The organism is Streptomyces sp. NPDC056734, assembly GCF_042790455.1.
Taxonomy (GTDB): domain Bacteria; phylum Actinomycetota; class Actinomycetes; order Streptomycetales; family Streptomycetaceae; genus Streptomyces.
In genome coordinates this window covers 144,218-200,762 of sequence record NZ_JBHTZD010000016.1, presented here as the reverse complement: position 1 = coordinate 200,762, position 56,545 = coordinate 144,218, and the positions used below count along the sequence as shown (strand labels likewise).

At 71.7% G+C, this 56,545-nt stretch carries 48 protein-coding genes and 5 pseudogenes (2 of these 53 cut by a window edge); 27 read left to right on the top strand and 26 right to left on the bottom strand.

From position 1 onward, the window contains the following. The 5 genes in view from ACFRFC_RS24865 to ACFRFC_RS24845 are tightly spaced (each overlapping or abutting the next) and all read right to left on the bottom strand, a layout consistent with a single transcriptional unit that may run on beyond the window. On the bottom strand, window positions 1-716 hold the 5' portion of the coding sequence (locus ACFRFC_RS24865) for a glycosyltransferase family 4 protein (RefSeq protein WP_382691494.1). 382 nt of this gene lie to the left of the window's left edge; only the first 716 of its 1,098 coding nucleotides appear in the window; the start codon lies at window positions 714-716; its stop codon lies beyond the left edge, outside the window. Next, window positions 713-1,693, bottom strand: coding sequence for an NAD-dependent epimerase/dehydratase family protein (locus tag ACFRFC_RS24860; protein WP_382691492.1), 981 nt, complete (start codon window positions 1,691-1,693; stop codon window positions 713-715). Before ACFRFC_RS24860 ends, ACFRFC_RS24865 begins: the two co-directional genes overlap by 4 nt. Continuing rightward, the gene (locus tag ACFRFC_RS24855; protein ID WP_382691489.1) at window positions 1,686-3,062 is read right to left on the bottom strand and encodes a nucleotide sugar dehydrogenase; all 1,377 of its coding nucleotides are present in this window, start codon (window positions 3,060-3,062) and stop codon (window positions 1,686-1,688) included. The genes ACFRFC_RS24860 and ACFRFC_RS24855 overlap by 8 nt, the downstream gene beginning before the upstream one ends. After that, window positions 3,059-4,639: a class I adenylate-forming enzyme family protein gene (locus ACFRFC_RS24850; RefSeq protein ID WP_382691487.1), complete on the bottom strand. Its 1,581-nt coding sequence runs from the start codon at window positions 4,637-4,639 to the stop codon at window positions 3,059-3,061. The genes ACFRFC_RS24855 and ACFRFC_RS24850 overlap by 4 nt, the downstream gene beginning before the upstream one ends. Beyond that, window positions 4,636-5,745, bottom strand: a complete 1,110-nt coding sequence (locus ACFRFC_RS24845; protein ID WP_382691485.1) for a sugar phosphate nucleotidyltransferase — start codon at window positions 5,743-5,745, stop codon at window positions 4,636-4,638. The genes ACFRFC_RS24850 and ACFRFC_RS24845 overlap by 4 nt, the downstream gene beginning before the upstream one ends. Window positions 5,746-6,115: 370 nt before the next feature. On the opposite strand from ACFRFC_RS24845, the gene ACFRFC_RS24840 reads away from it, so the two are divergent. From ACFRFC_RS24840 to ACFRFC_RS24805, 8 genes are read left to right on the top strand one after another with little or no spacing between them, the layout of a single operon-like run. Next, window positions 6,116-6,478, top strand: a complete 363-nt coding sequence (locus ACFRFC_RS24840) for an ectoine synthase (protein WP_382691483.1) — start codon at window positions 6,116-6,118, stop codon at window positions 6,476-6,478. A gap of 10 nt (window positions 6,479-6,488) precedes the next feature. Then, complete coding sequence (locus ACFRFC_RS24835; RefSeq protein ID WP_382691481.1) at window positions 6,489-7,889, top strand: condensation domain-containing protein; 1,401 nt, start codon at window positions 6,489-6,491, stop codon at window positions 7,887-7,889. A gap of 6 nt (window positions 7,890-7,895) precedes the next feature. Next, entirely contained in the window at window positions 7,896-9,449 is a 1,554-nt protein-coding gene (locus ACFRFC_RS24830; RefSeq protein WP_382691479.1) for an amidase family protein, read from the top strand. Then, on the top strand, window positions 9,433-10,869 hold the full coding sequence (locus ACFRFC_RS24825) for a hypothetical protein (protein WP_382691477.1): 1,437 nt from the start codon (window positions 9,433-9,435) through the stop codon (window positions 10,867-10,869). Before ACFRFC_RS24830 ends, ACFRFC_RS24825 begins: the two co-directional genes overlap by 17 nt. 8 nt (window positions 10,870-10,877) lie before the next feature. Then, window positions 10,878-12,368: an aldehyde dehydrogenase family protein gene (locus ACFRFC_RS24820; RefSeq protein ID WP_382691475.1), complete on the top strand. Its 1,491-nt coding sequence runs from the start codon at window positions 10,878-10,880 to the stop codon at window positions 12,366-12,368. A 48-nt stretch (window positions 12,369-12,416) separates the two neighbouring features. Continuing rightward, the gene (locus ACFRFC_RS24815; RefSeq protein ID WP_382691473.1) at window positions 12,417-12,962 is read left to right on the top strand and encodes a nucleoside 2-deoxyribosyltransferase; all 546 of its coding nucleotides are present in this window, start codon (window positions 12,417-12,419) and stop codon (window positions 12,960-12,962) included. Continuing rightward, window positions 12,959-13,912 (top strand): dihydroorotate dehydrogenase, encoded by a 954-nt coding sequence (locus ACFRFC_RS24810; protein ID WP_382691471.1) that lies wholly within the window; start codon window positions 12,959-12,961, stop codon window positions 13,910-13,912. The genes ACFRFC_RS24815 and ACFRFC_RS24810 overlap by 4 nt, the downstream gene beginning before the upstream one ends. Further along, entirely contained in the window at window positions 13,909-14,667 is a 759-nt protein-coding gene (locus ACFRFC_RS24805) for a creatininase family protein (protein ID WP_382691470.1), read from the top strand. Before ACFRFC_RS24810 ends, ACFRFC_RS24805 begins: the two co-directional genes overlap by 4 nt. A gap of 109 nt (window positions 14,668-14,776) precedes the next feature. Here ACFRFC_RS24805 and ACFRFC_RS24800 read toward each other — a convergent pair whose 3' ends face one another. The 5 genes from ACFRFC_RS24800 to ACFRFC_RS24780 form a co-directional block, all read right to left on the bottom strand. Beyond that, window positions 14,777-17,404, bottom strand: coding sequence for a collagenase (locus tag ACFRFC_RS24800; RefSeq protein WP_382691468.1), 2,628 nt, complete (start codon window positions 17,402-17,404; stop codon window positions 14,777-14,779). 362 nt (window positions 17,405-17,766) lie between these two features. Continuing rightward, the gene (locus tag ACFRFC_RS24795) at window positions 17,767-18,471 is read right to left on the bottom strand and encodes a GntR family transcriptional regulator (protein WP_382691466.1); all 705 of its coding nucleotides are present in this window, start codon (window positions 18,469-18,471) and stop codon (window positions 17,767-17,769) included. Window positions 18,472-18,563: 92 nt separating this feature from the next. Beyond that, a complete protein-coding gene (locus ACFRFC_RS24790; RefSeq protein ID WP_382691538.1) occupies window positions 18,564-20,009 on the bottom strand; it encodes an aminopeptidase P family protein in 1,446 nt (481 codons plus the stop codon). 108 nt (window positions 20,010-20,117) lie between these two features. Further along, window positions 20,118-21,587, bottom strand: a complete 1,470-nt coding sequence (locus ACFRFC_RS24785) for an aminopeptidase P family protein (RefSeq protein WP_382691464.1) — start codon at window positions 21,585-21,587, stop codon at window positions 20,118-20,120. Further along, window positions 21,578-22,117: an ATP-binding protein gene (locus ACFRFC_RS24780; RefSeq protein ID WP_382691462.1), complete on the bottom strand. Its 540-nt coding sequence runs from the start codon at window positions 22,115-22,117 to the stop codon at window positions 21,578-21,580. Before ACFRFC_RS24780 ends, ACFRFC_RS24785 begins: the two co-directional genes overlap by 10 nt. A gap of 326 nt (window positions 22,118-22,443) precedes the next feature. Between ACFRFC_RS24780 and ACFRFC_RS24775 the strand changes: the two genes are divergently transcribed. The 4 genes from ACFRFC_RS24775 to ACFRFC_RS24760 all read left to right on the top strand — a co-directional run bounded on the left by ACFRFC_RS24775 (window position 22,444) and on the right by ACFRFC_RS24760 (window position 28,284). After that, window positions 22,444-23,433 (top strand): LysR family transcriptional regulator, encoded by a 990-nt coding sequence (locus ACFRFC_RS24775; protein ID WP_382691460.1) that lies wholly within the window; start codon window positions 22,444-22,446, stop codon window positions 23,431-23,433. 211 nt (window positions 23,434-23,644) lie between these two features. Continuing rightward, a complete protein-coding gene (locus tag ACFRFC_RS24770) occupies window positions 23,645-25,300 on the top strand; it encodes an APC family permease (protein WP_382691458.1) in 1,656 nt (551 codons plus the stop codon). Between the two features lie 87 nt (window positions 25,301-25,387). Beyond that, window positions 25,388-26,239: a hypothetical protein gene (locus ACFRFC_RS24765; RefSeq protein WP_382691456.1), complete on the top strand. Its 852-nt coding sequence runs from the start codon at window positions 25,388-25,390 to the stop codon at window positions 26,237-26,239. 872 nt (window positions 26,240-27,111) lie between these two features. Continuing rightward, entirely contained in the window at window positions 27,112-28,284 is a 1,173-nt protein-coding gene (locus ACFRFC_RS24760) for an MFS transporter (protein ID WP_383112653.1), read from the top strand. 575 nt (window positions 28,285-28,859) lie between these two features. Here the strand turns inward: ACFRFC_RS24760 and ACFRFC_RS24755 are convergent. From ACFRFC_RS24755 to ACFRFC_RS24735, 5 genes are all read right to left on the bottom strand, one after another. Further along, complete coding sequence (locus ACFRFC_RS24755) at window positions 28,860-29,279, bottom strand: lasso peptide biosynthesis B2 protein (RefSeq protein ID WP_382691453.1); 420 nt, start codon at window positions 29,277-29,279, stop codon at window positions 28,860-28,862. Beyond that, window positions 29,276-29,539: a lasso peptide biosynthesis PqqD family chaperone gene (locus ACFRFC_RS24750; protein ID WP_382691451.1), complete on the bottom strand. Its 264-nt coding sequence runs from the start codon at window positions 29,537-29,539 to the stop codon at window positions 29,276-29,278. Before ACFRFC_RS24750 ends, ACFRFC_RS24755 begins: the two co-directional genes overlap by 4 nt. Beyond that, the gene (locus ACFRFC_RS24745; RefSeq protein WP_382691449.1) at window positions 29,539-31,434 is read right to left on the bottom strand and encodes an asparagine synthase-related protein; all 1,896 of its coding nucleotides are present in this window, start codon (window positions 31,432-31,434) and stop codon (window positions 29,539-29,541) included. Before ACFRFC_RS24745 ends, ACFRFC_RS24750 begins: the two co-directional genes overlap by 1 nt. Window positions 31,435-31,582: 148 nt before the next feature. Next, window positions 31,583-31,792 (bottom strand): lasso RiPP family leader peptide-containing protein, encoded by a 210-nt coding sequence (locus ACFRFC_RS24740; RefSeq protein ID WP_382691447.1) that lies wholly within the window; start codon window positions 31,790-31,792, stop codon window positions 31,583-31,585. 102 nt (window positions 31,793-31,894) lie between these two features. Next, window positions 31,895-34,837, bottom strand: coding sequence for a hypothetical protein (locus ACFRFC_RS24735; protein ID WP_382691445.1), 2,943 nt, complete (start codon window positions 34,835-34,837; stop codon window positions 31,895-31,897). Between the two features lie 213 nt (window positions 34,838-35,050). On the opposite strand from ACFRFC_RS24735, the gene ACFRFC_RS24730 reads away from it, so the two are divergent. From ACFRFC_RS24730 to ACFRFC_RS24710, 5 genes and pseudogenes are all read left to right on the top strand, one after another. After that, on the top strand, window positions 35,051-36,178 hold the full coding sequence (locus tag ACFRFC_RS24730; RefSeq protein ID WP_382691443.1) for a DUF4185 domain-containing protein: 1,128 nt from the start codon (window positions 35,051-35,053) through the stop codon (window positions 36,176-36,178). 106 nt (window positions 36,179-36,284) lie between these two features. Beyond that, on the top strand, window positions 36,285-36,869 hold the full coding sequence (locus ACFRFC_RS24725; RefSeq protein WP_382691441.1) for an RNA polymerase sigma factor: 585 nt from the start codon (window positions 36,285-36,287) through the stop codon (window positions 36,867-36,869). A 134-nt stretch (window positions 36,870-37,003) separates the two neighbouring features. Continuing rightward, the gene (locus ACFRFC_RS24720; protein ID WP_382691439.1) at window positions 37,004-37,657 is read left to right on the top strand and encodes a zinc-binding dehydrogenase; all 654 of its coding nucleotides are present in this window, start codon (window positions 37,004-37,006) and stop codon (window positions 37,655-37,657) included. Next, a pseudogene (locus ACFRFC_RS24715) lies at window positions 37,594-38,489 on the top strand (aldo/keto reductase). The gene ACFRFC_RS24720 and the pseudogene ACFRFC_RS24715 overlap by 64 nt, the downstream one beginning before the upstream one ends. An 82-nt stretch (window positions 38,490-38,571) precedes the next feature. Next, window positions 38,572-39,231, top strand: a complete 660-nt coding sequence (locus ACFRFC_RS24710) for an SDR family NAD(P)-dependent oxidoreductase (protein ID WP_382691437.1) — start codon at window positions 38,572-38,574, stop codon at window positions 39,229-39,231. Between the two features lie 225 nt (window positions 39,232-39,456). On the opposite strand, the gene ACFRFC_RS24705 is transcribed toward ACFRFC_RS24710, so the two are convergent. Further along, window positions 39,457-40,365 carry a hypothetical protein gene (locus ACFRFC_RS24705; protein WP_382691435.1) on the bottom strand — a complete coding sequence of 303 codons (909 nt, stop codon included), beginning with the start codon at window positions 40,363-40,365 and terminating at the stop codon, window positions 39,457-39,459. 516 nt (window positions 40,366-40,881) lie between these two features. Between ACFRFC_RS24705 and ACFRFC_RS24700 the strand changes: the two genes are divergently transcribed. The 4 genes and pseudogenes from ACFRFC_RS24700 to ACFRFC_RS24685 all read left to right on the top strand — a co-directional run. Continuing rightward, window positions 40,882-41,109, top strand: coding sequence for a hypothetical protein (locus tag ACFRFC_RS24700; protein WP_382691433.1), 228 nt, complete (start codon window positions 40,882-40,884; stop codon window positions 41,107-41,109). Continuing rightward, complete coding sequence (locus ACFRFC_RS24695; RefSeq protein WP_382691431.1) at window positions 41,106-42,032, top strand: XRE family transcriptional regulator; 927 nt, start codon at window positions 41,106-41,108, stop codon at window positions 42,030-42,032. The genes ACFRFC_RS24700 and ACFRFC_RS24695 overlap by 4 nt, the downstream gene beginning before the upstream one ends. A 20-nt stretch (window positions 42,033-42,052) precedes the next feature. Further along, complete coding sequence (locus ACFRFC_RS24690; RefSeq protein WP_382691429.1) at window positions 42,053-42,871, top strand: hypothetical protein; 819 nt, start codon at window positions 42,053-42,055, stop codon at window positions 42,869-42,871. A 37-nt stretch (window positions 42,872-42,908) separates the two neighbouring features. Further along, window positions 42,909-43,091, top strand: a pseudogene (locus ACFRFC_RS24685) (DUF4158 domain-containing protein); the annotation flags it as partial. Window positions 43,092-43,171: 80 nt separating this feature from the next. Here ACFRFC_RS24685 and proS read toward each other — a convergent pair. Then, window positions 43,172-44,584: a proline--tRNA ligase gene (gene proS / locus ACFRFC_RS24680; RefSeq protein ID WP_382691427.1), complete on the bottom strand. Its 1,413-nt coding sequence runs from the start codon at window positions 44,582-44,584 to the stop codon at window positions 43,172-43,174. Window positions 44,585-44,613: 29 nt separating this feature from the next. Between proS and ACFRFC_RS24675 the strand changes: the two genes are divergently transcribed. Then, window positions 44,614-45,411 (top strand): recombinase family protein, encoded by a 798-nt coding sequence (locus tag ACFRFC_RS24675; protein ID WP_382691425.1) that lies wholly within the window; start codon window positions 44,614-44,616, stop codon window positions 45,409-45,411. Here ACFRFC_RS24675 and ACFRFC_RS24670 read toward each other — a convergent pair. Then, complete coding sequence (locus ACFRFC_RS24670; protein ID WP_382691423.1) at window positions 45,336-46,625, bottom strand: MFS transporter; 1,290 nt, start codon at window positions 46,623-46,625, stop codon at window positions 45,336-45,338. The genes ACFRFC_RS24675 and ACFRFC_RS24670 overlap by 76 nt on opposite strands. Further along, a complete protein-coding gene (locus ACFRFC_RS24665) occupies window positions 46,622-47,110 on the bottom strand; it encodes a MarR family winged helix-turn-helix transcriptional regulator (protein ID WP_382691421.1) in 489 nt (162 codons plus the stop codon). Before ACFRFC_RS24665 ends, ACFRFC_RS24670 begins: the two co-directional genes overlap by 4 nt. A 247-nt stretch (window positions 47,111-47,357) precedes the next feature. On the opposite strand from ACFRFC_RS24665, the gene ACFRFC_RS24660 reads away from it, so the two are divergent. Next, a complete protein-coding gene (locus ACFRFC_RS24660) occupies window positions 47,358-47,951 on the top strand; it encodes a hypothetical protein (RefSeq protein WP_382691419.1) in 594 nt (197 codons plus the stop codon). A gap of 14 nt (window positions 47,952-47,965) precedes the next feature. Here ACFRFC_RS24660 and ACFRFC_RS24655 read toward each other — a convergent pair. Beyond that, window positions 47,966-48,281 (bottom strand): annotated as a pseudogene (locus ACFRFC_RS24655) (MFS transporter); the annotation flags it as partial. 69 nt (window positions 48,282-48,350) lie between these two features. Between ACFRFC_RS24655 and ACFRFC_RS24650 the strand changes: the two are divergent. Next, a complete protein-coding gene (locus ACFRFC_RS24650) occupies window positions 48,351-50,258 on the top strand; it encodes a glycosyltransferase family 2 protein (protein WP_382691417.1) in 1,908 nt (635 codons plus the stop codon). A 142-nt stretch (window positions 50,259-50,400) separates the two neighbouring features. On the opposite strand, the pseudogene ACFRFC_RS24645 reads toward ACFRFC_RS24650, so the two are convergent. The 3 genes and pseudogenes from ACFRFC_RS24645 to ACFRFC_RS24635 all read right to left on the bottom strand — a co-directional run. After that, window positions 50,401-50,820: pseudogene (locus ACFRFC_RS24645) on the bottom strand (ATP-binding cassette domain-containing protein); the annotation flags it as partial. Next, window positions 50,807-50,944 carry a hypothetical protein gene (locus ACFRFC_RS24640; protein WP_382691415.1) on the bottom strand — a complete coding sequence of 46 codons (138 nt, stop codon included), beginning with the start codon at window positions 50,942-50,944 and terminating at the stop codon, window positions 50,807-50,809. The pseudogene ACFRFC_RS24645 and the gene ACFRFC_RS24640, both read right to left, overlap by 14 nt. Before the next feature lie 179 nt (window positions 50,945-51,123). Further along, window positions 51,124-51,309, bottom strand: a complete 186-nt coding sequence (locus ACFRFC_RS24635) for a hypothetical protein (protein ID WP_382691413.1) — start codon at window positions 51,307-51,309, stop codon at window positions 51,124-51,126. Between the two features lie 182 nt (window positions 51,310-51,491). Here ACFRFC_RS24635 and ACFRFC_RS24630 point away from each other — a divergent pair, with 182 nt between their 5' ends. Continuing rightward, complete coding sequence (locus ACFRFC_RS24630) at window positions 51,492-52,451, top strand: endonuclease/exonuclease/phosphatase family protein (protein ID WP_382691411.1); 960 nt, start codon at window positions 51,492-51,494, stop codon at window positions 52,449-52,451. A 117-nt stretch (window positions 52,452-52,568) separates the two neighbouring features. On the opposite strand, the gene yidD is transcribed toward ACFRFC_RS24630, so the two are convergent. Next, window positions 52,569-52,790, bottom strand: coding sequence for a membrane protein insertion efficiency factor YidD (gene yidD / locus ACFRFC_RS24625; protein WP_382691409.1), 222 nt, complete (start codon window positions 52,788-52,790; stop codon window positions 52,569-52,571). Window positions 52,791-53,100: 310 nt separating this feature from the next. Continuing rightward, window positions 53,101-53,887 (bottom strand): annotated as a pseudogene (locus ACFRFC_RS24620) (L,D-transpeptidase family protein). A gap of 344 nt (window positions 53,888-54,231) precedes the next feature. On the opposite strand from ACFRFC_RS24620, the gene ACFRFC_RS24615 reads away from it, so the two are divergent. Next, complete coding sequence (locus ACFRFC_RS24615) at window positions 54,232-55,596, top strand: lipid II:glycine glycyltransferase FemX (protein ID WP_382691407.1); 1,365 nt, start codon at window positions 54,232-54,234, stop codon at window positions 55,594-55,596. A 45-nt stretch (window positions 55,597-55,641) separates the two neighbouring features. Here ACFRFC_RS24615 and ACFRFC_RS24610 read toward each other — a convergent pair whose 3' ends face one another. Then, window positions 55,642-56,253, bottom strand: coding sequence for a hypothetical protein (locus ACFRFC_RS24610; RefSeq protein WP_382691405.1), 612 nt, complete (start codon window positions 56,251-56,253; stop codon window positions 55,642-55,644). Window positions 56,254-56,470: 217 nt separating this feature from the next. On the opposite strand from ACFRFC_RS24610, the gene ACFRFC_RS24605 reads away from it, so the two are divergent. Continuing rightward, window positions 56,471-56,545: the beginning of an erythromycin esterase family protein gene (locus ACFRFC_RS24605; protein ID WP_382691403.1), read on the top strand. It continues 882 nt past the right edge of the window; the window shows 75 of its 957 coding nt (coding positions 1-75); it begins with the start codon at window positions 56,471-56,473; its stop codon lies off the right edge, out of view.

Here is a 56,545-nt window from a genome sequence, read left to right as displayed (position 1 = left end):
TCCGACACCACGCCCAGATCGAGCACGCGGGGGTCCCGGTACAGGTGTGCTTCCGCCGGGTCGTGGTGGCGGCCTGGGCCGGGCCCGATGAGGGCGAACGTCGTGTCCGGCAGCCGGTCCCCGACCAGCGGCGCGGCGGCGAGGAGTTGCCGGTAGCCCTTGGTGGCGATGCGGCGGCCCGCGAACAGCACCACCGGGCCGTCGACGCCGTGCCGGGCGCGGAACGCCGCCTTGTCGGGGCGTCCGGCGAGGTCGGGGGCCTGGGTGACGTGGCGCATACGGTCCGCGGGTGCGCCCGCCAGGCGCAGTGCCGTCCGCTCGGCGGCGGTCAAGGTGTAGATCACCGAGGCCAGTGCGCAGGCCCGGCGGCCCAGCGCGGGGTCGGGCCACAGCTGTGGGTCCGTGGCGGGGGTGAGGACGAAGGGGACCCGGTGCTCCCGTGCGACCGTCATCGCCCGGCGGACATGGTCCGGTTGTCCGAGGTCGTAGGCGTGCACCAGGTCCGGGGCCGTCCGCACGGAACCCGCCCGAACGCCGATGGCCGCACTGGCCACCTGGACGGCGTCACGGTCGAGTCCGGGGGGTGGCGGGGAGTCGGTGACCGCGGTCATGAGGTAGCCGCGGGCCGCCAGTCGTGCCGTGGTGTGCCACGCCATGCGCTCCGCACCCGCCTGGGTCCCCTCATAGCCCCCGAAGGCCACGTGGATGGCGGTCATGACACGGCCCCGGGGCGGTGCGGGTGGGCGGCGGCGTACCAGGCGTACGTCTGCCGCAGCCCGGTGTCGAGATCCACCCGGGGCTGGTAGCCGGTCGCCGTGGTCAGCACCTTCAGGTCCGGCAGGCGGCGTTCGGGAGAGCCGGGGGGCGGGCCGTGGATGTCCAGTTCGGGGTGGATGCCCGCGATCGTGAAGAGCCGTTCCGCGAGCGCGAGGGCGCTGATCTCGTCGTCGGCGTTGCCGATATTGGCCACCAGGGGCTCGTCCGAGGGCAGCCGTGTCAGGGCCACCGTGGCGGCGACGGCATCGTCGACATGGCAGAAGGACCTGGTCTGGTGGGCGCCGTAGAGGGGGAAGGGGTGCTGCCCGGCCAGCAGCCGTTCGATGAACTGCGGGATGACATGGGCGTAGCCCATCCGCGGCCCGTACACGTTGTGGTAGCGGCCGATGCGGACCCGGAACTCCCCGTCGGCGTGCAGCAGCAGCACTTCGGAGACGACCTTGCCCAGTGAGTACGCCGCGCGGGGCAGCGCCGGGTCGGGCAGCACGTAGGGCACGTCCTCGGGGGCGGGAAGTGTGGCCAGTCCGCTGCGCACGGCCCCGTCGCCCACCTCGCTGGTGGAGCTGAGGAAGAGGGTCTGCGGCGGGTTCCGGGCGCACCAGTCCAGTACGTTCACGGTGGTGAGCACATTGGTCCGCAGCACGTCGCCCGGGGCCCGGTTGCTCTGGTCCACGCCCACTTTCGCGGCCAGGTGGTAGACGTGGTCGACGGTGGGCAGCAGGTCGTCCGGGAGGGGGAGGCGGAGGTCGTGGGGCACCGCTCGCGCGTGCCGGCACAGTGCGGTGAACGCGTCGTCGGGGCGGCCCCGGGAGAAGTCGTCGAGGAGGACGACCTCGGTTCCGGTGCGCAGCAGTTCCCTCGCCAGGTGCAGGCCGATGAATCCGGCTCCCCCGGTGATCAGCGCGCGTTCAGACACGGCCCAGCCTCAGATAGGTGATGTCGCCGTGCCCGGCGAGCGCGGGTTCGAGCAGGCCCCACATGTCGAACACCACACGCGGGGGGCGCATCCTGGAGCGGAGATGCTCGGCGGTGATCTCGGCGTACCCCGGATGGTCGTTGAGCAGGAGGAGCCCGTCGGCCTCGCGAAGGCCCTCCTCCAGGGCCATCGGCTCGCACCCCAGTTCCTTGACCCGGTCGTGCGGTACGAGGAAGTCATGGGCGGCCAGGGTCGCGACCACACCGTCGAGGGCTTTCGCCACCTGGGCCGACGCGGCGCCGCGTACGTCGTCCGTCTCCGGTCGCCCCTTGTAGGCGACCCCGCACACCAGCACCTTGGCCTCGGACAGCGGCCTGGTCGTGCCCGCCCGGTAGGCCCGGGTGAAGTGTTCGACGGCGAAGGCGGGCACGCTCTCGTTGACGCGCCGCGCCGCCGCCACCATCGGGGCCTCGTAGCCCCGGGCGCGGGTCCCGTGGGTGAGGAGGTAGGGGTCCTTGGTGAGGCAGCTGCCGCCGACGTATCCGGGGCGGGCCAGGTCCGGTCGTGGGTAGCCGAGGTTCGCGCCGGCGATCAGTTCGTCGGCGTCCAGCCCGAAGCACGCGGCCATCATGGTGACCTCGTTGCCGAAGCCGTACGTGACGTCGGTGTGCGCGTTGCAGATCAGTTTGATCATCTCCGCGGCTTCCAGTGACGACACCGGGACATGGGCCGGGGTGATGCGTGCGTGCAGGGCCCGGGCCCGGTCCTGTGAGCGCGCGTCGAGCGCGCCGATGATCTGCGGGAGCGTGCCCAGTTCGGCGAGGGCCCGCCCCTGGATCAGCCGCTCGGGACAGAACGCCAGGAGGGGTTCGGCGACCCGGTTCCGGAGGCGCGGCAGGACCGTTTCGCGGCAGGTGCCGACCGGTACGGTGCTGCGGACCACGACGAGGGTGTCGTCCGACATCGCCGCGGCCACGGCGTCGGCGGCGGCCTCCAGATGCTCCAGCGCCGGCTGCCCGGTCGCCGCGGACATCGGGGTCCCCACGCAGATCACGGCGGCATGGGGCGCTCGCTCCGGGAGCGTGGCCGCCACGGTGAACCGGCCGGCCGGCAGCGCGCGCAGCAGTTCCGTCAGGCCCGGCTCGTAGAAGGGTGCCCTGCCTTCCGCGAGGGTCCTGCGGGTCTCGGCGTTCGTCTCGACGCCGATGACGTCCACGCCCGCGGCGGCCAGGGAGGCGGCCAGGGGCAGCCCCACATAGCCGAGCCCCACGACCACGACCGGGCCCCGGTCCCAGGTGCTGTCATCTCCGCTGTCTTCTCTGCTGCCATCTCTGCTGTTAGCTCTGCTGCTGCTTGTGCTGTCGGTCATCGGTTGTCCCCATTCCGGTGTCCGGCCGCCGCGATCTCCCGCAGCCGATGCCGGTCGATCTTGCCCATGCCGGTACGTGGCAAGGTGGTGAGTACGTGCACGCGGTGCGGCACCTCGTAGGGCATCAGGCGGGCCCGGCAGAAGGTGAGGACGGCGGTGGCGTCGTTGCCCGGACGCAGGGCCAGCGCGGCGTGGATCTCTTCTTCGCCGGTCCGCCCCGGCGCCCCGAACACCTGGGCCTCGCGGACTCCTGGATGCTCCGCGAGCACGTTCTCGACGCGTCGCGGACTGACCTTGCGCCCGCCGACGTTCACGAAGGCGTCCTTGCGCCCGACGACGAAGACATGGCCGCGCTCGTCGACCTCGGTGAGGTCTCCGCAGGCCAGGAGGCCGCCCTCCATCGGCGGGGCGCCGCCGCCGTCCGCGTACCCCTCGAACATGGTCGAGGTCCGCACCAGCAGCTGGCCGCGCCCCTGCCGGGCCGTTCGCGAGCGGCCGGTCCGGACCCGCCAGTCGACGCCGGGTGCCATCACCCCCGTACCGTCCGCCGGCCATGGGTCGTCGCGGTCGTGCTCGCAGGCGATCAGGCCCGTCTCCGTGCTGCCGTAGACCCGGTGCACGGGTACGCCGAGCCGGGCCGCCGCCGTCCGCGCCGAGGCGTTCGTCAGGGGACCGCCGGAGGACAGCGCGACGCGTACGTTCCCGGAGGGTCCGGCGTGCGGCAGCACCGGGGTCAGCAGCTGGTACACCAGCGGCGTGCCCAGCAGTACCGTGGCGCCCGCGTCGAGGGCCTCCAGCACCGCGCCGGGCCGGAACCTGGTCATGCTCCGCAGCCCGGCGCCGGAGACCAGGGCCGTCGCCAGCGCGCCGACCAGGCCGAAGGAGTGTGACAGCGGCACCATCGCCAGCACGGTGTCGGCGGCGGTGATCCGGTGGATGTCCCGGTACAGCACCCCACCGGCGAGCGTGCTGCCCAGCGTCTGCAGGGCGACGCGGGGTTCGCCCGTGCTGCCGGAGGTGAGCTGGAGGACGGCCGTCGCGGGGTTCTCGCGCTTCACCACCACGCCGGACGGTACGGGCGGGTGCGCCAGCTCCTCGAAGGTGCGTTGCGCGAGACCCGGGACGACCTGGACGTCGGAGGGGCCGACCAGTCCCGCCGGCGGCAGCCGGTGCAGGACGGAACGGGCGTCCCCCAGATGCGAGTTCTCGCGTTCCACGAGCACGGTGTCGACGCCGGCCAGGAACAGCCCGAGCAGCGCCGCGACGCAGACCGGCGTGTTGTCCACCAGGACGATCACCGGTCCCGCCGGCCGTTCCCAGGCGGTCGCGTTCGCCGCCGCCGTGAACGCCCTGTCGTGGAGTTCGGCGAAGGTCATGCCCTGCCAGGCGGCGCTGCCCCGGGTGCTGACGGCGAGGGCGTCGGGGGTGTGGTGGGCTGCTGCTCGGAGGCAGGTGGTGAGGGTGGGGGGTCGGTTGGGGGGTGGGGTGAGAGGCGTGGTGGGGGGCGTGCTGGGGGGCCTTTTGGGTGTCACTCCGGGCGGCGGCGCGCTCGGGTGGAGCGTCTCGCCGTACGTCATCGGCCCGACCTGCTTGCCAGGCGGTGCGACCTGACGACCTCGGCCAGGGCGTCCGGGCTGGCGTCGTCGAACACGGCGAGCAGCAGGGCGGCATGCAGGCGGTCGGCCGCCTCCGCGTCCTGCGGCTCGAACCATTCGGTGAGCCGCGTCATCAACTCGACGGCACGCAGGGAATCGCCGCCGAGCAGGAAGAAGTCGTCGGCGGGGCCCGGCGGCCGGCATTGCAGTACCGCCCCCATCTCCTGGGCGATCTTCGAGATCAGGCCGTCGGTCGCGGGATCGTCTTGTGTCACAGCTCCGTTGGCCTCTCTTGATGCGTTGTGGGGGGATGGGATCTTGGGGTGTGGGCCATTAGCGTGTGGGTCTTTGGGGTACGAGTTTTGGGGGAATGGGGCGCGGGGATAGTTGCGCAAATACAGGTCCGGGTTCTCCGCGAAGCAGCGTTTGGCCTCTTCGTACCGTTCCGGAGTTCCGATGTCATGCCAGCGGTCACTGAATGAATAGGCGTGGACTCGGTGGCCGCGTTCCATCATCGCGGCCACCAGATCGGGCATGTCGATGGGTTCGCCGGGGGTCATCGCATCGAGAACGGCCGGGTTCGCCACATAGATACCGGCGGAAATATCGAGATGGAGTGTCGGCTTCTCCCAGATACCGGCCACCAGGTCACCCCGGATATCGAGGACACCGAATCCCATCGGTACAGGGCGCCGGTGTGACGCGACGGTCAGAATTGCCCCGTTGTCCTGGTGCGTCCGGTGGAGATCGGCGAAGTCGAGCGCGGTCAGGACATCGCCGTTCATGACGAGTGCCGGCGTGTTCCAGTCCGCGACCCGGGCCAGCGGCGCGGCGGTTCCCATGGGCTGCGGGTCCGTGCTGTAGTCGATCCGGACGCCGAGTGTCCCTCCGTCGCCGAATTCGGCCTCGATCTGGTCGGCCAAGTGGGAGACACACAAGGTGATATGACGGAACCCGGCGTTTCGAAGTCGGCGGATGATGACTTCGAGGATGGAGTACTGGCTCAGCAGAAGCAGACCTTTGGGCCGGTGTTCGGTATGAGGCCGGAGGCGGGTCCCTTTCCCTCCGGTCAGGATGATCGCTCGCATCGCACGCATCCCTCGTATCGCACGCATCGGTCGCATCGCACGCGTCGGTCGCATCGCACGCATCGCACGCGTCGGTCGCGCCGCACGCATCGCAGGCATCGGTCACATCCGTCGCATCCCACGCGCCGGTCGCATCGGTCGCATCGGTCGCACGAGAGCCTCTCCATGCCGCCGTCGGCATCGCGACAAGCCCCAGGATCGGGCGCGACAGCCGGCGCCGGGAAGCCTCGAACGGGCGCTCCGCCGGGCCTAGCCACGTGGCTATACCCGTACTGTCCATGGATTTCCCGGTCCGCTGTTCCATAGACTCGATGCCCGACCCTGGAAATGACAGCGAATCCTGGACGGGTGAACCTTGCTGGTACGCACGGTGGAAGATGTCGTGGGAACCGAATGTGACGTGGACTGGGGCAATGGAACGAGTCGGCGACTGCTCGTCCAGGCCGATGAATTGGGGCTCAGTCTGACCGAGACCTTTGTACAGCCCGGCAGCGAATCGTATTTGCGGTACGACAATCACCAAGAAATCTGCTATTGCGTGAGCGGCTCCGGTTCCGTGGAGACGGACGACGGTGTCTTCGAGATCAGACCGGGGATGCTGTACGCCCCGGGCATGGGGGAACCGCACGTACTGCGCTCGCAGCACGGGATGACGCTGATGTGCGTCTTCTCGCCGGCTCTGCACGGTCGGGAAACCCACTTGCTCACACCCGGTGTGCATTCGAGCTATTAGGGGGCGGGCCGTGGCTGAACCGATCCGGTGTGAAGTCGCGTTCTCCGGTGGGCGGTCCGCCGCCGGTCCGGCGACGTGCGCGCAGCGGCACATGTGGAATCTGATCCAGCGTCGGATGCCGGACTCCGCGTTCTACCACCAGCTCCACCGGGTGGTGCTGCCGCGCGGCAGCGCATGGCCCGGGGTCTGCCAGGTGCTGGGCGAACTGGTCAGCCGCCATGAGTCGTTACGCACGGTGTACCGCGTCGGTGGGGACGGTGCACTGCGCCAGCAGGTGATCCGGTCCGGATCCTTCAGCGTCGAGGCCCTTCCCGCCGCCGACGCGCCGGACGCGGGGGACATCGTCGCGGAGTGGGAGGCGGGCGCCCGCCGGGGCGCGTTCGATCACTCGGTGGATCTGCCGTTCCGGGCCGCGATCGTGTGCCATGACGGTGAACCGGTCCACGGTGTCCTCTTCGTGTCGCACATGGCCGCCGACCTGACGGGGTTGCGCGTCCTGGAAGCCGAGATCACACGGCTGCTCGCCGCCCAGGTACGCGGCGTCACCGCCGGGCCGCCGCCGCTCCTGCGTCAGCCGTTGGAGCAGGCGGCGTTCGAGGAGTCGGCGCGCGGCCGGCGTCTGCTGGCCCGCGCCGACCGCCACTGGGACGATCAGCTGGCGGCGATGCCCTCCACGATGTTTCCCGGTGCGGCCACGGTCCCGGAGGATGCCCTGCCGCCCTTCTACAGCGCGGTCCTGACCTCGCGGGCGGTGGCCCTGGCGCTGCCGGTGCTCGCCGAGCGGCACAGGACCAGTGGCTCGACGGTCCTGCTCGCCGTGGTGGCGCTGCTGCTCGCCCGGCGCGCGGGTCTCCCCCGCTGCGCCCTCCGGCTCCTCACGGCCAACCGCACGGACCCGGAGCTGCGCGGCACGGTCGCCAACCTGCATCAGGAGGTGCTCGCGGTCGTCGACACCGACGGGAAGACCGTCGCCGATGTCATGCGCTCGGCCCGGGTCGCGGCGCTGCGGGCCTACGCCAACGGTCTCTACGACCCTGGACGGGCCGAGCGCCTGGCCGAGAAGCACGAGCGGGAACGCGGTGAGCGCATCGATCTGTCGTGCTGCTTCAACGACGCACGGTCGATCCGTGAGGACCGTCCCCCGACACGGCGGCGGGCGACACCGGCGGACATCCGCAAGGCGACGGCCGAGAGCCGCATCGAGCACGACGGCGAACTCCACGAGGCCGAGCGCTTCTTCCTCGTGATCCACGACGACGTACCGGACCGCGTCCGGATCATCCTCGGCGCGGACCCGCGGGTGCTGCCCCCGGAAGCCGTACGGGCCTTCCTCGCGGCCGTCGAGCAGCTGCTGGTCTCTTTCGCCGCGGACGAGGTGGCGTTCATGGAACCCACCACGGTCGCCGGGTGATCACCCATGACGACACGAGTCCCGACGGCGACAGGTGGTGGCACCTTGGGCGGCGACGAGGAACTGTGCTGGTGGCCCGCGCTCAAGGCCGCGAAGGCCATGGCCGCGCGTGAGGTCTCGGCGCGTGAGTACCTGGCGGCGCTCCTCGACGCCGTCGAACAGCGCAACCCTGGACTCGGGTTGGTGGTGACCCTGTGCGAGCACGCCATGTCCGCGGCGAAGGAGGCGGACGCCATGACCGCCCGCGGTGATGTGCTGCCACCCCTGCATGGTGTCCCCATGACGGTCAAGGACTGCTTCTCGACCGCCGGAACACGCACCACCGGGGGTACGGCCATGCTGTCCGCCCATGTGCCGGTCCGCGACGCCGACGCGGTGGCCGCGCTGCGCCGCGCGGGCTGCGTCGTCTTCGGCAAGACCAACCTGCCGGAGCACTCCGCCGACGTACAGACCCACGGCGATCTGTTCGGCACCGCGCGCAACCCATGGGATCCGGCCTTCTCCACCGGAGGTTCCTCAGGGGGGTCGGCCGGCGCGGTCGCCGCCGGTTTCACCCCCATCGAACTGGGCTCCGACGTGGCCGGCTCCATCCGCCTTCCCGCCGCGCACTGCGGCGTCCTCGGGCACAAGCCGAGCTTCCGTACGGTGTCCACCCACGGGCACGTGCCGCCCGCGCCCTTTGCCCATACGGTCACGGACCTGACGGTGGCCGGGCCGTTCGCCCGTACCGTGGACGATCTGGTCGCCGTGTTCGACGCGGTCGCCGGGCCCGGCTTTCGGGACGCCCCCGCCTGGCGGCTCGACCTGCCGCCCGCTCGCCGGGTGCGCAAGGTCGCCGCCTGGTTCGACGACGCGTACTGCCCGGTGGACGGGGAGGTCCGCCGTCTGCTCGAACAGGCGGCGGGTCAACTGGCCGGCGCGGGTGTCCCGGTGGAGCAGGTCGCCCCGAAGGGCATCCGTCTGGACACGAGCGACCGGGTGTTCCGCGCGCTGCTGACACCGGTCGCGTTCAGCACGTACTCCGTGCGGGACGTCGACAGAATCGTCCGCGGCGACGCCGTCCCGGGCGCGGAGCTGGGGGCCGAGCACGTCGCCCAGTCCCATCGTTCCTGGGCGGAGGCCGACGGGCATCGGGCCAGGCTGCAACTCCGCTGGCGGGCGTTCTTCGAGGAGTACGACGCGATCCTCCTGCCGGTCGCCCCGACCGCCGCGCCGCCGCACGACCACCGCCCCTTCGCCGAGCGGGACATCCAGGTCGACGGCCAAAGCAGGCCCTACTGGGACCAGATCACCTGGGCCGGGCTGACCGGCGTGTGCCACCTGCCCACGACGGTGGTCCCGGTCGGGCTCACGCGCCTGGGCCTGCCGGTCGGCATGGCGGTCGCCGGACCCTATCTCGGCGACCGCACGACACTCGCGCTCGCCAAGACCCTCGAACAGGTGCTGCCGCCTCTGGGCCGCCCCCCGGCCCTCGCACCCCTCGCACCCCTTGCACCCCTCGCTCGTCCTACGTCAGGGAAGGCAGGAGAGCATGTCCCACCCCATGCCCCACACCATTGACCTGGTGATCCCGAACACCGTCGAGTTCAATCTGAAGCGCGGACTGCTGGATGTCGACCCGGGCGTGGAACGCGACCTGATCGAACACGGCACGGGCCTCGCCGACCAGTGCGTCTTCTGGAGCACCGAGAACCGCGTACTCCTGCTCCCGGCCGGTTACTCCCCCGCGTGGCTCGCCGATGTCCACGCCGGTCTCGGCACCTCCGTGCCCCCGGTCGTGTCACCGGCACCGCGCACCGGCCGTCTCGTCCACGACCTGCTCCACGACGACCGGGCGCTCGCCGCCCTGCGCGCCGCGACCGGCGCGGCGCGCACGGTGCGATTCGTGTCCTGGGGGGCGTCCCCCGAGCTGTACACCCTGGCCGCGCTCCTCCGCAGCCAGGGGCGGGAGGTACGACTGGACATCGCGGACCCCGAGCACCACTGGTCCTGCGAGTATCTCGAATCGAAGCAGAGCTGCGTCGATCTCGCCTCGCACATCCCGGGGTTCCGCGTCCCGCGCGGTATCTCGGTCGCCGGCTGGGACCAGCTCAAGGGGGCGGTCGAGGCGATCGGGGGCGGCGGCCGGGCCGTGGTCAAGAGCATGTACGGCGTCGGGGGCTACGGCTCCGCCATCGCGCGCGGCGGCGCCGAGGGAACGGCCCGGCTGTGGCAGGCGCTGCGACGCGAGCCCTTCTTCGGCGCCTTCCCGCTTCTCGTGCAGGAGTACATCGACCACGCCGTCGACTGCCCGGCCATGGACATCCTGGTCGATGACGGCGACGCGCCCCGGCTGGAGTACAGCGTGCTCGGCGTCGACGGACTGCGGTACCGCAGCCTGGCCCTGGGCCCCGGAGTCCTCGCCCCCGATCTGAAGGAGCGGCTCACTGCACTGGGCACGGCCGTCCACGCGTTCGTCCGGTCGCTCGGATACCGGGGCTGGTTCTCGGTCGACTGTCTCCTCGGCCTCGACGGTGAGCTGTACGTGACCGAGATCAACGCCCGGCGTACGGGTGCCATGCATGCCATCGCCCTCGCGGAGCGGTGGGCCGCCGACCGCCCGGTCGTCCACTCCCATGACTCCCTGCCGCTGCGGCTCACCGAGGTCGCGTCGTACACGGCCCATGTCCGCCCGGTGTTCGAGGACCTGTGGGCGCGCGGCATCCGGGCCTACCCGTCGACCGTCCGCGCACTCACCCGGCACCGGCCCTCACTGGGCATCGTCGTGGGCGCGGAGAGCCTGGCGGAGGCCGAACGCATCGCGGGCGAGGTCCACCGGGCGGTCAACGCGGCCATGGCGGCGGGCCGTGCCCCGGCGGTGAACGGCACTGCCACCACAGGCCGTGCCACGGCGGTGAACGGCACTGCCACCACAGAGGACACCACCACCGCCGCCAAGGCGCCCGCCTTCGCCGAGCCCATCGCCGGCAGCCGCTCATGAGACCGGCCATGACCGTGGCCGGGCGACCCGTACACGGCGCCCCGGGCCGCCGCCTCCCGGTGGAGAACCCGGCGCGCGGGGAAGTCTTCGCCCACGCGCCCGTGGCCTCCGCCGAGCAGCTCGACGACACGGTGGACGCGGCGGCGACCGCCTTCCGCTCATGGGCCGCTCTGCCGCCGCGCAGAAGGCGTGCCCTGCTGCGCGCGTGCCGCACCGCGCTGGCCGTGCGGGAACGGGACCTGGCCGAGGTGCTGACCTGTGAACAGGGCAAGCCGCTGCGTCACGCCCTGGCCGAAGTACGGGCGGCGGCGGACTGGTTCGCGTACACCGCGGCGCTCGGCCTGCGGCGCCGACGGCTCGTGGACGACGGACAGGCGGAGATCTCGCTGGAGCATGTGCCGTACGGCGTCGTGGCGGCCATCGCGCCGTCCAATTTCCCGCTGCTCCTCGCCGTCTGCAAGATCGCCCCGGCGCTGCTCGCGGGCAACACCGTGGTCCTGAAACCGGCGCCGGAGACGCCGTTGTCCAGCCTGCTCATGGGCGAGCTGCTGAGCGAGGTGCTGCCGCCGGGGACGCTGAGCGTCGTCTCCGGCGACGCCGCCGTGGGGGCGCTCCTCGCGCGGCACAGCGCGGTACGGCTCATCTCGTTCACCGGCTCGATCCGGGTCGGTCAGGACATCGCCCGGGCCGCGGCGGCGGACCTGAAGCGGATCGTGCTCGAACTCGGCGGCAACGACCCGGCCGTCGTCCTGCCCGACGCCGATCCCGAGCGGGTCGCCCCGGAGCTGTTCCGGCGGGCGATGGTCAACAGCGGCCAGTTCTGCGCCGCCGTCAAGCGCGTCTATGTGCCGCGGGACAAGCATGACCGGCTGGTCGGGCTGCTCGGTTCCCTGGCCCGCTCCACGGTGGTCGGCGACGGCATGGACCCACGCTCGGCCCTCGGCCCCCTTGTCTGTGCCGTCCAGCGGGACCGGGTCGCCGGGCTGGTCGACCAGGCCGTCGCCGCCGGGGCCCGGCTCGCGGCCGGCGGATACGCGCTCCCCGGGCCCGGGTACTTCTACCGGCCGACCGTCGTCGCCGACCTGCCGCCGGGTACCGCGCTGGAGCGCGAGGAGCAGTTCGGCCCGGTGATCCCGGTCGTGCCCTACGACACCGTCCCCGAGGCACTCGACCGGGCGGGCGCGGGCGCTCACGCGCTCGGCTGCTCACTGTGGGGCGACGAACGCCGGGCCAGGGAACTGGCCGCGCGGGTGGAGTGCGGCACCGTCTGGATCAACACCCATGGCGACCTACGGCACGACGTCCCCTTCGGCGGGCATCGGGCGTCCGGCGTCGGCGTCGAGTACGGCTACTGGGGACTTCTCGAATACACGCAGATCAGGATCCGCAACATCGCGCTCGGCGAGCGGGCGCGCGAGACCACCGACGACGAAGCCGATGCCGCCGATGCCACCGATGCCGCTGATGCCGCTGATGCCGCTGATGCCACGACAGCTTGACCGCGTCACCCGTCCCACCACCCGCAACAGGCCAGGAGAACGAACGCCATGACCGACATCTCTGCCGACCTCACCGAGAGCACCCGTGACACCCCCGATCTGACCGGCCTCCGGGTGTTCGTCGGCGGCCCCATTCAGCACGCACTGGGCAACGGAGGGTTCCACTCCCCGCTCCGGCACGTCATCCGCCATCTCATCGAGGCCGTCACCGCCGCGAACGGCACCGTGTTCTCGGCACATGTCGCGGAGAAGTTCGGCGTCGACACCCCGCTGTTCACACCGGACGAGGTCAGTGTGCGGGACTTCGACTGGATGCGCCGCTGTGATGTCTTCGTCCCGGTGCTCCCGGTGCTGGAGGGCGAACTCCTGCGGACCGACGGCACCCACATCGAGCTGGGCTGGGCTTCGGCGCAGGGCAAGCCGATCGTGATGGTGACTCCCGTGCCCATGGCCGAGAACGCCAGTCATCTGCTGCGCGGCCTGCCGACGGTGGCCAGGGTGTCCGTGGTCGACCAGGAGGACGCCCAGCGGCACCCGGACGCGTTCGTGCGGCTGCTCGCCGCGGTCACCGGCAAGGTGGCGGCGGCGACGTGAGCGGGAAGGCGGGCAGCGCTGCGGCGACCGAGGTGCTCGGCATGCGGCTGGCGTCCCCGGTCGTGGTGGGATCGGGCCTGCTGACCGATCAGGAGCGCAACATCCGTCGGCTGCTGGAGGGCGGAGCGGGCGCGGTGGTGACCAAGACCATTCATCCCGGCCCCCCTCCCGGCGGGGACGAACGGATCCTGCGGCTGCCGACCGGGATGCTGAACAGCACGACGTACTCACGTCGCGGTGTCGAGGAATGGCTGATGATCACGCGCCGCATGGCGGCCGACGGCCTGCCGTTCATCGCGTCGGTGCACGCCGACACACCGTCCGAACTGGCCCGGCTCGCCGAGCGGGTCACGGCGGCCGGCAGCCCCGCGCTGGAGCTGGGCATCTCCTGCCTGAACGACGAGGACTACGGCGAGGACACACCGGAGCGGGTGGCCGCCTACACACGGGCGGTCCGCGATGCCACGCAGGCGCCGTTCAGTGTGAAGCTCGCGGCGGGCGAGGGCCTGCCCGCGCGGGTGGACGCGGCGGTCGGGGAAGGCGCGGACGCCATCACCCTCAGCGACACGATCGCGGGCCTCGCGGTCGACCCGTCCACCGGCCGGGTGCGGCTCGGCGGGGTGTTCGGGTACTCGGGTCCAGGTATCAAGCCGCTCGTGCTGGCCGAGATCTACGGTCTGCGTCGCCGCGGGGCGCGCGTCCCCGTGCTGGGCGGCGGTGGCGTCCAGGAATGCGGGGATGTGATCGAGTACCTGAGTGTGGGGGCGAACGCCGTCCAGGTCTATACGGCGTTGCACCACGACATGCACGCGACGCTCGCCAAGATCTGCCGCGGTGTCGACGACCGGCTCACCGGCATGGGCGTGTCGGCGACCGACCTCGTCGGACGAAGTCTGCGGCCGCCCCCGGACGGCGAGGACGACGGCGGCCGCAGCAGGGCGCACCCATGACCCGGCGTACGCGTGCCCCGGCCCCCCTGCTCTACGGCGATCTCACCAGCGCCGAGGTGGAGTCCGCCCTGCGGGGCGCCACCCTCATCTGGCCCGTGGGCAGTCTGGAGCAGCACGGGCCGCATCTGCCGCTGTCCGTGGACCTCGACATTCCCGAGGCCCTGGCGAGGCAGGTCGGCGCGGAGTCGGGCGGGTTCGTGATGCCGGTCCAGCCGATCGCCGCCCGGTCACTGCCGCAGAGCGGCGGCGGTTCGCACTGGCCCGGCACCCTGCATCTGCGGGGTACCACGCTGATCGACTCCCTCACCGATGTCCTCGCTTCGCTGGCCCCGCTGCGGCCCGGCAAGTTGGTCGTCATCAACGGTCACTACGAGAACGAGGCACTGCTCTTCGAGGCCATCGACGGCTGCCGGCCCGCGGTCGCCTTCCCGGACACCGAGATCATGGCGTTCAGCTGGTGGAGCATGGTGCGTGACGGCTGGATCGCCGAGCATCTGCCCGACTTCCCCGGCTGGCACGCGGAACACGCGGGCCTGACCGAAACCAGTCTCATGCTCTATCTGCGTCCCGGGACGGTGCGCGCCGAGCGGCCGGAGCACAGGACCCCGCCACCGGCCGGGATCTACCGGCACCCGCTGGACGCGACCCGCATGTCCACGCGGGGCGTCCTGTCCTCGACCACCGGGGCCTGCGCCGCCCTCGGTGAACTCCTCTTCTGGCACCTCATCGACAACATCCTGGAATCCATGGGGTGAGCCCGAAACCTCGGCGAGGCCCGCCCGGGTGCGCGGCGAGCCCGGGGCGGCGGTGGTGATCCCCTTCGATCCCCTCCGTGCCGCCGCCCCGGGCCGTCGTGCGGGTCGGTCAGTAGCTGGTGCTGACGGTGACGCCGCTGAAGCCGCTCACGGCGTGCAGGCTGATGTAGTGGGCACCGGCCGCCGGGTTGCTGACGGTCAGGGTGTGGCTGTTGCCGGTGCCGGTGGCGCGCTGTTTGTTGCTGCTGGTGGTGGCCCAGCCGCTGTCGTTGTAGTACAGGTCCGCGTCACCTGTGCCACCCGAGGTGGTGATCTTCAGCTGGGTGGTACCGGCCGGGATGTAGAGGTAGAGGTAGGCGTAGTTTCCGGTGGTGGCGGACCGGTTGCTGCGCCCGCAGTTCTGGCCCAGCTCCCTGCTGTCGGTGCCGGTGCACTCGGTGACGGTGCCGCCGCCGCTGCTGACGGTGACCGTCCTGGTGGCGGTGGCGGTGGCGCCCTTGTCGTCGGTGACGGTCAGGGTCACCGGGTAGGTGCCGGCGGCGCTGTAGGTCTTGGTGGGGTGGGTGGCGGTGGAGGTGGTGCCGTCGCCGAAGTTCCAGGCCCTGGCGGCGATGGTGCCGTCGGAGTCCGTGGACTGGTCGGTGAAGGTGACCTTCAGGTCCTGTGCGGCGGTGGTGAACGCGGCGGTGGGGGCCTGGTTGCCGGGCGGGTTGGTGCCCCCGCCGCAGTCGCCGGCCGCGCAGCCCGCCAGCCAGGTGTACCAGTCGCTGTCGTAGCGGCTGCCGATGGTGCTGGTCAGGTAGGTGCGGGCGGCGTTCCAGTCACCGGTGCGGTAGTAGCCGAGCACCTTGTCCAGGTCGGCGCGGTGGTTCTCGATCATGTATCGCGTCGCGAGGTAGCCCCAGCGGTAGACGCGGGTGGTGTCGTGGCTGTACGTGGTGCTGAAGAGGGTGCTCAGGGCGTAGGTGCCACGGCCGGCCTCGGTCATCGCCGCCGTGTAGGGGACACCTCGGTAGGAGTAGGAGACATACTCGGCGAAGCCTTCGATCCACCAGATGGTGGGGGTGGTGATGTTGGCGCCGAAGTCGCCGTACATGTCGAAGCGGCCGTCGAGGTAGTGGGTGTACTCGTGGTTGAGGTTCCAGATCTGGAAGTCCGGGCGCAGCCATTCGGCCTCGTACGCGATGAAGCGGGCCTGGTTGCCGACGGCGGAGGGGTTGCCCTCCAGGTACATGCCGCCGTTGTTGGTGTCGATCCCGTACAGCGCGCCGGCGTAGGTCTGGTAGTCGGTGCTGGAGTCGAAGACCACGACCTCGATCTTGGTGTTGTTGTCCCCCGCGACGGGACCGCTGTCACGGACGATGTCGTGGAAGTAGGCGTCCTGGCTGCGCAGGCTGTCGCAGCTGGCGGACAGCTCGCCCGCCGCCATCTGCTGGGCCCTGATGGTGATGCTGGCACTACAGACATAGGTCACCGGCAGCACCGCGTTCGCGACCTGTGTCTGGAGGTCGCAGGTTCCGTAGTACGCGCAGTTGGCCTTGTCGTAGTAGTCCGTCATCTCGGCCACGCCGACCCACAGGGGGGCGGTGGTGCCCTTCAGCGAGCTTGAGTTGAGCAGTCCGGCGGCCAGCGGGCGTACCTTGCCGCGCAGGGCGGAGTGCTGGAGGAACCTGCCGAGTTCGCGTCCGGCGTTGGAGGTGAGGTAGGACTGGTCGGTGCCCAGCAGTGAGAGGTGACCGGTCGCGAAGGTGTACAGGGCGTCGATCAGGCTGGGATCCGACTGGACGGCGGTCACGAACGCGGGCACCTGGTGGCCTCGGAAGGTCACGGTGTAGACGTTGTTGACCGCGTTGAGCATCCACCAGGAGGAGTTCCAGGAGGCGTCGTAGTCCGCCAGCAGCCGCTTGACGACGTACAGGTAGCGGGCGTTCTCCTCGGAGCTGTCGATGAGGGTGACGGCCTCGGCGAGGGTCTCACCGTTGGCGTCGTTGACATCGCCGGAGTGCGGGCTGGCGAAGAAGGCGTCGAGTCCCGCGCGGATGGCGGTCTGGAGGCCGCTGCCGTAGGTGCCCACGGCACTGGCGTTGTAGTACTGGACGTAGTAGCCGGCCCGCAGATACAGCACGAGCTGCGGCATGCCGGTGCTGGAGTTGCCGGGGTAGGACGTCGAGCCGTCGCGCAGGGCGTAGGCGACGGTCGTCATCTGCGCTTCACGGAAGGCATGGTAGGCGTCGGTTCCGGTCAGGCTGAACAGGGTGTTGACGCAGTCGGTCGTGGATGCCTTGATCTGCTGCACCAGCGCGCTGCCGGTGCGGCTGGTGAAGTCGGAGACATTGCACGCGGCGGCGGCCTGGTCTCCGGCCGCGTCCTTTGCCGCCGACTCCGCCGACTTCGAGGGCTGCGGCAGTACGCCCTCATGCGGGCTGTAGGACTCCTTGAGCGCGTCCTTGTCCGCCGCGAGCGGCGGGAGTTCGGACGCCTCGCGGCTCTCCTTGCCTATGTGCTCGGTCTCGGCGGTGGCGGTGGTGCTGGCTGACTGGGCCATGGGCGGAGGGCCGTCCTGCTGCCCGTCCTGCTGCCCGTCCCCGGTCGCGGCTTGCGCGGCGGAGAGCTGGGTCGCGGGGTGGGCGCCGGCCGGTTGTGACAGCAGGCCGGTACCCATGGCGAGGGTCAGGGCAAGTGGCAGTGCCACGCCCAGACTCCGCCGGACAAGTGACTTTCTCACTACGCCTCCCATGAGGGTGAGGACCACGCGGTGCGTGGCCTGTGGAGGAAGAGAGGGTCGTGGATCGGGGAGGGCCGCGCCGTCGGAAGGACCGGAGCACGACCGATGCCAAGATTGACATGACCACGACGACCTATGTGACATGTACCATTGCACAGGTGACATGACTCAGGGAAGCCGTCTGACGGAATCCAGGGTTTCCAATTGGCTTACGAGCACCGGGACTTGGCTTCGTAGCGGGGAAAGTGCCTGGTGGGCAGGGCAGGGGCGGGGTCCGGAATCCGGGGACTCACCACGCGCCGTACGACCGCCCTCATGGGGCGACGGCGGAAGCCCTCTCAGCCGTCGAAGCTCCGTCAGCCGTAGAAGCTCCGTCAGCCGCCGAGCCGTACGCCCGGTTCCTGGTCCTCGGCATCCGCCCGGCCGTCGGCCCACAGGGTGCGGACGTGCGCGAGATGGCGGCGCATGCAGTCCTCCGCCTCCTGGACCCGGCCCGCCACCATCAGATCGAGCAGTTCGACATGCTCCTGAGCGGAGGCGACCAGCCGCCCCGTCTCGTTGAGGCTGCTCAGGCCGAACAGGCGTGAGCGTTTACGCAGGTCGGACACCACGGTCACGAGGTGATGGTTGCCTGCGAGGGCCAGCAGCTCAAGGTGGAACCGGTGATCGGCTTCCAGGTACGTGAGGATGTCATGCCGCTCGGCCGCCGTGACGATCTGCCGGGCCAGGGGACGCAGCGTCTCCAGTTGCCCGGCGCTCGCCGTCGCGGCGACCCGTCCGACCGTGGGGACCTCGATCAGGGTGCGCAGCTCGGTGAACTCGTCCAGGTCCTGTTCCGTCATCTCGGTGACCCGGAATCCCTTGTTGCGCACCGCTTCGACCAGGCCCTCCCGGACCAGGTCCAGCATGGCCTCGCGCACCGGAGTGGCGGACACACTGAGTCTGGCCGCCAGGGCGGGTGCGGAGTAGATGACACCCGGACGCAGCTCACCCGCGGTGAGGGCGGCCCGGAGCGCGTTGGCGACCTGATCGCGCAGATGGGCGTGGACGGAGATGACCTGCGGTTCGAGATGAGTCATCTCTGCTCCTCCGTCCGACCGGCCCGACAACCCTCCGACTATACAATGTCACGTTGCTGTGACGGTCGGACGGTTCGGACTGTGCGGGGAGGTCAGCGCAGTGACGCCAGCCAGGTCTCGACCTCGTCGGCGCCGCGGGGCAGGGCCGATGACAGACACAGGGCCCCGTCGGCCGTGATGACGAAGTCGTCCTCGATCCGTACGCCGATCCCGCGCAGTTCCTCGGGTACCGTCAGGTCGTCGGGCTGGAAGTACAGTCCGGGTTCGACGGTGAGGACATGACCGGCCTTGAGCGTGCCGTCGAGGTAGGTCTCACTGCGGGCACCGGCACAGTCATGGCAGTCCAGCCCGAGCATGTGACCCGAACCGCAGACGGTGTACCGGCGATACAGGTCGGCATCCCACGAAGAGCCCGGGGCCGCGCCCGGTCGGCCGTGCGGCGGCAGTCCCCACGCGTCGAGTCCTTCGGCGATGACCCGCATCGCGGCGTCATGGAAAGCGCCGTACCGGGCGCCGGGCCGCAGCGCGGCGGCACCCGCGGCCTGGGCGGCGGCCACCAGGTCGTGAACGCGGCGCTGGGCGTCGGTGAAACGGCCGCCGACCGGGAACGTCCGGGTGATGTCCGCGGTGTAGAAGGAGTCGGCCTCGACCCCCGCGTCCAGCAGGAGCAGGTCCCCGTCCCGCACCGGGCCGTCGTTGCGCATCCAGTGCAGGACGCAGGTGTGTGCCCCGGCCGCCGCGATGGTCTCGAAGCCCAGCCCGTGACCCCCGAGCCGGGCACGCCGGTTGAAGGTGCCCTCGATCCAGCGTTCCCCGCGTGCGAGACGGGTGGCAGGGCCCAGTTCGCGCCCGACGTCATGGAATCCGGCGATCGTGCAGTCCACGGCCGTACGCAGCTGGCCGATCTCCCAGTCATCCTTGACCAGACGCAACTCCGAGAGGAATTGGGTCAGTTCGGCATCGGCGTGGGGGGACGGTGACAGCAGCGCGTCGACGAGTGCGTCCACACGTGGGTCCGCACCGCGCAGCACGCGGGTCGGGGCGTTGTGGCTCAGGGCCCGGTCCAGGTCGTCGCGCGGGGCGGCCTCGATGCCGAGTGCGTCGGCGGTCTCGGAGAGCGTACGGCGCCGGCCGGTCCAGAACTCGCCGTACCGTCGGTCGCTGTGGAACTCCGTGCCGCCCGGTCCGCCGTGGCGCGGTGACCGCGGCCGGGTGAACAGGGTGACCGAGTGGCCGCTTCCGGTGGGTTCGAGGACGAGGACACTGTCGGGGACCGCCTGCGACCCTTGTTCGGCGGTGAGGTGGACGAACGCGGAGTGGGGGCGGAACGGGTAGTCGAAGTCGTTGCTCCTGACCTTCAGCCCGCCCGACGGGACGACGATCCGTTCACCGGGAAACCGCTCGGACACCGCCGCGCGCCGCTTCGCCGCGTACGCCGCTCCCGTGACCGGCGGCAGCTTCAGGTCCGTGTCCGCCCACCCTCCCGCGAAGGGGCCGCCGCTCGCGGTGGCCGATCCATCCCGATTCCCCATACTCATGTCGCGCACGTTGTCCTGCTCCTTCATCGAGGGACTCATCGAGGGACTCCCCATGTGTCGTGGCCGGCCGCACGGTGAGGTGGGCCGTGACGTGGACCGTGTGAGACATCAGCCGCGCAGCCGGGCCATCCATGCCTCCACGTCGTCCGCGTTCCGGGGCAGGCGGGCCGAGAGATTCTCGTGGCCCTCCTCGGTCACCAGGAGGTCGTCCTCGATGCGGACACCGATGCCGCGGTACTCCTGGGGAACGGTCAGGTCGTCCGGCTGGAAGTACAGGCCCGGTTCGACCGTGAGCACCATGCCCGGTTCCAGCGTGCCGTCCACATACAGCTCGGTCCGGGCCTTGGCGCAGTCGTGGACGTCCAGGCCGAGCAGGTGACCGGTGCCGGCGAGGGTCCAGCGGCGCTGGAGCCCCAGGGCGTGGGCCTCCTGTGCCGACCGGCCCTCGAACAGGCCCCAGGCGGCCAGGTGCTCGGCCAGGACCCGCTGGGCGGCATCGTGGAAGTCGCGGTAGGCGGCACCCGGCTTGACCGCGGCGATGCCCGCCTCCTGGGCCGCGTACACCGCGTCGTAGATCTTGCGCTGGATCGGGGTGAAGCGGCCGTCGACGGGCAGGGTGCGGGTGATGTCGGCGGTGTAGAGATTGCGGGTCTCCACCCCGGCGTCGAGCAGCAGGAGGTCGCCGGGGCGGGCCTCGCCGTCGTTGCGGACCCAGTGCAGGGTCGTGGCGTGCGGTCCGGCCGCGCAGATCGAGGCGTAGCCGACGTCGTTGCCCTCGATGCGTGCGCGGGTGAAGAAGGTGCCTTCGATGAGGCGCTCGGGGGTCGGGGCGGCGGCGCCGAGGGCGCGGACGGCGTCCTCGAAGCCGAGGGCGGTGGCTTCGCAGGCGAAACGGAGATCGGCGATCTCGAACTCGTCCTTGACCAGGCGCATTTCGGAAAGGGTCACGCGGAACTCGTCGTCGCGCTCGGCTGTCGTCCGTGCGGCGAGAGCGGCGTCGATGCCCGTGTCGTGGCCGCGCAGCACGCGGGCCGGGCCGAGGGTGGCGCCGAGCCGGTCGGTGAGCGCGCGGACATCGTTGCAGGGCAGGCCGAGCAACTGTGCGTTCTCGGCGAGAGAGTTGCGGCGGCCGTCCCAGAGTTCGCCGTGGTAGTCGAGCCAGAACTCGCCGTTCTCGCGGTCGGAACGCGGGAGCAGATACGCGGTCGCCCGGTGTCCGCCGTACGGATCGGGCTCCAGGACGAGCACGGCGTCCGGTGACTGGTCGCCGGTCAGGTAGACATAGTCCGAGGAGGGCCGGAAGGGGTGGTCCGTGTCGTTGGCGCGGATCTTCGGGCCGCCGGCCGGGATCACCAGCAGTTCACCGGGGAAGCGGGCGGACAGCTCCGCCCTGCGCCGCGCGGTGTGGGCCGCCTGCGCGATCGGCTGGAGTCCGTAGCGTTCGGTGTCCGCCCAGCCCCGCTTCATGTTCTCGGCGAGTTCGGCGCTCACCTGCCCGTACAGACCGTTCTTGCGGTGCTTGTCCTCGTCCGTCTGCGCTGCCACCGTCGTCTCCTGAATCGAAGGGGTCATGGACATGGTTCCCCGGGGCCTGAGGTCGCCGGGGTCAGGTGCGTCAGCAGTCCTTGTCCGGCGGTGGTCAGCGACCAGCGCGCGCCGTCCGTCGCGGCGCCGCCGTCCTGGGCGGTGCCCGGTGTCTCCCCGGCGGCCGGGCCGGGTGCCGACGCCGTGGCGAGAACCGCCCAGCAGCGCTTGCCGGTGGCGGTGTGCTCGGCGCCCTGGAACAGACAGAGGGCCTCGGTGAGGGCAAGGCCGCGGCCCCGTTCGTCGTCGGTTCCCGCCGCACAGGGCCGCGGTAACGCCGTACCGCCGTCGAGAACCGTGATGACGACGAGTTCGTGTTCCAGGGTCACCTCGACGGTCAGGGGGCCGCCCGCGTGCACCAGACCGTTGGTGAGCAGTTCCGACGCCACCAGTTCCAGGCGGAAGAACAGTTCGTCGTCGTACTGTCCGGCCCATGACTTCACCGCCGCGGCGATGCGGTGGCGGGCGCCGCGTACCGCGGCCGGGGTTGCCTCCACGGCGAAGCTGACCTGGGTGTGCCGCATGGTGTCTCTCCTCGACGTGCACCGCGGTGCAAGAGTCACGGGGAGCGACCCGCTCCACCGCACGGCGGGGGCAGGACGCCCAGTGGAGATTTCCACGACCGGCCGGTCCGGGCCAACGGGTTGAGGCATAGGAGAAGGAGCGGGGCGGTCATAACGTTCGGCGGCGGGGCGCGGGTGAGGGCGGGGACGTGGCGGCCGGGACCGGGCGGGGCGGCCGGGACGTACGGACGGCTCAGGCCGGGCCACCGCATGACGCGGACCGGGCCCCGTCCACCGCGCCCGCGCGCATAATGGACCGCGTTTCCACCACACAGCGAGGTGTACCGATGGAACTGGAGCTGCGCCATCTGCGGGTGCTGTGCGCGCTCGCGGACTGCGGGAGCGTCGGCCGGGCGGCGGTCGCGCTCGGGTTCACCCAGCCCGCGCTGAGCACACAGCTGCGTCGCATCGAGCGGCTGCTCGGTGAGGGGCTGTTCGTGCGCAGCAGCACGGGCGTGGAGCTGACCGCGTACGGCGCGGACGTCGTGAGTCAGGCCCGTGAGATCCTGATCCGGGCCGATGCCCTCGGCCGGCGCAGCCCGGGCTTCCCGGCCGCGGCGGCCGGAACACTCCGGCTCGGTGTGACCAACACCCCGGTGGTGCCGACGCTCCTGGACACCCTGCGCGAGACCTGCCCGGACCTCACGGTCTCCGTCCACAGTGTGTACGCCACCGGTGAACTCCTCAGGCTTCTGGAGTCCGGCGAACTCGACGCCGCGCTGGGCGTCGACTACCCCGGGATGCCGGTGCGGCACTCCCCCGCGCTGGCGCACCGCGCCATCAGTACGGTCCCGGTGTTCGTGGCCCTGCCCGCCGGCCATCCACTGGCTCACCGCGTCGAGGTCCCGCTGGAGGAGCTGTCCGAGGACACCTGGTTCGTCTCCTCCGACGACGGGGTGGGCTGGCCCGGTGCCTTCTACGACGCCTGCCAGGCCGCGGGTTTCATCCCGGCCGCCACTCATGAGTTCCATGTGCTCGATCAGTTGCAGTCGATGATCGCCAAGGGGCTTGGGGTGACCGCCGTCCAGCCCACCCTGTGCCCGATCGACGGTGTGGTGGTCAAGCCGCTGAGCGGTGACCCGCTGTGGCAGCGGCACCTGCTTCTGTGGCGTCCCGAGGCGGTCGAGGCGCCCGTGGCGGAGGCTCTGCACCATCACGCCGTACGCACCTACCGGAATCTGCTGGCCCAGGCTCCGCACCTTCAGAGGTGGTTGACCCGCGCCTACACGACCACCCGTGTGCCGGACGGGCTCAGAACAGGGCCGTCGGAGCCCTGAGGATCTGCACCGCCTGCACTGACGTGAGTGTCTTCGCCGGCGTGAGTGTCTGCACCGACTTGAGTGTCTTCGCCGCTCGTCCGGCGCAACATGTCCTCCCGGTGGCGCGGTGGGCCCGGTGCCGGGACATAGACAGAGGAAAAGGGTCGCGCCGACGCGTGCGTCATGTCCCGCGCGTCTCGTCGTCCTCTGTGGAACATGGTGCGTGCGGATGCCGAAGACGGTCGTGCCCGAGGTGTCGAATCCGGGCCTGAAGCGAGACATCGGTCTGATCGGCCTGGTCTGGACGTCCACGGGGTCCATCATCGGATCGGGGTGGCTGTTCGGGGCGCTGTTCGCGGCGCAGGCGGCAGGGACCGCCGCCCTGCTCTCCTGGGGGATCGGCGCTCTCGCCGTGATCGTCCTGGCGTTCGTGCACGCCGAGCTGGGGGCCATGTATCCGGTCGCGGGCGGCACCGCGCGTTTTCCCCACTATGCCTTCGGCAGTGCGGCGGGGGCGTCCTTCGGCTGGTTCTCCTGGCTCCAGGCGGTGGCCACGGCGCCGATCGAGGTCATGGCGTCACTCAACTACCTCAGTGTCCACGCCGACTGGGTGCAGACGGAGAAGAACCACCTCACCGCCGCCGGGTACGGGCTCGCCGTCGCCTTCATGGCCTTCTTCGTGCTGGTGAACTTCCTCGGCATCCGGTGGCTCGCCCACACCAACAGCGCCGCGACCTGGTGGAAGGTCGCCGTGCCCGTCCTGACCATCATCGTGCTGGCGGCGACCGTCTTCCACGGCAGCAACTTCGGTCATGACGGCTTCGCTCCGTTCGGCACCCAGGGTGTGCTCTCCGCCATCAGCACCAGCGGCATCATCTTCGCGCTGCTGGGTTTCGAGCAGGCCGACCAGCTGGCCGGGGAGAGCCGCAATCCGGCGCGGGACATCCCCCGGGCGGTCATCGGCTCGATCCTGCTCGGCGCCCTCATCTATCTGGCCCTCCAGGTGGTGTTCATCGGGGCGCTGCCGCCCAGCGCGTTCACCCATGGCTGGGCCGATCTGACCTTCGCCGACAAGGCGGGGCCGTTCGCCGGACTGGCCCTGTCGGCGGGGCTGGGCTGGCTCGCCACGCTGATCTACATCGACGCGGTCGTCTCGCCCACGGGTACGGGCCTGATCTACACCACCGCCGCGTCGCGGGTGTCGTACGGCCTGTCCCGCAACGGGTACGTACCCGAGGTCTTCGAGCGGACCACCCGGCGAGGCGTCCCCTGGTTCAGCCTGTTCTTCGCCTTCGTCGTCGGACTCATCATCTTCCTGCCGTTCCCCACCTGGCAGAAGCTGGTCGGCTTCGTCACCTCCGCGAGCGTCCTCATGTACGCGGGTGCGCCGCTCGCCTTCGGGTGCCTGCGCCGACAGGACCCGGACCGGCACCGGCCCTACCGTCTGCCCGGCGGCATGTTCTGGGCGCCCGTCGCCTTCATCGTCGCCAACCTGATCATCTACTGGGCGGGCTGGGACACCCTGTGGCGGCTCGGCCTGGCGATCGTCCTCGGCTATCTCCTGCTGGGCGGCTCGGCGCTGCTCAGGCTCAACCCGAGGGTCCCGCACATGGACTGGCGCTCCGCGCAGTGGCTGCCCGTCTATCTCGTGGGCATGGGGGTGATCTCGTGGCAGGGCGGCTATTGCAGCACCGGCCCGGCCGCGACGGCGTCCTGCGGCGCGACCGGTGCCCTCCCCCTGTGGTGGGACATGGTGACCATCGCGGCGTTCAGCCTGCTGATCTACTTCTGGGCGTACTCCGTCCGCCTCCCCGACGCGGAGGCCCACGAGTACATCGGAGCGCAGGAGTACGAGGGTCCGGCCGACGCTCCGCCGACGCGCTGACGTCGGAGCGCCGACGGTCAACCCGCCGCTCCCAGGCTCCCCGCCGCCCACGGCACTGGGCCTCTCATCCACCTGGAGTCTGATCACGTGTACCTGGCGACGGCGTGCGCACTGGCATCGGCGGTCTGTTACGGCACAGCCTCCGTCCTCCAGGCCGTCGCCGCCCGCGCGGCGGAGCCCGGCACCGGCTCCGGCGTCGATCCCGCCCTGCTGCTGCGCGCCCTGCGCCAATGGCGTTACGTCGCCGGACTCGCCCTGGACGGCCTCGGGTTCGTCCTCCAGGTCATCGCCCTGCGGTCCCTTCCCCTCTACGCGGTGAGCGCCGCGCTCTCGGCCAGCCTCGCGGTCACGGCGGTGGTCGCGGCCCGTCTGCTGGCCGTCCGTCTCAGCGCCACCGAACGGGGTGCGGTGGTGGCGGTCTGCGCCGGGCTGGCGCTGATCGCCCTCGCCTCCGGCCCTGAGGGCAGCAGGCCCGGTCCGCCCGCCCTGCCCTGGCTCCTGCTCGGCGCCGCCGCCGTCATCCTCCTCACCGGCGCTCTCGCGGGCCGCCTGCCGGGCACCCCACGCGCCCTGCTGCTGGGACTCGGCGCGGGCGCGGGATTCGGCGTGGTGGAGATCTCGGTACGGCTGATCGACTCCCTCGCGGTCCCCGCCCTGTTCACCGATCCGGCGCTCTACGCGCTGCTGCTCGGCGGGGCGGCCGGATTCCTGCTGCTGACCTCGGCGTTCCAGCGCGGCTCGGTGACGGTGGCGACGGCGGGCATGGTCCTCACCGAGACCGTCGGCCCGGCGCTCGCGGGCATCGTGTGGCTGGGTGACCACCCCCGCGACGGTCTCCAGTGGCTGGCGATCACGGGATTCACGGCGGCGGTGGCGGGCGCGCTGGTCCTGACCCGGTTCGGCGAACCACCGGCGGGCGGCGGCGAGTCGCCCGGGTGACTCCTGCGGGCGGGTCCGCGACGCGTCCGGTACGGCCCTCCGCACGCGAAGACGCCTGCCCCGAGGACGCCCGCCCCGCAGGTGCCCGCCCCTCAGGTGCCCGCCGCGCAGCTGCCCGCCGCCGGAAAGGGCGCAGCACCGGCCTCTTTCAGAACCTGCGAGGAAACCGCGCGGGACGATTTGAATAATACGGAATCGGCTACAAAGCAGATTTCAGCGCGCGGATGGGCCCGACTGGCAGACGCTGGGCGTTCTCCGACAAATTTCACGCCAATATGGAGCGTTTTCTGAAAATCAGCTCGGGCGGCAGCATCAGCGCGCGGATACCCCGAGGGTTTCGGTTTCCGGATTCGAGAACGGCCGCCTCAGGGCGCGTGCTGTCGCTGAAGATCACGGGAAGCGCGGGCATGAAAATGGTTCTCACCTGCGCCGCACCCGCATACCGGTCGAGCGGATGGTGCCGGGGATCAAATTTTCCCCACCCCGGGCGGTTTGGGCGTCATTTAATTCCCTATCTCGAATTGTCCTAATTCTGCCGGGGTAGCGAAGCGGTCGGGATCGAGAAGCCTGACCGTCAGGCCGTCACTAATGCCCCTCGGCCCATTTTCGGATCAACGACAGCAGTTTCGAGGTTGGCGATCCGCTTTTCCGCGAGGCGGAGGTGGGCCCGGGAGTCTTCCTGCCGCTCCCGCAGAGAGCGCATGCCCCGCGTCATCCCGTGGACGCGCCCGCCGGCAACACGATCGCCCTCCGCATGCCCCTGTGAAGGAGTACGTGATGTCACCAACCGTGCCGCCGGACCCGTATGCCCGGCCGGTCACCCCACATCGCAACCGGGGGCGCGGCACCGTGTCCCGCCCCGGGCACGCCCTATGAACGGGCGCGCGGCGGCGGCGTCGGCGCACGCGTCCGCGGCGGCGTCCCCGGAGGCCGCCCGCTGGCTGCTCACCGGTTTCTTCGCCGGTCTCGGCGGTGCGATGGCGGTGTGGGGCGCCCGCCTTCCGTCGGTCCAGGAGGCGGCCCGGCTCGATGCGGGGCGCCTCTCCCTGGTGCTGCTGGCCGCGGCTGCCGGCATGGTCGGCGGTCTCCAGCTCGGGTGCCGCCTGGCACACCGTCATGGCCCCTCACGTCTGCTGGTCGGCCCCGGCGCGGCGTTCGGCCTCACCCTGGTCCTGCTGGCCCAGTGCCGCACCCTCACCACGCTGATCGCGGCGGCCGCTGTGTTCGGGTTCGCGCACGGCCTTCTCGACGTCGGCATCAACTCGGCGGCGGTCAACTGCCAGGCGGCCTGCGGGCGGCCCATCATGGCGTCGCTGCACGCCGCGTGCTCGGTGGGAGGTGTGGGCGGCGCCGCCCTCGCCGCGGGCACGGCCCGGGTGTCCCATTCGGTGATGTTCACGGCGGTGGGGGTGCTGGTGGCGCTCGCGGCCGCGGCCGCGACGCCCGCCATCCGCCTGGCGGCACAGCTGGACGACGACCCGGCCCGGAGCGCCGCCGCGGGCTCGGCGGCGGGGTCGCGCCGCAGGGTGAGTCTTCTGTCCGCCCTCGCGGCGGCCTGTCTGCTCAGTGAGGGTGCCGCCCTGGACTGGTCGGCGGTTCACCTGAGCGGGCTGGGTGCCACCGATGCCGTGGCCGCCGCGGCCTATGCCGTCTATTCGGCGGCCATGGCCGTGGGACGGCTTCTCGGCGATGGCCTGACCGCACGGTACGGGGCACCCGCCGTCGTCCGCACGGGCGCCGTGGTGGCGGCCGTCGGCCTCGGCGGCTCGCTGGTCATCGGCAATGTCCCGGCGGCGCTGGGCGGCTGGGCGGCCCTGGGTCTGGGCCTGTCCGTCACCGTGCCGTCGCTGATCACCGCGGCGGGACGGGGCGGTCCTCGCGCGGTGGGCACGGTCACCGCCGTCGGCTACATCGGTCTCGCCGCGGGCCCGGGGGCGATCGGCCTCCTGGCCTCCCTCACGTCCCTGCCCGTGGCTCTAGCCCTCCCGGCCGCCCTGGCGGCGCTGGTCGCCACCGCGTCCCACCGCGCGCTGGCGTCTCCATGACGGGTTCGGCGAGGGGGTATCGGGGGCGTGGTGTCGCGGGGGGGGTGTGTGCGGTGCCTGGGTCGCTGGGGTGTGGGTGTCCGTGGGGGGCCTGAGTGGGCCCCGGTGGGCCCCGGTGGGCCCGGGTGGGGTGGGTCCACGATCCGGCGGTCCCGGCCGTCGGCCAGTGACCCGATCAGCGGGCCAGTCAGCGAGCCAGTCACCGGGCCATCGGCGGGCGAGGCAGCGGCCCAGTCAGCGGGCGAAGCAGCGGGCCAAGTGGACGTGGGCCGGGGCCGGGTCCGCTCCGGGGCCCGACGGCGACCGGAATCGAGTAGTGGGAGTTGGCGTGGATGCAGATGCTGCCGGTCGCGGCGGCCGGCGTGGCGGTCGCCATGACACCCGGTGCCGTGGCCAGGGCGCCGACGGCACCGGCCGGTGCCAGGCGCTGCTTGGACCATTCTCATGGATGACCGGACGGGCGGTGCCTGTGCCCCGACGGACAGAGCACCTCCGCGCGGGATCGACGGCGCGCAGGACGCCGTGGCCCGGCAGAGTTCCTTCGCCGGGGCGGGCCAGTCACTCCCCCGGCGCCGTCACTCCCCCGGCGCCGTCACACACATCAGCACCCGGAAGTACCCGTCCGGGTAGGGCTCGCCGACAGGCGTCCCGGCGACCTCGATCCAGGCGTGGGCGCGCAAGGGCCGGCTGCGGACTCCCGCGCACCAGCGCGGCCAGTGGCCGGACATGCGACACAACAGGGCGGTGGCAAGGGAGCGTTGGAGACAGTGTTCGCCCGCGCAGCGGGTGCTGACGGAGATCACGGCCGTGCGCGCGGTGAGGGCGCCTTCGAGACTGGCCGGTCGGGCGCCTTTGCGCAGGAGACACAGGACGCGGCGGATGTGCCGGGGCGGGAGCAGGGCCAGGAGCCTGGCCGCCGCCACCGAGGCGCGGGCGGGGAGCCACCGCAGGAGCGGGAGCCGGTCCCCGCGCTCCGGAACCAGATGCACGCTCATGGCCGCACCACCACCAGGTCGGCCACGCACAGCGAGGTGACCAGGGCGTCGATGTCCCGCGCGGCGCTCTCCTCGCTCACGGGGAAGCGTTCGGTGGTCCGCCCCACGACGTCGGCCGGCTCCGTGCCGTCGAGGAGGTGGCGCAGCACGAAGGCGGCCGTTTCGTTCAGGTACCAGTAGCGGCCGGTGCGCTCGTCGAGCAGCACCATGTCGGTCTCGGTGTCCGTGGCGGACACATGGGTACGGAAGCCGAGGTGCATCAGGGTGTGCCTTCCGGGTGGGTGGGGGTGGGTGACACCGTCGCCGAGCCGGTCCCCGTCCCGGCCGTCGTCCAGCGGGCGGCGCCATGGTCCGGTGCGGGCCCGGCTCGCAGGCCGCGGAGCCATGACTCGCACGAGAACGTCGACTCCAGCGGGGTCAGGCTCATTCCGCGCGGGTGGGGTGCGAGCAGGGTGCGGCGCAGCGCCGACGGGTCGACCAGTCCCAGGTCGCCCAGGAGGAGGCTGTCGGTGAGGGCGACCAGGTCGGTGTGTGTGCGACGCAGGTCCTGGTGGAGGTCGTAGCTGAAGTCGCCTTTGGTGGTGCGGTTCAGCAGGGGCTCGGGCACCTGTCCGTGCATGGCGCGGGCGAGCAGTGGTTTGAAGTGGGTGGGTGAGAAGCGGTCTTCGAGGCGTACGGACATCGCCGCGGTGATGACCTCGTCGTCCAGGAAGGGTGCGGCCAGTCCCGCCCCGGCCGGCCGCATCAGCCGGTCGACCTGACGGACGCTCATGCCCGCCGAGCGGACGAACTGGACCGTCTGCTGCTGCACCCGCAGCGGGGACAGTGGTTCCCAGTCCGTGCGTGCCGCCTCCCGCAGCACGCCCCGCACCAGGTCCAGCGCGTGAGGCGTCGCCCAGCCGGGCAGGCGCAGCCGGGGCATCCAGTCCAGGCTGACGCCCCCGGGAGCGGCGGTCAGCCCGTTCGGGGTGCCCTTGAGCCAGGCGTCGAAGGTGCCCCGGTGCGCGAGTGCGCGCAGCGCCGCCGCGAGTGGCCAGCGGGCCGTTGCGCGATGGGCGGCGAGCCGGCTCAGTGCCAGCAGTGGCCTGCTGCGCAGCAGATCGTGCAGATAGAGGGGATTGGCGCCGAACAGTTCGTCGCCGCCCAGGCCCGACAGATGGGTTCGCGCCCCGAGGGCCGCCACCCGCCGTGCCATGTGCGGGCGGTACGCCCTGCCTCGGATGTCCTTGTACGGCTCCTCCGCGTCGGCGGCGGGCCCGGCCGCGTCGGCGTACCACGCGGGCACGTCGGTGTGGCGCAGGGTCACATGGTGGCCGTCGGGCAGGTGCCGGGCCGCCAGCCGGGCCCAGAGCGGGTCGTCGTTGGCGGGGTCGGCGGCCTCGCGCTGGACGGTGACCAGGGCGGCGGGTTGCGCCGCGGCCAGGAAACACAGACTCGTGGAGTCCATGCCGCCGGAGAGGTCGCAGGACAGCACGGTGGCGTCGCCCCGGCAGGTGCTGAGTGACCTGTGCAGCGCGGTGCGGACGCGCTCGGCGCCCTCGGCCATGGGCAGCAGCGGTTCGGGCGGGGTCCACCAGCGGGTGCGGCGGACGCGGTCCTCGTGCTCGACGGTCAGTTCGTGATCGGCGGGAAGGTGAGCGACGCCCGCCCACAGGGTGTGTTCCCCGAAGGGGTGGGCCACTTGTGGGCTCAGGAGCCGCATCGCGACCTGGGCGACCTCCACGGACGCGTCGGTGAGTGCGGCCAGTACGTCCGCGCGGTCGGCGGCGATCACCGCGCCCCCGTGGCGTGCGGTGAACACCCTCCTGGTGGCGGAGGCGGTGCCGCGTACCCGGATCCGGCCGGGGGACGACATGACGAGGTGAAAGCCGCCGGGCAGACCGGCGGCCGGGTCACCGGTGACCCCGTCGGCGGTGACAGCGCGCCCCAGGCGGGCGGCGAGCCGGGCCTCGGTGACGGTGTGTCTGCCGATGACCGCGACCGCGTGGACGCCCGCCCTCGCGGTCACCGTCTCCGCCGCCTCCCACCGCCCCAGCAGCCAGGGCCGGCCCGAGGCGTGCCGTACCTCCTGGCCGGACCAGGGGCGCAGCCGGTCGGCGGCCTGCGAGGCCGCGTCGTGGTCGGGCAGCACGGCGAACCATGAACCTTGCAGCATGGACACGTCCTTTCGGTCCTTGAGCCCTTTCGAACCCTTCGGACCCTTGAGTCCTTTCGGCCCTTCGGACCCTTGAGTCCCTTCGACCCTTTCGGTCCTTTCGGCGGACGGCCCGCCCCGGCCGCGCGGGCCGGGGCGGGCCGAGCGCTCAGCCCTGGAAGTCGGCGAAGACGTCGAACCAGCCGGCGAAGTCGGTGATGCCGCCCTTCTCCGTGCCCAGGGTCAGTTCCATGAACCCACCGGCCTCGACCAGCACCGGCGGCTCATAGACACCGGTGTGCGCCGGGTTCGTGCCCGGGTTCGTCGCCATGCCCGTCTCGACGCCCTGGTGCATGGCCTTCTCCATGGTGTTCTCCATCGTGATCTCCTCACTGGTGGTGCCCGAACGGGCGGGATGTGCGCCCCGGCGGCTGTCCCCGGCTCGCTGGTGAGGACACGAACGGCCGGTGGCTTCCGTATGTCACCGGTTCGGGTGATGCACCCCATGGCCCACGGCGGAGGAGGCGGGCCGGTCGGCGGCACAGGGTGGCCGGTAGTCGATTCCCGGGAAGTGACGGGACCACTGATCACGGCTGATGACGGTGCCGACATGACCGCAGGCATGGGCGAGCGCGTCAGGCAGGCCGGTGGACCAGAACTGGGCGGTGCTGTCGGCGCTCACCGTGACGAACGTCCCCGCCGCCGGCAGATGCCGTACCGCCCGGACCGCTCCCGCGTGACCGGTCAGCCCGGCCAGTGCGACGGGCCGGGCCCGGTCGCTCACGTCCCAGGTGCGTACGGTCCGGTCCTCGCCGGTCGTCACCACCGTACGGCCGTCGGGGGCGAAGGCCACGCCGGTGACGATGTCGGCGTGACCGGCGAGGGTGCCCAGCCGTACGGGGTGGCGCGGGTCGGCCACGTCCCACAGCCGTGCCGTGCGGTCGTCGCTCCCCGAGACGAGGGTGCGGCCGTCGGCGCTGTAGGCGAGGGCGTCGACGAAGTTCAGGTGCCCCTTGAGTACGGCGATGGTGGAGGCTCGGCGCGGATCGGTCACGTCCCACAGGCGGACCGTACGGTCGTCGGAGCCGGAGGCGAGGGTCCGGCCGTCGGGGCTGAAGGCGACCGGTTTGACGTTGAGGGAGTGACCGGCAAGCGAGGCGAGGAAGCGAGGGCGGGCCGGGTCGGTCAGGTCCCACAGCCGGACGGTGTGGTCGTAGCTGCCGGTGGCGGCCGTGCGGCCGTCCGGGCTCAGGGCGGCCGAGAAGATGATGTCGTCATGGCCCGTGGGGGTCTGCGACAGCAGGGCGGGGCGGTGTGGCCGGGACACGTCCCACACCCGGATCGTCCGGTCCCGGCCCGCTCCGAGCAGGGTGTCGCCCCCGGGGCCGAAGGTCAGCGCGTGGGCGCTGTCGGGGAGGTCGCCGAGGACGGCCAGCTGGACGGGCCGACGCGGTTCCGTCAGGTTCCACAGGATGATCCTGCGGTCGTCGCCCGCGGTGGCGAGGGTCCGGCCGTCCGGGCTGACGGCCACGGTGTGCACGGAGTGGGAGTGGCCGGTGAAGCCGACGGACAGGGTGCTGAGGAGTCCGTCGCGGGTGCCGGTGCCGGGCGCGAGGCGGTAGGCGGCCAGGGCGACCTGGACGGCGAGTGACTGGTCGTGGACGCGCAGGCCCAGCGCCGCGTCGGCGGCCCGCGCGGCGACGGCCCGGTTGCGTTCCTCGGTGACGGCCCGCTGGGCGTCGAGGGCGAATCCGACGGCGGTCACGGCACAGCCGAGGAGGGCCACGAGCGCCGCGACCAGCCTGCGCAGCCGGCGTACCCGGCGGCGCACGTGCCGCGCCCGCGTCCGCTCCGCGCTCTCGCCCGCGTCGAGGAAGGCGCGCTCCCGGGTGGTCAGCGTGGCCGGGGGAAGTTCGCGGGCGGCGGCGAGGCGGACGCCCCGGTAGAGGCTGTCGGGGTCGCGGTCGAGGGACTCCCAGACGTCGGTGGCCTCGGTGACGGCGCGGTGCAGGCGCAGCCGGTCGCGGTCCTGGCCCAGCCAGCTTCCGAGGCGGGGCCAGCAGCCGATCAGGGCCTCATGGGTGAGTTCGATGTGACTGCGGTCGGCGGTCAGCAGCCGTGCCCGGGTGGCGTTCTCCAGTACGCGCCCGAGGTCGGGGGTGTCGTCCAGTTCGGAGCGCGGTACGCGGCGCTTGGTGTCCTCGGTGCCGTCGCCGAGGGCGATGAGCCGCAGGAAGAGGCGGCGGGCCGTGCACTGCTGGGGTGCGGTGAGGCCGGTGATGAAGGCTTCCGCGGTCTGGGCGAGGGCGCCCTCGAATCCGCCGGCCGTCTGGAACCCGGCGAGGGTGAGCGTGTGGCCGCGCCGTCGCCGCCAGGTTTCCAGCAGGGCGTGGGAGAGCAGCGGCAGCGCGCCCGGCCGGCCGTGGGCGGCGGTGGTGAGGACGGCGAGGAGGGCGCCCTCGACGGTCAGTCCGGCGCGGACGGCGGGCTGGACGATGGCCGCGCGCAGTTCGTCCATGGTCAGCGGGCCGACGGGAAGCTGGGTGTCCGTCAGGGTGTCCACGAGGTCCGGGTGCCGGGTGCAGTGGGTGTAGAAGTCGGAGCGCACGGCGAGTACGACGCGGCAGCGGCTGTGCGGGGCCCGCGCGGCGTGCAGGAGCGCGGCGACGAAGGCGTCCCGCTCCCGCGTGTCGTCGCAGAGGGTGAACACCTCCTCGAACTGGTCGACGACCACGAGGAGTTCCCGCTCCGGGTCGGGTGCGGCCGTCAGGATCTGCCGGACCACGCGGTGGAGATTGCCGGGGTCGTCGGCGAGTTCGTCGAGCAGGGCTCCAGGGGGGAGCCGGGCGTGGGCCGCGAGATGAATGGCGCATTCCTCCAGCGGGCGGGGGCCGGGAGCGAACACCACTGCGGGATTTCCGGGGAACCGGGGCAGCAGTCCCGCGCGCAGCACCGATGACTTTCCCGATCCCGAGGCACCGAACAGAACAAGTAATCGTTTGCTCCTCAGGTGTTCGACCATACGGTCGGTGAGTTTCTCCCGGCCGAAGAAGGAATCGGCGTCGGCCTGCTGGAAGGACGCCAGACCGGCATAGGGCGAGCGGCCCGTCTCCCCGCCCTCGCCGCCCGCGCCGTCCCGGGGTGCGGGGAAGTTCTCGGCGGCGCACTCGGCCGCCGTCCTCCGCCAGTTCCGCTCCCATTCCTGCTCGTCACCGCCGCAGGCCCGGACGTAGGCGAGGGTGACGGCGAGGGTGGGCAACTGGCGCCCGGCGGCGGCGCCGGAGAGCGCGGCGATCGAGTAGTGCGCGCGCCGGGCGAGGACCCGGTAGGTGGGGCCGCCCGCCTCCTCGCGCAGTTTTCGCAGTCGCTCGGCGAATTCCCGCAGTGGACCGTCCGTGTCCAGCGGGCGTTCTCCGCGTGGCATGTCCGGCGCCTCCCCTTTGTCCGGCCGGTGGATTTCCGGCCCATGGTTTTCCGGCCCGTGGCTTTCAGCCCGTTGTTGTTCAGCCTGTTGTTCAGCCTGTGTTTGTTCAGGGGCTCGGCCCCGAACGTGAACAACGCGCCGCCGCTACAAACAGTGCATCAGGTCCCGCACCGGGGCCGGAAAACCTGGCGAGATCCCACGGAAAGAGGAATCGTGCCCACACATCAGGCGCCGCACCACCACCTCAGCCGAGCGTCGTTCCTCAAGGCGACCGCCGCCGGGGCGCTGCTCACGGGCGGCCCACTCCGGTACGAGGGTCAGGCGCACGCGGCCGACGCGAACACCATGGGCGACGCCGCCGAAGCCACCCTGCGGGTGACCAAGGTCGCCGATCTCACCGGCCCCGGCATCACCACCGGCTTCCGGATGGAAGCCACCGACCTGGGGGTGCCGGTCCGGACGCCCGACGGCCGGCTTCTGTTCGTCTTCGGCGACACCTTCGAGGAAGCGCGCGTCGGAGGCGGCTGGTGGCGCTCACCCGTGGGGCTGTACGGCAGGCTGCCCGCGTCCGGCGGCCCGGTGGTCTGGACGGGTGCGGTGGGCGGAGAACACGCCCGCCAGCTGTGGCCGTACGACCATGACAATCCCGAGTACTCCACCGTGCTGCCCTCCGATGTGATCGCCCTCGACGGCACCCTGTTCCTGCATGTGATGGTGAACAAGGGGCTGGGCAACGTGGTCCGCACCGAGATCTGGCGGTCGGACGACTCGGGTACGACCTGGCGTCCCACGGGTGCCGTGTTCGCCCCGGATCTGCACGGCGGCATGTTCCAGCTGCTCACCTGGGCGCGCGGCGACGACGGCCATGTCTACGTCATGTCCACCGGGTTCCAGCGCGACAAGCCGGTCATCCTGCACCGGGTCCGGCAGGCCAGGCTGACGGACCCGGGCGCGTACGAACCGTGGGGGCGGGCCTCCGACGGCCGCTGGGCATGGGGCAACCCGCCCACGCCGGTCCTGGACGGGACGTTCGGCGAACTGTGTCTGCGTCGCCTCGACGGCCGGTGGCTCCTGACGTGGTTCAACCAGGGCGACTACCGGATCGAGGGCCTGGTCGCGGACCGTCCCACCGCGGATCTGCGCACCGCGCACCGCCGCACCCTGCTGTGGGGCACGTCCTGGGGCAACGAGGACGACACCCATGTGGCGCAGTTGTACGGCGGCTATGTCGTCCCCGGTTCGACGCTCGACGACCTGCACCTGTCGGTGAGCCAGTGGAACACCCAGGCCGGGTGGCCCTACCGGGTCATGCAGTTCCGCGTGCGCGGACTGGCTCCTTGATCCCCGCCGACGACCCCGGATCCACGTCCTTGGATCGATCCCGGCAGCGATCCGCCGTACCCCCGCGAGTGATCCGCCACACCCCCGCAGAGGAGTGCCACGGCACGTGAGTACCGTCACCGAACACCTGACCGCCCCCTGGATCGCACCCGCCGACACAGGAGGCCCCGGTGCCCCGACTCCCCCCGCCGACACCTTCGACACGGTGTTCGGCCCTCTCCTCCCCCGGCTGTACCGGCGCTCCCGGCAACTGACCCGGGAGACCTCGTACTCCGCCGAGGACGCGGTCCATGACGCCTACGTCAAGCTGGCGGCGCGCCCAGCGTCCTTCCTCTCCCATCCCGACCCGTATGCCTACGCGTTCCGCGCGCTGCTCAGTGTCATCCGGGACCGGTGGCGGCGGGAGCGCCGGATGGTGCCCACGGCCGAGGTGGACGCCCATGTCACCACGGCGTGGGACGGCGGTGTGGCGCGGCGGGCGGCGGAGCTGGACGTACTGCGGCTGCTGACCACGCTGACGCCGCAGCAGGCGCGCTCGGTGATCCTGGTGGACCTCGACGGTCACACCCTCGACCAGGCGGCCGACATCATGGGCGTCCACCGTGCGACGGTCGCCGGTACCCGGGCCCGCGCTCTGCACAGCCTGCGCCACCGGCTGGCCGCTCCCTGCCCCGGCCGCCGAGACCATTGACCCTGAACTCCCGTCCCGCTCAGGTGTGTTGTCGCGCACCTGGGTGAGACGCCCCCTCAAGGCAGCCGGTCGGCCGTCCCGGTGCTCACCGCCCGCTGCCGCCGGTGTCGCGGCGGCGCTGCCGACCCGCCGGTATGACCGCCCTGGGCGTCCTCGAAGCCCTCGGGGTGACGTCAGGCCGTACGGTCCTGATCACGGGGGCGACCGGAGGGGTGGGGGTGTTCGCCGTCCAGCTCGCGGCGGCGCTCGGCGCGGAGGTCATCGCGACGGCCCGGCCCGACGCCGACCGGTGGATCCGGCGGCTCGGCGCGGCCCGGACGGTCGACTACACGGCCGGCGACCCGGTGGAGCAGGTCCGCCGGACCCGTCCCGGCGGGATCGATGTCTTCCTCGACCTCACCCGTGAGGCGGCCCGTTTCGGTGACTACGCCGCACTCGTCCGCGACGGCGGCGCCGCCGCGTCGGTGACCTTCACCGCGCCCCCCGAACTGCTCACCTCCGAACGGATCGCCGTGAGCAACTTCCAGATGCGGGACAAGCCGGACCTGCTCGCCCGGATCACCGCCTCGGTGGCGTCCGGGGCGATCACGGTCCCGGTCCAGCGGACCGTGTCACTGGAGGAGACCGCCGCGGCGCTGGCACAGAACACCGCGGGCGGCCCGGGGCAAGACGACGGTACGCATCTGAGTGCGCACACCCGGGATCGACCGAAGGGAACGGCACCATGGACTACGCAAAACTCGGCACCACCGGACTTGAGGTCTCACCGATCGCGATCGGCGCGATGAGCTATGGCGAGCCCGAGCGCGGCCACCCGCTCTGGTCACCAAGCTGCGCAATCCGATGCGGTCGGGACCCAACGGGAAGGGCCTGAGCCGCAAGGCGGTCATGACCGAGGTCGACCACTCGCTCAGGCGGCTCGGCACGGACTGCATCGACCTGTACCAGGTGCACAGGAACGATCACACCACCCCGCTGGAGGAGACCCTCGAAGCACTGCACGACCTGGTGCAATCCGGCAAGGTCCGCTACCTCGGCGCCTCTTCGATGCCCGCCTGGGAGTTCGCGAAGGCGCTGCGCCTCCAGCGCGAGCACGGCTGGGCCCGTTTCGTGTCGATGCGGGACCACTACAACCTGCTCGCCCGCGAGGAGGAACGCGAGATGATCCCGCTCTGCCTCGATGACGGCATCGGCACGGTCGTCTGGAGCCCGCTGGCCCGGGGGCGCCTCGCCCGCGCCTGGCCGGACACGAGGTCGACCGCGCGGAGCGGCAACGACGGATACGCCGAGATGCTGTACACGCCGGCGACCGAGGCATCCGACCGCGACATCGTCGCCGCCGTCGGACGCGTCGCCGACGCCCGGGGCGTCCCGCGCGCCCAGATCGCCCTCGCCTGGCTGCACAGCAAGCCGGTGGTCACCGCCCCCCTCGTCGGGGCGAGCACGACCCGGCAGATCGACGACGCGGTCGCCTCGCTGGAGATCGGCCTGAGCGAGGCGAAGATCCGCGCGCTCGAAGCGCCCTACACGCCGCGCCATGATTTCCAGGGTGTCTCGGACGAGGCCGAGATCCAGGCCATCATGGCGCGTCTGCCCCAGTTCGCCCCCGCGGGCCAGTAGGGGAACGTGCGGTGGGCGATGTCCCGTCGCCCACCGCGGGAGAACCCTGGCCGCACCCCACCACACACCCGAAGGAAGAATCATGAGCAAGGGATCCGCGTTCATCATCGGAGTGGGCCCCGGCCTCGGCCTGGCCCTCGCACGGGCCTCAGCCGGGGACGGCCACCCCGTGGCGCTGTTCGGCCGCAGTGCCGAGCGCCTTGAGACGTACGCGGCCGGGCTGGCGGCCGACGGCGGTACCGCGCGCGCCTACCCGGCGGACGCCGCCGACCCCGAGGGGCTGCGTACGGCGCTCGTCCGGGCCGCGGAGGAGATGGGGGCGCCGGAGCTGCTGGTGTACAACGCGGCGCTGCTGGTTCCCGACACCCCCACCGGACAGGACGCGCGGGGCTTCGCCCACACCCTCGCGGTGAATGTCACCGGGGCGATGGTCGCCGCGCGGACGGTCCTGCCGCTGCTGGCGGAGGGCCGGGGAAGCCTGCTGTTCACCGGCGGTGCGCTCGCCCTGGACCCGTCGCCCGAGTACACCTCGCTGTCGGTGGGCAAGGCGGCGCTACGGGCCTATGCCCAGACCCTGCACAGGCAGCAGCAGGGCTCCGGCGTCCATGTCACCACCGTGACCATCGGCGGCCACATCGACGGAGACGACCCCCGCTTCGCTTCCCCGGCGCTGGCCGCGGCCTACCTCAAACTGCACCGCCAGCCGCGGGAGCAGTGGCAGGCGGAGCTGCTGTACACCTGATCACCAGCGGGTTCGGGGCCACCGGCGCAGGTGATCGGCATCGTGATCGGCTCGGCCTCCGGGAAGCTGACCCGGATGGATCGTGATCGGTTCGGATCGACCCCGCGGGTGGGGTCGTTGAGCAGCAGCACGCCGGGCTCGGTCGCGAGCCAGCGGGCGGTGATCACCTTCTGCTGGTTCCCGCCGCTGAGCCGGCCCACCGGGGTCCGGGGGCGGGCGCCAGATTCACGGTCCGGCCGAAGTCGCGGAACCGTCTCGCCGTCGCCCGGCGGCGGATCGCTCCGGCGAGCGAGTCACGGCGCAGCGTCGGCACGCTGAAGTTGTCCGCGACGAGAGCACGTCGGCGATGCCCTCCGCCTTGCGGTCCCGGGGTACGTAGGCCATGCCGAGACGCACCGCCTGACGGTACGAGCGGACCGCGACCGCGTCGCCCCCGTCCGGCGGGACGACGCGCACCGTGCCCGCCCCGGGGGGCAGCAGCCCCGCCAGGACGCGCAGGAACTCGTCCTGGCCATGGCCTTCGAGCCCGGCGAGCCCGATGATCTCGCCGCGCCCGGCGGTCAGGTCGACCGGGTCGGCGCCGGGCCGGACCCGCACGCCGACGGCCTCAAGGACCGGGCGGCCGCCGGTCGGGGTGGCGCGCACGGCCCGGATCCGTTCCTTGGCGGCCTCCTCGCCGGAGATGAGCCGGACCAGCCGCTCGGCGGTGGCTTCGCCACGGTCGAGGGTGCCGACGGTCGCCCCCGAGCGCAGCGCGACGAAGCGATCGGCCGGCGCGAGCACCTCGTCCATGCGGTGCGAGATGAACAGTGCCCCGGCCCCGGCGGCGCGGAGCCGACGCAGTTCCGCGAAGAAGCGGTCGCGGATCGTGATGTCGAGCGTCGAGGTGACCTCGTCCAGGACGATCAGCCGGGGTCGCCGCAGCAGGCCGCGGGCGATCACGCACACCTGCTGGAGCATCAGGTCCAGCTCGTCGACGCGCGCGTCCAGGTCGGGAGGGTCGGGGCACAGTACCGAGAGGATCCGCTCCGCCGCCGCGCGGCGCGCGCTCTCATCGGAATGCTCCCTAGCTATGGAAAGGTTTCCATCACTGATCGTGGCCTGAGCATGCGACTGGGGCCGTCGGGGTGTCAAAGGGTGTGACACTGCGGGTTTCGCGGGGGATGCGCGCTGCCGGGATCCGGCGGGGTGCCGCGTGGCCGAATCTCTCTAAAGGGGCCACGACCAGGTAATTTACGCGGCATGGAGGCCAGGAACGGCCACCCGGAAGGTCGACCCACCCCTCTCCGACGCGCGACTCAGCACCGCCGGGCGACAGGTGGGGTGACTGGGAGAGTCCTGCAATATCGTTTCCATATGTACGCCCGACGGTCGGGTGCCGGGCGGGGCCCGCCGGTCGCAGCGGGCCGCGTTCTCGTACCGCGCCCCGAACCGTTCGCTGAGGTGAACGACGTGCGGGCCGGGGGCGTCAGAATGCCGGGGTGGGTGGTGGGTGACGGGCGGTGGCGCGGTGGGCCTTTGTTCCGCAACTCCGTGACCGCGTGGCGTGGCAGGTGGGGTTGGCGGCATGCTGGCGGTCCTTCCTGGCGCCGCGTCAGCACCGGTGCCGGGAAGGGCTGTCGCTTGCTTCGCTCACAGAAACCGAGTGCGATGTCCTGTAAGAAGGTGCTGACCGTTGCCGTCCTGGCGGCGGTCTTCGCATGGAGCACGGTCTCGATCGTGCTGGGGCACGCGGTCGCGGCCGCGGTCCTGCTGCTCTCCCCGGGCCTTCTGGCCCGGCAGATCGTCCGTTTCCTTTTCCTCACCGCCCCCAGCACCCGGGCCCGGCCACGGGGCGTCAGAGCCTACGGGCCGGTCTGCCGGGAGGCACTGCGGTGACGCCCTCGCCCGGCCCGGCGACACCACCGCCGCTGCCCGCCACCCCCAAACGCGGGCGCCCGCCCGCGCCCATCTCCCAGGACGCGGGCCCTTTGCACCGCGCCTGGCTGGAGCCCGTACGCACCGTCCTGTTCTCGCGCGGGCTGACCCTGGACGACCTGGTGGAACGATCCGGCTACTCCAAGACCCGGATCAGTGAACTCCTGCGCGGCAATGGCTACTACCCCGCCTGGGAGATCACTTTCAGCGTGACCCACGCCCTGGACCTGCCCGCCCGGCCGCTGCGCCGGCTGTGGGCGGCGGGTGCCAGGGAGGCCCGCAAGGGGGATGGCTGGATCGAGTACTCCATATCCCAGGTCGCCCACGACGGGCACGGGCCACCGCTGCCGTACCAGGCGTTCACTCAGCGCATGGCGGGGACGTACGCCGACTACGCCCGCGCCTTTCTGCTGACCGACCGCCGCGCCCGGTATGTGGTCCGCGAGGCGTTCGACATGCTCTGGGTCTGCTGGAACGACGCCGTGACCAGTGAGAACCTCCACCGCTACGCCTGGCGGCTGTTCCGTTCCCGGGTCCTGGTCCGTGCCTCGCGCCGGCAGGACGGCCGGGTCGATCTGCGCCCGGCGGTGTTCTCCACGCACGAGGTGCACGAAAGCGCCGCCGCTCCGGGACACCTCGTCGTGCTGACCGAACTCGTCGATCTCTTCGACGCCATCACCCGCCTGCCCGAGGACCAGTTGGACGTCGTCGTCCTGCGTCATCTGTGCGGCATCCCCCATCGGCGCATCGCGGACGTCCTCGGCCACGCCCATGCCATCACCCACGCCGTGGACCATCACGCACGCGCCGCCCTCAAGGACTTCCTGGGCCCGCCGAGTCCACCGAGCCCAGCGACCCCGACCCCGATCCCGACCCCGGAGTGACACCACCCGCCATGACCGCCATGACTGCCGCGACTGCCATCGACCAGCTCCTCGCCCGTGCCCGGCTGCACCCGCACCCCGACGTCCCCGACGACGCCCACCCCGGTGACGCCACCCGCCACCCCGGCCCGCCCTCGGGCGTCGTCGTCCACGACGGGTCCGACGCCCAGTACCTGCGCATCCTGTGCGAGACGGCCATCGGCACCGTCCGGCACAGCACCCTCGATTTCCTCACCGACCAGATCCCCGACCTGCACTCCGCCTGGCTGCTCGGCTGCGCCCTGCATGTCGCCGGGATCGAGGACGGGGCCCGCTTCTGGTGGCAGTACGCCGCCGGGGACGGCCACCCGCCCGCCTGCCACACCCTCTCCCTCTACCACCAGATCCGCGGCGAGCAGCACGCCGCCGACTTCTACCGGCACCAGGCCCACGAAGCCCATCAGGCCCAGCAGGACCCGGTCCTGGCCGACCAGGGCACCGACACCCTCACCGTGGCCGGTGTCAGTCCGCCCCACCAGATCCGCTTCGACGCCAGCCTCCCCACCGTCCTGCGCACCCTCAGCCGGCTCACCACCGGCCCCGGCGCCCGCCCCCGGCGCCACCGTATCGACGCCCTGACCCGCTATGTCGCCGACACCGTCACCCGCCACTACACCCGGCATCCCGGCGTCGAGATCCCCGTCCCCGAACCCCACTTCGCCGACCGGGTCACCTGGCTCCTGACCGCCACGCTCCCCTGGCCCGGCCTCCAGCGATCCCCCCACAGCCGCCCCGCACCACCCCTCCCCGCCCGCCGCCCGGCCCACCGCAGCGGCAGCGGTTGTACGACGACGGCGTGAACCCCGGAGGGCCAGGACGACCGGCGGGAAGCCGGGGGTGAGCAGTTGCGGTACAGGAAGCAGCGCCGCTGCGTACGGGGCCTTCGGGGAGACGCCCACGCGCCCCGAGCTGGAGCGGTTCTTCTTCCTCGATGACGACGACCGCGACCTGATAGCACTGCGACGGTCCGGCGGGCATCGCCTCGGCATGGCGGTGCAGATCCGCACAGCGCGGTACCTGCCGGACCTGCTGTTCCCCGCTCAAGGACCAGCACATCAACTTCGTGGGCCGCTACCAGTTCGACTTCGCGGCCGGCGGGGTCAATAGGCGCGTGCCATCACGGCGACGTTGCCCGGCTGATCGTCACTCTCGGGGACCGAACCATCCGCGGCGACCAGGCACCGCACGGACACGCCCCGCTCGGCGAGCTTCGCCTCGCCCTCCGGGCCCAGCGTGGCCCAGGGGATGCACGCCCAGCCGCTGTTCGCGGCCTCCTCAGCCTCCTCGACCGTGGTCACCTCGACGGTGCGGTCCCTGCGGCGCCGACGGGACTGGGTCAGCAGCAGCGCCTGGTCGTCCTCCAGGACCCTGGGCAGCAGGGCGGACAGCGCGTCGATCGCCGTCGACTCCTTGCTTCCCGCGATGCGGCGGACCAGCACGGCGGTCCCGCTCTCCAGGTCGCGAGGCCCCACCTCGATCCGTACGGGCACGCCTTTGAGCTCCCAGTCGACCGCGCGGCGGCCGAACGGCGTGTCAGTGCGGTCGTCGACACGGACGCGTACACCCGCCGCCTTCAACCGGTCGCCGATCTCACGGACCTTGGCCAGGACCGCGTCATCGCCCTTGATGGCGACGACCACTGCCTGGATCGGGGCCAGACGAGGCGGGACGCGGAGACCGTTGTCGTCTCCGTGCATCATCACCAGCGCGCCGATCAGACGCGTGGTGGAGCCCCAGGAGGTCTGCCAGACGTGTTCCCGCCGGCCGTCCTTCGACAGGTATTGCGTGTTGAACGCCTTGGCGAAGTTCTGGCCGAGTTCGTGGCTGGTGCCCAGTTGCAAGGCTTTGCCGTCGCCCATCATGCCCTCCAGGGTGAGCGTGTTGATCGCGCCCGCGAACCGTTCCCTGGCTGTCTTGCGTCCCGGCACGACGTCCATGGCGAGGACGTTCTCCATAAAGTCGGCGTACACGTTCCGGTGGATGTGCGCGGCGTAGTCCCGGGCGTCCTCGTAGGTGGCATGCGCGGTATGGCCCTCCTGCCACAGGAACTCCGTTGTACGGAGGAACACGCGCGGGCGCAGTTCCCAGCGCACCACGTTGGCCCACTGATTGATGAGCAGGGGCAGGTCGCGGTAGCTGTTCACCCACTTGGAGAAGTAGTCGTTGATGATCGTCTCGGAGGTGGGGCGGACGACGACGGGCTCCTCCAGCTCTTTGCCGCCGGCGTGTGTGACAACGGCAAGCTCGGGCGCGAAACCCTCGACGTGCTCGGCCTCCTTCGTCAGGTACGACTGCGGAATGAAGAGCGGGAAGTACGCGTTGGAGGCGCCCGCGTCCTTGATCCGGGTGTCCATTTCCTGCTGCATCCGCTCCCACAGACCGTACCCGTACGGTCGGATGACCATGGTGCCGCGGACCGGCCCGTTGTCGGCCAGTTCGGCCTTGGTGATCAGGTCCTGGTACCAGCGGGGGAAGTCGTCCGCCCGGGACGTGAGAACGTGCGCCTTTGCCATGGCGCGCACGGTAATGCGCGGGCTCGCGCGTGCGCGAATCAATTACCGACCATTCTGAATGGTCGCGTCCATGCCCTGACGGGTCGACCCGCTCGACCTACCGACGTTCTCACAAACGGTCCATTGCGCGAGCAGGATCAACAGCAGGCCACCGAAGCCTCGCCGGACCCGGATTCGTTCTCAGAACCCGTTCTCACTCAAAGCTGACGGCGCTCGCCGACCACCTCACCGCGCACGGCCTGGTGCTGGAGATGCCGGCCGGACCCCTACCCGGCAGGTACGACCGCACCGGTCCGGGGAAGCCGCTCTTCTCGTTCTTCGCGGCGATGGCGGAGACCGAGCGGGAGAACATCCGGGAGTCGACCCCGGAAGGGCTCGACAGCGCGGCACGCAAGGGCAAGCACGGCGGCCGGCCGCCAGTCATCACCGAGGACATGCTGCACACCGTGCTCCGCAGGCGGGCGAACGGCGAGTCCGTCGAGCGGATCCAGCCCGACCTGATCATCCCTACCGGCAAGCGCAAGGGGCAGAGCCCGTCCGTCGCCGACATCTACCGCGCACTCGCCGAGCACGAGAAACGGGTGGCGTACCCCGAGGCCATCGAACAGGCCCACGCCGACTTCGCCGCACGCCAGAACGCCTACGTCCCCGACCTCGCCCGGACGCGAGAATCCCCAGCGCACGACCATGATCAATCTCGGCGCTACGTCCTGTACCTCAGCTACTCACACCCGGAAGCGGTTCGGCGGCCCTATCCGGGCGTCACCGCCGAGTCGGTGACCTCGGCGGCGGGCGGCTTCGCGGCGGGCGGCGGCGGTGTGCGGTAGGCGCGCAGGGGGCCGTTGGTCGCGGCCACGGCGGCGACCGCCAGGGCGGCGGACAGTCCGCCCGCGACCAGGGAGAAGGACGCGGAGGTGGCCGACGCCAGCAGGCCGCCACGGAAGTTGCCCAGTTCGGGACCCGCGACGCCGATGACATGTTCCACGGACGAGACCCGCCCCCGGTACGCGTCCGGGGTCTCCAGTTGCACCAGGGCACTGCGGGTGACCACGGACACGGTGTCGGCGGCGCCGGCCACGGCCAGAAAGCCCAGTGCCAGCCACAGCGGCCCGGCCAGACCGAAACCGGCGAGCGCCAGACCCCACAGACTTGCCGAGCAGAGCTGCACCAGTCCGCTCCGGCGCCAGCGGGTCACCGTGCCGGAGAGCAGACCGGCCGTGATCCCACCGACGGCGACAGCGGACAGGAACAGGCCGAGGGTTCGTGGATCGCCGCCGAAACGGATCTCGTTGACCAGCGGGAACAACGCGATCGGCATGGCGAGCAGCGTCGCGGACAGGTCGGTGACCAGCGAGCCCCACAGCGTCGGGCGGCGCAGCACGATCCGCCATCCGCCGCGCTCGGGCCGGCGTCTGCCGCCCGCAGCGCCGGTCCCCTGGGGCGGCATGGCGGGGAGGCGGAGCACCGCGAGCACGGAGACCGCCGTGGCCACGGCCTGGGTCGCGTAGGCGGCCGGCAGGTCCCAGCGGGCGATGACCACCCCGGCCAGCGCGGGCCCGGCGAGCATCGCGGCCTGGAAGGAGAGGCTGTTCAGCGCGAGACCGGCCGCGACCTGGTCACCGGGCAACAGGCGGACCGGGAAGGTGCGTCGGGCGGGCGCGCCGAGAGCGGCGCAGGACGTCCCCAGGGCGACCAGGGCGAGGAGCAGCACGACACTCCGGTTGTCGGCCAGAGCCTGGGCGCACAGGCCGCCGGAGGCCAGCAACTGGCCCGCGGTGGTGGCCCGTACGAGCGCCCGCCGGTCGACACTGTCGGCCAGGGTGCCGCCGAGCAGCCCGAAGAGCACCATCGGCAGTCCGGTGGCGAGCCCGATGGCGCCGGTGCCGATGGGGCTGCCGGTCAGGTCCCAGACCTGGGCCAGCACGGCCACGTTGGCCATCTGCGCGCCGAGCTGGGAGACGGTCGTACCGATCCACAGATCACGGAACGGACGGCTGCCGCGCAGCGGGCGGGTGTCCAGGAAGCGGATCCGCGCTCTCATCGCGGTGGCTCGACGAGATGGTGCAGGATCCGCTCCCGCATCGACCGCTGTTCCAGTGCCCGCCGCACCTCTTCGACAACGGCCGTCATCGCGTACGGGATCTCACCGTCCAGCTCGGCGACCGTCGCGTGCGTGGCACGCCACTCCGCCTCCAGGAACGGCACCAGTGACCGGCCGCGCTCGGTCAGGTCGATCCGCCGGGTACGGGCGTCGGGGCCCGGCTCGGAGGTCACCAGGCCCTCCTTGCGCATGGCGGCGACGGTCTGGCTGACCGCCGAGTGCGAACGGTCCAGGGACTTCGCGAGGTCGCGGATGGTCAGCGGCCCGGTGTGGGCGAGCCGGATCAGCGGATAGGCGAACCGTGGCCGCACCCCCTCGATACCGCGCTCGACATAGACCTGCTCGATCTCGGCGTCCATGGCGGCCAGCAGCAGGTGCAGGGAGCGCCAGGGGTCGGGGAGCGCTGTGGGATCAGAGGATGTCACAGCGCTAATATAACAGCGCTGCGATATCCGGCCACCCGAGGCGCCCCGGCATCCCGGCACCCGCGGCATCCCGGCACCCTCGGCATCCACAGCACCCGCCAACCAGGCGACCGGGACGGGCAGCTCGGCATGGTGTGCGGGTACGGGCGGGGCGTCGGTCCAAGACTGGAGCCCCGGCCGAGGCAGGAAGCAGCCGAGGAAGCAGCCGAGGAAGCAGCCGAAGCAGTGGACGGGAGGCGGAGGAGGCATGGAGGACCACAGCCGTCCGCTCGCCCAGGGCGCCATCGCCCCCGGCGCGGACCCGGGGGCCGGTAATCGGGCCGGGGTGCTGGGCACCGCGCTCGCCGCCGTTCTCGCCTTCGCGCTGTCCTCCGGCTCATGGCAGTGGTTCTCCACCTATCTCGGCATCACGCTGCTCGCGGTGATCGTCTCCTTCACCAGCCCTCCGTCCCCCACGCCAGGCGCGAGAGCGGGGTACGTGCGGAGCCTGACGGTCTATGCCCTGGTCGTCGGCCTGTGCGTGGCCCTGGCGGTGGCCCCCGCCATGCAGCGCTGGGCCTGGTTCTTCCCGATGCCCGGCACCCGCGCCCAGTGCGCCCGCCTCGGCGACTACGCCGCCCTCCAGGCGCAGGCCACGCTGGGCGGCCTCGCGGGGCAGGACAGCGCCGCGCTGGAGTCCGCGCGAAGCGACCAGAGCGAACACGCCGTCAACGACTGTCTCGCGGCCACGACGACCCTCTGGCTGCCGGTGTACGCCCTGGCGGCGGCCCTCCTGGCGGCGCTCGGTGTATGGCTGGCGAGGAGGGTCGGCGCGGGGCGGCGGACCGACCGGGAGCCGTAGGAGGCTCCGCCGGTTCAGTGGTCCGCCGCCTCGCGAGCGGTCACCTCGGACACGTGATCCGGGGAGCTGTGTCGGGTCACCGCCCACAGCACAAGCCCGAAGCCACCGAACGCGACGCCCGGTACGCATACGGCGCCCCAGCCGGCCGCCGAGTGGAGGGTGGGCGATGGCTCCGGCGGCGCTGCCGATCGCGTGGCAGACCATGCATCCGCCGATCAACCGGCTGCCCGCGTCGGGGTGGAGCGCGTAGAGGACGGTCCGGTTGGTGACGTGGGCCGCCTGGACTGCGAGGTCGAGGAGGATCACGCCGACGGCCGGGGCCCAGAGGGATCCGCCCAGCGATCCGCCCGTTGATCCGCGCCACCGGATGGCGTAAGCAGGCCCGGTAGAGTCCAGCAGATGCCGAGAGTCAAGGTCAGCGTCATCGTTCCCGTCCACAACACCGGGAAGTACGTCGACGAATGCGCCCCGTCGCTGCTCGGGCAGAGTCTGCCCGCCGACGAGTACGAGGTCATCTACGTCGATGACGGGTCGACGGACGACACGCTGATCCGGCTGGAGAAGATCGCCGCCGACCATGCGAACGTCCAGGTGCACACCCAGCCGAACTCCGGCTGGCCCGGCGCCCCGCGCAACGCGGGAATGGAGCACGCCCGGGGTGAGTACCTCCAGTTCGTCGACCACGACGACCTGCTCGGGCCGCAGGCGCTGGAGCGGCTGTACGCGCACGCGCGGCGCACGGACGCCGATGTCGTGCTCGGCAAGATGTCCAGCACCATGGTCCGCCCCCGGCGGCTGTTCCGGCACACGGTCGACGCCTGCACCATCGAGAACGACGAGCTGATGCAGAGCATGTCCCCGCACAAGATGTTCCGGCGTGCCTTCGTCGAGCGGCACGGCCTGCGCTTCCCCGAGGGTCCCTGGATCCTGGAGGATCTGCTCTTCGTCAGCGCCGCCTATCTCCAGGCCGAGCGGATCGCGGTCCTCGCCGACTATCCCTGCTACTACTGGATGAAGCGGGACGACGGTGGCAACAACACCCAGCACCGCTTCAACCCCCGGCACGGCTTCTGGCCCAACCTCCGTACCGTCGTCCGCCAGATCAAGGACGGCACCACCCCCTCCGGCGACCCCGACGCGCTCCAGAACCGTCTCCTCCACCGCCTCTACCACGTCGAGATCCTCTCCCGCACCCGCGAGCCCGAGATCCTGCGCGAGGACCCGGCCGAGCAGCGCCCCCGCTTCCGGGCGGCCCGTGAACTGGCGCGGGCCGAGTTCCCGGCCGCCGTACGCGAGGGCCTGCCCGCCGTCTCCCGGCTCCGCGCCGAACTCCTCGAACGCGACGACTTCGACGGCGCGGTCACCCTCGCCGAGCGCATCCGCGAGGTCAGGGCCCATACCGAGGTCGGCACCCCGCGCTGGGCGGACGGCCACCTGGTCGCCGACATCACGCTCAGCCTGCTGCGCGGCGACGGCGAACCGCTCACCCTCGCCGCACGCGAAGGGAAGTACCTCCTCGACCCGGAACTGCTCAGCGGCGTGCCCGGCACGGACGACGGCTGGGAGGTTCCCGACCCCGCGCGGCTCGCCTACGCCGAACTCGTGGTCAAGGACCGGGACCGAGAGGACTGGTGGTACCCGGAGGGTGACCTGGACGTAGGTCTGCGCCCGCTCGGCGACGGCCGCTCCCGGCTCGTGGCGAGCGGCAGGCTGCGTCTGGACCCGGAGCGGCTGGCCGGCGGACGGCCGCTGGAGCGCGGTGTGCACGACGTCTGGGCGTTCGTCCAGTTCCTCGGCATCGACCGGATGGTCCGCGTCACCGGCGGCGCGGCGGGCGGCAGCCCCGCCGCGCCCTGCGCCCTGACCGGCGGCCGTCTCGCCCTCCCCTACTGGACCGGCAGCGGCCAGCTGGCCCTCGACATCGGCCAACGTCAGCGGCGGCTCGGTCCCGACACCGCACAGGCCGCGTCGGTGAACGCCGCGAGGGGAGACCGTACGCTGCCCCTCCCCCACATCCCGGCCACGGACGGCACCGCTCCCGCACGGGTGAAGGTGACGGTGTCCGCCCTCGCGGTGGACGCCGAGCTGATCCCCGAGCGGACGGTCGCCGCCCTCCGTCTCCCGGCCCGCCTCGAACTGCCCTCGGGCCGCCACCCGGTGACCTTCCAGCAGTCCTCGGCACCGGTCGCGTACGCCGTCGTGCGGAACGGGGCGCTGCTGCGGCTGGAGGGCCCGGCGTACCGGCCGAGCAGGGCCCGGCGGCTGCTGGACGCGGTGGGCGAACGCCGTCCCGGGTCCGCGCGGTGAGCGGCGCGCGGTAAGCGGAACAGGCTCCACCGCACGCTTCCGCGCGGTACGGCTGCTGCGGCAGGAGCGTGCGTACGGCACCGGCCGCCGCCCTCGCCTCGGACACGGGCCGTCCCCGCCAGCGCACCTCGCCCTCGGTGGGGGCGACCACCGCGGCCAGTACGGCCGCGAGGCTGGACTTGCCGCTGCCGCTGGGGCCGACGACGGCGAGATGGTCGCCCTGCCACAGGGCCAGGTCCAGCCGGTCCGGGACGGGGCGGGGCGGGCGTGGGGGCCGTAGGCGAAGGAGACGGCACGGAGTTCGGCGTAGGGGGTGGGGTCCAGCACCCCGGCGACGGTCTGGGCGACGGCGACCGGCACCGTGGCGGCCTCGGCGGCGTTGGCCGTCAGGCGGGTGGTGAGGTCGCCCGGCGGATGGGTGGCGGCGTGCCGTGCCTCGGTGTGCAGCAGGCGGCCTAGGAGGACCGTCCGCAGCCGGGCCGCCCCGGCCGCCGTGCCGGTACCGCCGAGCAGGGTGACCAGCGCGTCGAACCCGGCCTCGGCGGCGGTCAGGGCCGCGCACATCGCCGTACGGACCAGGGGACACGGCCGTCGGCCACGACCCGGTCCAGGGCGACGCCGAGCGCGGCGGGGAGGGCGAGGGCGGCGAGGGCGCCCCCGGTGGCGCCGAGGACGAGAAGGACCAAGGAGATGAAGGGGATGAAGGAGATCAGGGGCGGTCGGGCGGCCCGGGGGCGCGGGCCGTCCGGCGTGGGGGCGGGTGGGCGGTGTGACGGGACCGGTCCCGGAGGATTCCGGGACCGGTCCCTACCGCCTCGTTGGTCAGCGGCTCAGCCACGCGAGGTGTCGAGGGCAGTCAGTGCGCTCAGAAGCACTGGATCAGGCTGACGGAGCCGCCCTGGCAGAGCAGCAGGCTCGCGCTGCTGACGCTCTCCGCGGAGTCGGCGTCGGTGAAGCGGGACGGAGCGTCGTAGAAGTCACCGTCGGTCTGGCAGTACGCGGCGTACTCCGGATTCAACTGGCCCTCCTCCAGGTCGGGTCGCGGCGACACCGACGACATCGACCTGAACGAGGCTCACAGCGGCGTGCGGGGTGGCACATGACGGGCGCACCGAGTCGGTGCGACGTTCAGGACGTGTACGGGGGCTTCGGGCCGGGGGCCGGGCCTGCCGTGGGGGAACTGATCTCTGTGCCGATCCGTCCTGGACAGCGAGGTCGAGCGGATGGGAAGCCATGGTTCAGGGGAAGTCGATGCGGGCGCGATGGTGGGGCCGGGGGCGGGTGTCCGCCGTGGCGGCGGTGGTGATCGCGGGGCTGGTGGCCTTCCCTCGGGCGGTGCCCAATGCCGTGGGCCGCCTGGGGAGTCTGCTGGAGTCGTTCCTGCCGTGGCTCGGTCTGGTGATCGTGGTGCTGCTGGTGGCGGCCATGCTGCGCCGGTCGGGCGTCGCGCTGCTGGCGCTGCTGCTGCCGGTGGCGGCGTGGACCCATCAGTTCGGCGGTCTGCTGCTGCCCGCCGGGGAGCCCGGCCCGCGCGATCTGCTCGTGGTGCAGCACAACGTGAGTGACCAGAACCCCGACCCGGCGGGCACGGCCCGCGCCCTGGCCGACGCCGGGCCCGATCTCATCGCCCTGGAGGAACTGGTGTCACCCGCGCGGGAGGTGTACGCGCGGACACTCGCCCCCAACTACCCTCACCACGCCGTGCACGGCACGGTGGGCCTGTGGTCGAAGCATCCGCTGACCGGGATCCGGGCGGTGGACATCAAGCCCCGGGAGATCACGGAGACATGGAGTCGTGGGCTGCGGGCGGTGGTCCGGACGCCGTACGGGGATATCGCGGCGTACGTCGCTCACCTGCCATCGGTCCGCGTCGGGGCGGGCGGCCTCGCGTCGTCCTGGCGGGACGAGAGCGCGGGCCTGCTGGGCCGGGCCATCGCCGCCGAGGAACTGGGCAGGGTGCTGCTCCTCGGCGACCTCAACGGCACCGTCGACGACCGCGGGCTGACCCCGTTGACGTCACGGCTGAACACGGCGGAGCGGGGGTTCGCCTTCAGCTTCCCCACCGCCTTCCCGGTGGCCCGCATCGACCAGGTCATGGCCCGCGCGGGGACGGTCGGCCATGTCGACACCCTGCCCGCCACGGGCAGCGACCACTTGCCGGTGATCGCGCGGGTCAGGCCCGAGGCGGGATGAGGACGGAGAAGGCCGGGGCCGGTGGCCGACGGGGGCTGAGGGCTGCCGGCCGGGGCCCGGGGTCGCCCATGGCCTAGCCTCGCCGAATTCGCGACTCCCCCGACTCCCCCGACTCCCTCACTCAGGCACCGGGTCATGGTGTCCCCGCCGCCGCGCGACGCCGGGCCGGCACCGCAGCAGCCGCCCCAGCACCAGCCGTCCCCCGCGCAACGCACCGTGCCGGTGCAGTGCCTTGACGGCGTAGGTGGAGCAGCTCGGCGTGTACGGGCAGCAGGCGGGCTGGGTGGGGCTGACCTTGGTCCGGTAGCGGCGGACACCCTCGTACAACGCGCCGGCCATCCGGCCGTCGGGACGGGGCGCCGAGGGATCGTCTCCACCGGCAGCCGAACTCCCGCCCCTGCCGGGCAGAACCAGCAGAAGCAGGGAAGCTAGCAGCAGGTCCGGACAGCAGACCCGCCCCGCACTGCAACTGTCGGTGCACGCCTCGGCCTTGTCCAGACGACTGGGCTTCTGCCTGCGTCCGCGGTCCCTGTCGTCGTCTCGGTTCTGCCGCCGCCTCGCCATGTCCATTTCCCCCTCGTCCGGTCAACGCCATGATCGTACTGACATTCGCCTGCGAGGCGTACACATGGGGGCGAAGCGGTGCCGCTCACCGCACCGCGCTGCGCTTGCGCCACTGCTCCCAGGTCTCGTTCCAGTTGCTGAAGCCGTTGCCCTGGGCGGGGATGCCCTTGGTGTCCTTGCCGGTGATCTCGAAGGGGGTGCCGACCTCGATGTCCCGGTAGAAGGACGCGGCCTCGGCGGTGCTCATGCCGATGCAGCCGGAGCTTGTGTTCCGGTTGCCGAAGTAGGCGGCGTTCCACGGGGCGGCGTGGGCGTACATCCCGGACCAGGTGAGCCGCATCGAGTGGTCGACCATCTTGTTGTAGGCGTCGCCCAGACCGGCCGTCTCTGAGTTCATGTTGATGGTGCCCTCCTTGGAGATGAGCACCGAGGTGCCGCCCCAGGAGCGCTTGTCACCGCCGGGTGTGCCGCCGGAGACGGGGATCGTCCGGACGGTGGCGCCGTCGCGCTGAAGCGTGAGCTGCTTCTTGTCGAGGTCGACCTTGACGACCTCCTGCGCTCCGATGGTGAAGCGCGTGGCGTAGTCGCGGGTGAACATGCGGTCGTCGGCGGTGGCCTCCGACAGTTTCCCGTCGACCTTCTTGCCGTCGCCGTCGACGACCGTGACGGCGGTGAGGCTGCCGCCCCGGGGCGGTGACCCGGATCGGCTGACCGGGCTCCACCCCGTTCCCGGTCGGCGTCACGGAAACGGTCACGGGCTTGTCCGCGGCCCCGGTCCGGCCTGACTTGCCATCCCCGTCCGAACCGGCCGAGCCGGAGCCGTCGGAGGAACAGGCGGTCAGGGCCAGCGGGGCGAGCACGGTGGCGGCCACCGCGAGGCACGTGGCCGGGCGACGGACGGGGCGGCGCGCGGATATGGGGCGCAACGGATACCTCCGTGGGAGAGGGGTGAACAGCAGGGGTTGGGTGGATGTCATGGCTGCTGCGGCTGCGTACATCCGTCCGCGGCTCGGCCGTCCGGAGGGGGACATTCATGACCCTACGGCCGGAAAACGGCTGGTGAGCGCCCTGAGGGTCAGGTGACAGCCACGGGTGGGGAACGGTCATCGTCCGGTCGCATTCCCCGTGCGGAGCGGTCATGGACCGCTGTGAGCATCCTGTGCGGTCGCGCCGCCCGGCGGCGCCGCAGGACCTTGACCGGAAGGCGGCTCACACTGTGTCAGCTCTCCTCGTGACGGATCCGGACGGGCGCGAGCGGTCCACGGGCGGCGGTCCGGGCCTCCGGCTGGAACCCATCGACGCCGCCGCGCACCGCGCGTTCCTCGCCTCCGAGCGAGGAGCGGCGCTCGGCGCCGGTTTCCTCCAGTGCCCCTCCTGGGCCGAGGTCAAGCAGGGCTGGCGCCCGCTGCTCCTGGGCTGGGGGCCGGACCCGTCGGCGGGCGCCCCGGGGCTGACCGGGGTGGCGCTGGCCCTGCTGCGCCAGTTCCCGGGCACCCGGCGCTACTTCGCCTACCTTCCCGAGGGGCCGGTGGCCGACTGGTCCGACCCCGGTATCGACACCTGGCTCGATCCGCTGCTCGCCCGGCTGCGCGAGGCGGGCGCCTTCGCCGTACGGATCGGCCCGGCGCCCCCGTACCGCAGCTGGCCCGCCCGCACGCTGAAGTCGGCCGTGGGGCCGGGGCGACGGCTGGCGGATGTGCTGGACTGCGCGGTCGACCCGCTGGGTGCCGCCGTCTTCGACCGGCTGCTCGCCCGGGGGCGGCGGCGCTGCGGCGGCGGTGAGGGGGAGGGCGGGGGCGACGCGGACGCCCAGCCGCGCCATGTCTTCCAAGTGCCGCTGACCGGGCATGGCGCCGAGGAGCTGTGGGGCGGGTTGAACCAGGAGTGGCGGCGCAATGTGCGGCGTGCCCGCAGGGAAGGGGTGGAGGTCGTCGTGGGCAGCGCGGCCGAGCTGCCCGAGTTCTTCCGGCTGCTGGAGGTGACCGAGCGGCGCGACGGTTTCCGGCTCGGCCGGTCACTGGCGTACTACCAGCGTCAGTACGCGGCGCTCAACGCGGAGGAGCCGGGCCGGATGAAGCTGTATCTGGCCCGCCACCGGGGTGAGATCCTCGCCGCGCACACCATGGTGACGGTGGGGCGGCGCGTCTGGTACCAGACCGGCGCTTCGGCCGACCATCGCCGTGAGGTCCGCCCCTCCAACGCGCTGCAATGGCGGATGCTGCTGGACGCCCAGGCATCCGGCGCACTGGTGTACGACCTGCGCGGGGTACCCTCCACACTCGACCCCTCGGACCGCTCGCACGGGCTCCTGCGGTGGAAGCTCGGCACCGGGGGGGGGAGCGTCGTGGAGACGCTGGGGGAATGGGAGGTGTCGGTCCTGCTCCCCCTCCCCCTCGGCTCGCTCGACGACAGCGCTCTGCGGCAGGTGGTGTGCACGGCGTCGTACACCCACGACCGGCGGGGCTGGGCACAGGTGGTGCTGAGGGGCACCGACGGCACGATGGAGGCCACGTCCTGCGATGTGGCCGTCGATGTCATCCCGGCGTCGGCCCGGCCATCGCTGAGACCTGACTCGCCGTGACGACGGGCCACGCCCCGCCCCACCCCGCCCAGCCCCGCACGGTCCTCAGCCGTCGCTCTCGTCCAGCTCGTCGATCAGGTCGATCTCGTCGTCATCCTCGTCATCCTCGTCATTCTCGTCCACGCGTTCGTCGGCGTCGGACAGGGCCTGGGTGATCAGACGGGTGGCGAAGTCGCGGTCGTCGGTGAGGTGGTTGATGTGCTCGGCGAGCAGGACGGCGGTGGCCTCCAGGGGAGTCAGCTCGGTCTGGGTCCAGTCGCCGTATTGCCCTCGCCAGAGGCTGGGACTCAGGCCGGTGGCGGCGGCGACGAGCAGGGCGGCCATGGTGGGGATGGCCTCGGGGCGGACGCTGCGGGGCATCATCGTCATCGAGGCGACGACGGAGGGCACCACGTACTCGATGACGTCCTTGTCCTGGGACTCGTGGGCCAGCCGCAGCCACTTCATGAACGCGTAGATGATGGAACAGACGCCGTCCAGCACGTCGTCGGCCTCGATGACGCCCATGGACGCGGTGACCTGGGCCACCAACGCGTCCTGTTCGGGGTCGCTCGCGCTCTTGCCGTCGTAGATGGCCTTGAGCTGGGAGTCGATCATCAAGAGCGCCGCACCCACGTCGCCGGCCGGCGCGTACTTGGGGTCGCACGGTGATGACACAGGAATCCATACCTCTCTGTCACGGTCGGGTTCACCGACAGTAGACCTCCGATGACACGCGGTAGGACGGTTCCCGGGTATTCACCCTCGTCGCACGGATCCGCTTGACCTCAACCCTGCTTCATGTCCGAGGCTCCTCGCAGCGGCGTCGGCCGCGACCGGGGATGTGTGTCCCCGAACCGATCGCCGCGACCCAGCAACACATGGAGGTCCGCCCATGCCCGAGACGGTGACCCGCTGGATCGGGCGGCACGCCCATCACCTCACCACCGCCGACCCCGAGGCCCCGCTG

Bases quoted from the DNA above. Each gene is read 5' to 3' on its own strand.
- ACFRFC_RS24855 (WP_382691489.1), bottom strand. From the start codon at position 3,062: ATGACCGACAGCACAAGCAGCAGCAGAGCTAACAGCAGAGATGGCAGC.
- ACFRFC_RS24850 (WP_382691487.1), bottom strand. From the start codon at position 4,639: ATGACGTACGGCGAGACGCTCCACCCGAGCGCGCCGCCGCCCGGAGTG.
- ACFRFC_RS24845 (WP_382691485.1), bottom strand. From the start codon at position 5,745: ATGCGAGCGATCATCCTGACCGGAGGGAAAGGGACCCGCCTCCGGCCT.
- ACFRFC_RS24830 (WP_382691479.1), top strand. From the start codon at position 7,896: ATGACGACACGAGTCCCGACGGCGACAGGTGGTGGCACCTTGGGCGGC.
- ACFRFC_RS24825 (WP_382691477.1), top strand. From the start codon at position 9,433: ATGCCCCACACCATTGACCTGGTGATCCCGAACACCGTCGAGTTCAAT.
- ACFRFC_RS24820 (WP_382691475.1), top strand. From the start codon at position 10,878: ATGACCGTGGCCGGGCGACCCGTACACGGCGCCCCGGGCCGCCGCCTC.
- ACFRFC_RS24815 (WP_382691473.1), top strand. From the start codon at position 12,417: ATGACCGACATCTCTGCCGACCTCACCGAGAGCACCCGTGACACCCCC.
- ACFRFC_RS24805 (WP_382691470.1), top strand. From the start codon at position 13,909: ATGACCCGGCGTACGCGTGCCCCGGCCCCCCTGCTCTACGGCGATCTC.
- ACFRFC_RS24800 (WP_382691468.1), bottom strand. From the start codon at position 17,404: ATGGGAGGCGTAGTGAGAAAGTCACTTGTCCGGCGGAGTCTGGGCGTG.
- ACFRFC_RS24795 (WP_382691466.1), bottom strand. From the start codon at position 18,471: ATGACTCATCTCGAACCGCAGGTCATCTCCGTCCACGCCCATCTGCGC.
- ACFRFC_RS24790 (WP_382691538.1), bottom strand. From the start codon at position 20,009: ATGAGTATGGGGAATCGGGATGGATCGGCCACCGCGAGCGGCGGCCCC.
- ACFRFC_RS24785 (WP_382691464.1), bottom strand. From the start codon at position 21,587: ATGTCCATGACCCCTTCGATTCAGGAGACGACGGTGGCAGCGCAGACG.
- ACFRFC_RS24780 (WP_382691462.1), bottom strand. From the start codon at position 22,117: ATGCGGCACACCCAGGTCAGCTTCGCCGTGGAGGCAACCCCGGCCGCG.
- ACFRFC_RS24775 (WP_382691460.1), top strand. From the start codon at position 22,444: ATGGAACTGGAGCTGCGCCATCTGCGGGTGCTGTGCGCGCTCGCGGAC.
- ACFRFC_RS24770 (WP_382691458.1), top strand. From the start codon at position 23,645: ATGCCGAAGACGGTCGTGCCCGAGGTGTCGAATCCGGGCCTGAAGCGA.
- ACFRFC_RS24760 (WP_383112653.1), top strand. From the start codon at position 27,112: ATGAACGGGCGCGCGGCGGCGGCGTCGGCGCACGCGTCCGCGGCGGCG.
- ACFRFC_RS24755 (WP_382691453.1), bottom strand. From the start codon at position 29,279: ATGAGCGTGCATCTGGTTCCGGAGCGCGGGGACCGGCTCCCGCTCCTG.
- ACFRFC_RS24750 (WP_382691451.1), bottom strand. From the start codon at position 29,539: ATGCACCTCGGCTTCCGTACCCATGTGTCCGCCACGGACACCGAGACC.
- ACFRFC_RS24745 (WP_382691449.1), bottom strand. From the start codon at position 31,434: ATGCTGCAAGGTTCATGGTTCGCCGTGCTGCCCGACCACGACGCGGCC.
- ACFRFC_RS24740 (WP_382691447.1), bottom strand. From the start codon at position 31,792: ATGGAGAACACCATGGAGAAGGCCATGCACCAGGGCGTCGAGACGGGC.
- ACFRFC_RS24735 (WP_382691445.1), bottom strand. From the start codon at position 34,837: ATGCCACGCGGAGAACGCCCGCTGGACACGGACGGTCCACTGCGGGAA.
- ACFRFC_RS24720 (WP_382691439.1), top strand. From the start codon at position 37,004: ATGACCGCCCTGGGCGTCCTCGAAGCCCTCGGGGTGACGTCAGGCCGT.
- ACFRFC_RS24710 (WP_382691437.1), top strand. From the start codon at position 38,572: ATGAGCAAGGGATCCGCGTTCATCATCGGAGTGGGCCCCGGCCTCGGC.
- ACFRFC_RS24700 (WP_382691433.1), top strand. From the start codon at position 40,882: ATGTCCTGTAAGAAGGTGCTGACCGTTGCCGTCCTGGCGGCGGTCTTC.
- ACFRFC_RS24690 (WP_382691429.1), top strand. From the start codon at position 42,053: ATGACTGCCGCGACTGCCATCGACCAGCTCCTCGCCCGTGCCCGGCTG.
- proS (WP_382691427.1), bottom strand. From the start codon at position 44,584: ATGGCAAAGGCGCACGTTCTCACGTCCCGGGCGGACGACTTCCCCCGC.
- ACFRFC_RS24670 (WP_382691423.1), bottom strand. From the start codon at position 46,625: ATGAGAGCGCGGATCCGCTTCCTGGACACCCGCCCGCTGCGCGGCAGC.
- ACFRFC_RS24660 (WP_382691419.1), top strand. From the start codon at position 47,358: ATGGAGGACCACAGCCGTCCGCTCGCCCAGGGCGCCATCGCCCCCGGC.
- ACFRFC_RS24650 (WP_382691417.1), top strand. From the start codon at position 48,351: ATGCCGAGAGTCAAGGTCAGCGTCATCGTTCCCGTCCACAACACCGGG.
- ACFRFC_RS24630 (WP_382691411.1), top strand. From the start codon at position 51,492: ATGGTTCAGGGGAAGTCGATGCGGGCGCGATGGTGGGGCCGGGGGCGG.
- yidD (WP_382691409.1), bottom strand. From the start codon at position 52,790: ATGGCCGGCGCGTTGTACGAGGGTGTCCGCCGCTACCGGACCAAGGTC.